This is a genomic window from uncultured Bacteroides sp., assembly GCF_905207245.1.
Classification (GTDB): Bacteria; Bacteroidota; Bacteroidia; order Bacteroidales; family Bacteroidaceae; genus Bacteroides.
The window spans coordinates 1-52,350 of the sequence record NZ_CAJLKP010000041.1; the positions used below are offsets into that span (position 1 = coordinate 1).

The window sequence follows — 52,350 nt, forward strand, 5'->3', positions numbered from 1 at the left end:
AATTTCCCTCGCAAGAGACTCATTAACCAGAGAGCGGTCCGCCATAGGCGAATCGTCGTTTACCAACACATCCAGCAAGCTGTTGTCTTCTCCTTCTACGAAAGGTGCGTCCACCGAAATGTGGCGTCCGGATACCTTCAACGTATCAGAGATTTTGTCAACAGGGATTTCCAGTTCATCTGCCAATTCTTCGGGAGACGGACGACGTTCGTTTTCCTGTTCGAACTTGGAGAATGCTTTGCTGATTTTATTCAGCGAGCCTACCTGGTTCAACGGAAGACGCACAATGCGCGACTGTTCTGCCAAAGCCTGCAAAATGGACTGACGTATCCACCATACGGCATAACTGATGAACTTGAAACCACGTGTTTCATCGAACTTTTCGGCAGCCTTGATCAGTCCTAAATTACCCTCGTTAATCAAGTCGGGCAAACTCAAACCTTGGTTCTGGTACTGCTTGGCTACAGATACAACGAAACGCAGATTGGCACGTGTCAACTTCTCCAGCGCGATACGGTCACCCTTACGGATGCGTTGAGCGAGCTCTACTTCCTCTTCGACAGTTATGAGGTCTTCGCGACCGATTTCCTGCAGATACTTGTCAAGAGAAGCGCTCTCTCTGTTAGTGATACTTTTTGTAATCTTAAGTTGTCTCATTCTTCTAAAACAGATTTGGGTTGCAAAGTTACGACATTTTATTTAGTTACAAGCTAACTTGCCTTAACTTTTTTATCTTATTCACTATACTATATAAACAAAAAAGAGTGCCGACAAGTTAGTTGCCGACACCCATTTTCTTCTTTGTTAGCTAATATTACAATCTTCTTACCTTAAATTATCCTTTATCATTCGTTTTTTTATTCCTGAGCAACACTTACTGCATAGCTACCACGTTTTCCGGAAGGGAATACACCTGTGATGAACAGTACTTGTTCCTGAGTCTTGCTAGCTTCTTTCATCACCTTCTCCAAATCTTCCACAGTCTTCATCGGCACATTGTTCACTTTCAGAATGATGAAGCCTTTGCGAACACCACCTTCTGCCATCTTACCATTGCTAACGCCTGTAACTTCGAGTCCATAGCTCAGATTAAGCTGTTTCTTCAATTCATCGGGTATAGGACGGAAAGCTGCACCAAGAATATCCATATCGGCATTCTTCACTACCTTCGTAGTACCTTGTTCATTCTTCAACGTAACTTCTACAGTCTTTTCTTTCTTATCACGTATCAGTTTCACCTTCACTTTATCACCCGGACGATGTTTTGCCAAAGCTTCCTGCAAATCAGCAAACTTATGAATAGGCTTGTCGTCTATACCAATAAGAACATCATCCACCTTAATATCAGCACCTGCTGCTGAACTACCTTCAACGATTTCGCCAACCAAAAGTCCATCAACCGCACCGGATTTCTCACGAGCTTCTTTCTTCATTTCACTCAATTTCTTGCCTTTCTCATCCACTACTCGCTGAGTATCACCAGGTTCTTCAACAAGAGGAGTTACAGCAACACCCAGTTTCACACGTTGCACAGCACCGAATTGCTTCAAGTCAGAAACCACTTTCTTCATGATACTGGTAGGGATAGCAAATCCATAACCGGTGTTCGATCCTGTCGGAGAGAAAAGAGCGGCATTAATACCAATCAACTCGCCACGTGCATTTACCAATGCACCGCCACTATTACCCTGGTTGATGGCAGCATCAGTCTGAATATACGATTCAATACTTTCTTTAGCCATACCTAAAGAACGAGCTTTGGCACTGACAATACCTGCAGTTACGGTAGAAGTCAGATTGAAAGGGTTACCTACTGCAAGCACCCATTCGCCCACTTTCAGTGCATCAGAGTCACCCACCGGAATAGTCGGGAAATCATCACCTTCTATTTTAATCAGAGCTAAGTCGGTGTTCTCATCCGTACCGATGATGCGTCCTTTGAACTGGCGGTTGTCATTCAACGTAACACTGATTTCATCCGCGCCGGCAATTACGTGATTGTTCGTTACGATATATCCATCTTTAGAGATCAGGACACCGGAACCGAAACCAGTGCGCTCAGGAGTCTGCATCTGGCGTCTCTGCGTACCGCCCCGACCACCAAAGAATTCACCGAAGAAATCAGAGAACGGATCTCTCACCTCCACTTCCTGAACTTTGGAAGCTTGAGTAGAACGGATATGTACTACAGCATGAACTGAACTTTCTGCTGCTTGCGTCAAGTCTACCGGTTGTGCATCAACAGCATTATAAGCGGCCAAACGTACATCAGGATTTTGCTCAAACATTTCACTGAACGCACTGGTACTATTGGCAGGAACTTTATTTTGCAGCATCTTATAGGTGGTTAAACCTGCTACTCCTGAACTGAGAAGTACGATAGCTGCAACCCCAAGAATGTTTTTTGTTGTCTGTTTCATATTAATCTTCTATTGTTTTAATTGTTAATATTCAAGTTTCGTTTAACATTTCGACGTTAAAATAACGACAAAAATCGTTCAGTTATTCCGCTTGTCACTCTTTTTTGTTCTCTTTTAACAGTGAACTTTTGGGGCTTAACAGCGGTTAACGGCAGGGGCTGACAATTTTACATTTATGCACGTTTACTGACGTGAAAATAAGGCAGATAGACGTTAAAAAGAAATAGACCGTCTATCTGTATAAAACAGATGGTCTGTTAGGGACAAACGGATGGTCTGTTTAACCCAAACGCACCATCTGTTTACCCTCAACAGACCATCTGTTTTTATGAGGCAGGTATTTACTTAATTATCAAGATATTCTATATCCATATGATAATCCCATTGCGGAAAATACAGGTTACCTCCCTCCCATTCCACTTCGCCACGCTGGAAATCTACGGTTTCACTGCGGGGATACTTCTTTTCGGGGACTAATGGCATGCCATAGTCGCTGTTCACAATCATGCGCCAGGAGTCGATGCCGCCCAGAAAGAAATATTCTTCGTCCGCATTGCGGGCAAAGGTAGGAACACCAAATGACTGGTCTACAGGCACCCAACCGATGCCTTCAAAGTAGATTTCCGCCCAGTCGTGCAGGTTCCATGCTTTGGGATGCATCATAAAACCGCTCTGAAAATGGGCAGGGATGCCACTGATGCGGCAAAGAGTGATGAACAGCAGGCTAACCTGGCCGCAATCTCCCTTATGATTATCCAATACGTATTCAGGGATATTCTCTATAGTGGAATACTCGCGTACCGAAGCCCAAGGGAAATTATCGTTTACCCAACGAAAGATGCGTTTGGCTTTCAGCAACGGATTGGTTTCACCTGCTGTCAATTTGGCAGCAAGTTCGCGCATACGCGATGAGAAGATGATATGTTTCTCACGTTCGGCGGTATATTCTTTATATATAGAGGAAGCCGTGTCATATGGTTGGATGTCTTCCGGTTTCAGATTGTGCCATTCGGCGTTGGAAGTATACTCGAAACTCTCGGAAAATACAGTCGGCTCATCTTTTACGGCACGCTTCTCCATATAAAGAGTGCTGTGGAGGCATTCTTCCGGAGAAAAGATATAGTCAGGTTCACTGGCAGAGATAAACTTCACATCCTGCTGACGTGGCTGGTCCTGACGTGGATAAGGAAGCCAGCAACGGATAAGTTCTCCTGCAGGAACAGCATTACTGTCTACCGTGAGGGTGTAAGTGACGCGCATCCGTTTGGGGGTAACAATAGAGGTGCCTTCCTTCTTTACGCTTGCAATGACCTCGGGCAGATGCTCCATATTCACTTTTTCGCTCCCACTAAAGGAGACACCATCCTTAGCTGCTTTTATTTTATAGCAGGCAGAATCAACACGGAACAGATTAGGAGCGGCATTACGGAAATAGCGCTTCTCGCCATCCAGGGTCATGCACTCCAATGCTTTGGAGGCTTCCCACTGACGCATTTGTTCATCGGTCACGTCGGGGATGTACTTGCGGATATAGTCTTTCACTTCAGCTTCCGAACGAGAGAAATCAGTAAGGAGGCGTTGATGCAGGTCGTCTTCCCAAGTGTAGGGCTTGGTGTCCGGCTTTGGGGTGCAAGCGGCAAACAGGAAGAACAAGGCGGCAGCATACAATACTTTTTTCATAATAAGAATATTTTAGATACTTCTTTTAAAGTTTCACAACTCCGATACCCGGCAAATCAGGCAACGTAATCTTACCCTTCACCACTTCCATTCCTTTAAAACGGTCGTTAGCAATGAGCAGGTTGCCATCTAAGTCGGCAAAATCAACCGCCGGAGAGAATTGGGCAGCCGCAGAACAGGCACAAGATGTTTCCGTCATACACCCCACCATCACTTTCATACCCAGCGCACGTGCCAGTGTCACCATCTTCCAGCCTTCGCGCATACCGGTGCACTTCATCAATTTGATATTGATGCCATGGAATGCACCTTTCAAACCAGCCACATCACTCAGGCGCTGCAACGACTCGTCGGCAAAGATGGGCAACGGACTTTGCTGCGTCACCCAGGCAATGTCATCCAATTGTTTTTTGGGCATTGGCTGTTCAATCATAACAATATCTTTTTCTTTCAGCCAATTTATCATGTCGAGAGCATAATGTTTATCCGTCCAGCCCTGGTTAGCATCCACAGCAATGGGAAGGGCAGTTACAGAACGAATGGTTTCAATCATCTCCTTGTCATTATCGCGGCCCAGTTTCACTTTGAGGATATTGAACTGCTCGGCACATTCTCTTGTCTTTTCACGCACCACGTCCGGAGTGTCTATACCAATGGTGAAAGTAGTGGAAGGAGCCTTCTCCTTATCCAGTCCCCATATCCTGTACCATGGAGCTTGCAGCAATTTGCCTACAAGGTCGTGCAAAGCTATGTCGACAGCCGCTTTAGCCGCAGCATCTCCCGGTGAGAGTTTATCTACATACGCCAGTATGTCTTCCAACTGGAAGGGGTCTGGAAACTGACCGATGACATCCTGCACTTTCTTCAGGAAAGCCATTACACTTTCCATTGTCCCCAACTCTTTCTGCAGATAAGGCGGCATGGAAGCCTCTCCATAACCGGTAATACCGTCATATTCAATCTCCACCTGCACATCAGGAGTGGTGGTGCGTGAATAGGTAGCTACGGTAAATACATGGCGCAACTTCAACTCATAGGGAAAGAAGCGCAATTTCATCCGGGCATTCGCGCCACTTTTATTGATATTGAACGGTGCCGGGGTACTTTCCCCTGCAAACACATTATTAATTACCATACCGGAACCCAGTGCGGCAAAGGCGGCTGTTTTCAGGAAATCTCTTCTGTTTTGCATAATATTTGTTTTTTAAGCTACGAGCTACGAAGCTACAAGCTACGAGTAGCAATGCTATCCACGCTGCAAAGCACTTGTAGCCTGTAGCTTGTAGCTCGTAACTGTATTATTCATAATAAGGATTGGTAGCCGTAGTGTTAAGAGGTGCCTCCTTATTTATATAAGGCAACACGCGTGTAGCAAACAGCAAACGTCCGAGGTTGTATTCATCGAAAAGCTCGTCGGCAGCATCAAAACTGCTGACATGCACATCACCTTGCGAGTGAATGAAACGTTTGTTGCCGATATACATTCCCACATGCACCACCCGTTCTTTGCGGTCCGCCGTAGCTTTACGACCAAAGAATATCAAATCGCCGGGTTGCAGGTTACTGAAATCAGGAGCAATATCAATGTGCTCGCCTACATATGCTTGCTGCGAAGCATCGCGGGGAATAATAATGTCATGCATGAAGAGAATGGTACGCATGAAACCACTACAATCCACTCCCTTGGAGGAAGTCCCTGCCCAAAGATACGGAATACCCATCAATGTATGCGCGGTGTGGATGATGCTGGCAGCATCCTGCTTCAAAGCAGCACGCCACTTCTTCTCCGGCATGGAGATGGATTTAGAGATATATCCGGTTCTCCCGTCAGGATAAGTCACTTTATAAAAAGCACCTTTCGTCCCCTCCCATTTCAGGCGATTACCTGCGGTGACATCTGAAATGGTCTGTGAAGACTGATTCGGCTCGGAGTAAACAAAGCCGTAATGAGATGTCACCACTATTTTTTCTGCGGCGTTCCAAGCATGAAGTTCTTCTTTCGTCACCGGATGAACGCCTACGCGGTGCACCCATGCAATGTAATTATCCGGCGTCTGGATACGATACCAGCCGTCACGCTGCAACACACGGACAGGCATCCCCATCAATCCCTGCGTCATCATCTCTGACGAGAAATCCGGGTCTACCCGAAGGTTGGATACCGATACGTTTATAATGCCGTAAGTTTTTCCCTCCAAGACAGCCTCATCCGGCAACACTTGCAGGCAATCCATCACTTTATAATTTGCTTTCAACAATCCGTCCAGCAATGCAGCCTTTGCTGCAGCCGAGGTAGTCACACCACGCAACATCACATTTTTACCGGAAAAGGAATAGTCGACGTCAAAGAGTGCCACCCGTTTATCCGGTGCATACTGACGTTTCAAACTGTCAGACAATTGCGTTACATCGGCAGGAATAGCCCTGTCTCCGACTTCCGAAGCCACCGAGCAAAGAGAAGTAAAAAAGAACAGGGACACGATAGGAATAAGTTTCTTCATTAGCTAAAATAATTTGGGGGTTATTAAGTGTAGCAAAGTTAGAAATAATTTCTATTTTGAATATACTTTTTCAAGAATATTAAGAATTAGTTTTAGAATGAAGCCTGTCTACTCCGTACCAAGTCCGTATCTACTCCGTACCTGCTCCGTAGAAAGTCCGTGTCATAGGATACGGAGATGATACGGAGATGGCACGGAGTAGATACGGACTTGGTACGGAGCAGATATGGAGCAGATATGGAGCGAGTGTGGTGAAAAGAATCATAACTCGCACAAAAAATGAATGAATCATTTCATTGTCCCCTCAGTTTACACTATCTTTGCAGGACAAAAGCAGTTGGTCGGTCTGTCGCTTGCGCTTCGGCGCACGAGGAAAGTCCGGGCAACACAGAGCATCCCACTTCCTAACAGAAAGCTGTCCGCGAGGGTAGAGTAACGTAGAAGAAAACAACCGCCGACGTCTTCCGGATGTCGGTAAGGGTGAGAAGGTGGGGTAAGAGCCTACCAGTCTTGTGGCGACACAAGAGCTGTGCGTCTTGGGAGTTGTAAGGTCATGTAAACCGGCGTTATGAGAGCTGCTCGCTCCATGTCGGAGGGTAGACCGCTAAAGCTTGTATGGTGACATACGGCTCAGATAAATGACAGACACTTCATAAATTGAGAATTAAAAATTGAAAATTAAAAAATATCCGCAGGATGTTTGTTAATCTTCAATATTCGATTTAAGAAGATACAGAACCCGGCTTACAGACTGACTGCTTTTTTTTAATTAAAAATTGAAAATTGAAAACCAAGAAATAAAAGTGCTGTTATCCTTATAGCTATTTTTCAATTTTCAATTCTCAATTCTCAATTTAGTATGAACAAACGTATTACTGCTCTCTGGAAGTTTCTGACATACGACATTTGGCGTATTACGGAGGATGAAGTCACTAAGACAACTTTCTCCCTCTACAATATAATCAAAACCATCTACCTGTGCATCAACCGCTTCACTAAGGACAGGCTGGTAAACAAAGCTTCCGCACTGACCTACAGTACCCTGCTTGCCATAGTACCTATACTTGCCATCCTGTTCGCCATAGCACGTGGTTTCGGTTTCTCCAATCTGATGGAGAATCAGGTGAGAATGGGATTCGGAGGACATAATCAAACGACAGAAATCATCCTCCAGTTCGTAGACTCCTATCTTTCCGAAACCAAGAGCGGTATATTCATCGGGGTGGGTCTGATTATGTTGTTATGGACGGTTATCAATCTGATCAGCAACATCGAAATCACCTTCAACCGCATCTGGCAAGTGAAAAAGGCTCGAAGCATGTACCGCAAAATCACAGACTACTTCTCCATGTTTCTGCTGATGCCTATCCTGATTGTGATTTCGGGTGGTCTTTCCATCTTCATGAGTACGACGTTGAAATACATTGAGGACTTCGTACTACTTGCTCCTATCTTGAAATTCCTTATCCGTCTTATCCCTTTTGCGCTGACATGGTTCATGTTCACAGGGCTGTATATCTATATGCCGAATACAAAAGTAAAGTTCAAGCATGCACTCATTTCGGGCGTCCTTGCAGGAACGGCTCATCAGGCATTCCAGTTCTTGTATATCAGCGGTCAGTTGTGGGTATCACGCTACAATGCCATTTATGGTAGCTTCGCCGCCCTTCCTCTGTTCTTGCTATGGCTGCAAATCTCATGGACAATCTGCTTGTTCGGTGCAGAACTGACGTATGCAGGACAGAACATACGAAATTTCAGTTTCGACAAAGATACAAAGAACATTAGCCGGAGATTTCGGGATTTTGTTTCCATCCTCATCATGTCCCTCATCGCCAAGAGATTTGAAGAAGACACTAAACCATATACAGCCGAAGAAATATCCGAAGAATGCCAGATACCTATCCGTCTGACACACCAGACTTTGTACGAACTACAGGAGATCAACCTGCTGCATGAGGTTGTGGATGAAGACAATGACGACATAGGCTATCAGCCCTCCATGGATATCAATAAGATGAACGTCGCCCTCCTACTGGACAGGCTGGATACACATGGTTCGGAAGATTTCAAAATCGATAAGGATAAAGAATTCAGCGAGCAATGGAACGTGCTGACGAAAGCACGGGAAGAGTACTACAGGAGTGCAAGCCATGTGTTGCTGAAAGACCTTTGATAAATTGAAAATTGAGAATTAAAAATTGAAAAATGCTATGCAGCATGATTGCGCAGCTATTTTTCAATTTTTAATTCTCAATTTTCAATTTATTCAGTATTTGTTATAGGAAACCACCTTTTCTTTCGGTTTCCTGGCTTTTTTCCTTTTCTCTTTCACAGAGTAGCCGATGGTAATGACTAATAGTAAACGCTTGGAAGACGGGATGCCGGCCAACTTCTTTATTTCCTTTTCATCAAACCAACCGAGGATACATGAACCCAATCCTTCGCTTTCGGCGGCCAGAGTGATATGGGCGGTGGCAATGCCGATATCTACTAACGGAAAATATTTATCCTTAATCTTTGTACCCAGAAATGAAGTGATGTTCATTGATTCCTCCACAACCAGAATATGAACAGGAGCATCCTTGGCAAATTTATTCATGCCCAGTCCCGCAGTGGCCTTACCTACTTTGACAGAAAGTTCCGGGTCGTTGATTACGACAAACTTCCACGGTTGTGCATTGCAGGCAGAAGGCGCCAGACGAGCAGCTTCCAATATCCGTTCCAACTTCTCAGGTTCAACGGGACGCGTCATATCATAAGCACGGTCACTCTGACGGGAGGCGACTAATTGCAGAAAATCCATTTGATTATAATTTTGATTTACCACAGATTACACAAACAAACACAGATTCGAAAAAAACAGAATTATCTATGCAGGCTGTGGTAAGTTGTTATTTAAACTGTAACATCCGGCTGATATACTTACCGATAATATCAAACTCAAGATTCACGACACTACCTACTTTGATATCGTGGAAGTTAGTGTACTCAAAAGTGTAAGGTATGATAGCTACCTGGAAAGTATTGTCTGACGGGTTGCATACAGTCAGGCTGACGCCGTTTACTGTTACAGAACCTTTATCTACAGTGATATATCCACGCTTTGCCATTTCTTTGTCGAAAGCATACTGGAAGGTGAAGTAGTAGCTTCCTTCAGCGTCTTCCACACTGACACAGGTAGCTGTCTGGTCCACATGTCCCTGTACGATGTGCCCGTCAAGGCGACCGTTCATCATCATGCTGCGCTCTACATTCACCTTGTCTCCCACTTTCAGAAGTCCGAGGTTGGAACGCTCTAATGTTTCCTTCATGGCCGTAACCGTATAGGAATCATCCGTCATACTGACTACCGTGAGGCATACACCGTTATGAGATACGCTCTGGTCTATTTTCAATTCATTTACAAATGAGCACTTGAACGTGAAATGCACGTTCTCTTGTTCTTTTACCAATGCCACAAGGGTGGCGCATTCTTCTACTATTCCAGAAAACATAATTCTATTATTATTAAACAACTTACTATTTCTAAAAACCTACTTCATGGCAAAGATACGAAAAGGGGCGTTATATTCCATGCAGTTTAAAGAAAAAGGAGAAGAACCTATGAATTCTCCGAATCCGAATAAGTGGAAGGGGTGTTTGTATTCCTCACCCCACTTACGAATCGTCTGTGAAGATAATGGTAAGTGAGTGGGGGATTTTTTACCCCCTATTCAAGCTGTTCATACCATATAGGTGCATAAAAAAATGGAGCTTTTCACAAAGCCCCATTTTTCAGTTTTCAATAGGTATTAGTTTTTTTTTAAGGTAAAAAGATTGTTTTCAGGATAACGGTGCAAATATAGCGGCTTTTAGGGATACTTACCAAATTAAAAAACATGTCTTATAACATCTTTTTGAAATTTCTTTGGTTTTATTATCATTTATATAGCCTTCCTACATCCGCAATCGTTTTCAATGGACAAATATATATCATTTTTCCAACAAACACTAAATTTTACCTTAAAAAGAGCTTATTTCTTGTTGAAAGGATATTGTTCGTCGGTTTTTCCACTATGTTTTAACACTTTGGCGTCGATAAAGAAAACGATTTCCTCGGCTATATTGGTGATGTGGTCTCCCGAACGTTCCAACTTACGGAAAACACTCACAAGGTTCAGGCAAGGAAGGGTGCTGTCAGGATGTTTGCTGATATACTCTGCCAGAATGGTAGTGGCTTCGGCATTAATCTCATCCAACAGGTTGTCTTTAGCAAAGACTGAGGTGGCTAAATCCTGGCTCTCCTCTTGAAGGGCTTTCTTGGCAAGCTCCAACATGGAAAGCATTTGTGCCTGCATCTCTTCCAGGCGTAATCGTTTCAGAAGTTCCGGGTCGAGAACCGGCTCTTTGCAGTTCAATACAAAACGGGCTATGCCTTCGGCAAAGTCACCGAGACGTTCCAGATTGGTATTAATCTTCAGCATAGCCAGCACAAAACGCAAGTCGATGGCTACAGGGTTGTATAAGGCAATGATGTCTTCCACATCACTATCAATTTTCAGTTCAAGGGCATTCACACGACGCTCACGCACCAACACTCGTTGTGCTAACTCGCGGTCGAAAGTAAGGACGGACTCCCCTGCCCTGTCAAGCTGATTATATACCAAGGTCCACATTTCGTCTATCTCTTTTTTCAGCAAGACGAGTTCCGATTCGATAAACTTTACCATAATGTTTTTATTTTAAGTTACTTGTATTATATTTCAAAAATGCTTCATTACCCGAAACGTCCCGTGATATAGTTTTGCGTCTCCACTTTATCGGGGTTCGTGAATATCTTCTTTGTATCGTCAAACTCTACCATTTGCCCCAGATAGAAAAAAGCCGTCTTATCACTAACGCGGGCAGCCTGCTGCATATTGTGTGTGACGATGACTATGGTGTACTGTTCCTTCAGTTCGTGGATAAGCTCTTCCACTTTGGCAGTAGAAATAGGATCGAGTGCAGAAGCCGGTTCATCCATCAGCAACACGGAAGGAGACACAGCCATAGCGCGGGCAATGCAAAGCCGTTGCTGTTGTCCGCCGGAAAGGGCGTAAGCAGAGACTTTGAGTTTGTCCTTTACTTCATCCCACAAGGCGGCACCCCTCAGGGATTCTTCTACACGCTGGCGGATAAAGTTATTATCCGTCACGCCATTCACCCGAAGCCCATAAGCCACATTCTCGAAGATGCTTTTCGGAAAAGGATTAGGGCGCTGGAACACCATACCCACCTTCTTGCGGAGTTCATCTACTTGGATATCCTTTCCGTAGATATCTTTTCCGTCGATATGGATTTCACCGGTCAGGCGGGTATGGGGGATAAGGTCGTTCATACGGTTGAATAATCTCAGGAAAGTGGACTTACCACATCCCGAAGGACCGATAAAAGCCACTACCGAACGTTCTTCTATCGACATGCTGATGCCCTTCAAAGCATGAAAGTCTCCATACCAGAAATTGACATTGTTTGCTTCTATTTTACCTATCATTTCGTTTACTGTTTTATTCCTGTTAGTTCATCTTTACTTTTTTCTCGAAATACTTCCGCAGGGCATTCGCCACCAGATTCACCAAGAGGATGATTACTATTAAGACCAAAGCGGTGCCATAAGCCAACGGAAGCTGGGATTCCATATCCGTACCACTGGTGGAAATCACATATAAATGATAGGGCAACGCCATACACTGGTCGAGTATACTTGTGGGCAACTGCGGAAGGAAATATGCGGCACAAGTAAACAGAATCGGCGCAGTCTCACCCGAAACGCGCCCCAAAGCAAGAATCAGTCCGGTTATCACATTAGGCATTGCCATCGGCAGGACGACGTGCCAGATGGTTTGCAACTTGGTGGCTCCCAAAGCCCGGCTCCCCTCACGCAAAGTATCGGGAATAGCTTTCAGTGCCTCTTCCGTGGTGCGAATGACCAAAGGTACGCAAAGTAATCCTAACGTAAGCGAACCGGCAAGGATGCTATCTCCAAAACCCATATAATTGACAAACAACGCCATACCGAAAAGACCGAAAACAATGGAGGGTATGCCGCTCAGGTTGTTCGTCATCATACGGATGAGGCGTACAATCCAACCTTTCGGGGCATATTCGTTCATATAAATACCACTCATCACTCCCACCGGGAAGGCAAACAAGGCACTGCCTACCATCAGATAGAACGTACCGACTATGGCAGGCATAATGCCACCCGCCGTCATGCCGTCCGTCGGAGCGGTAGTAAGGAACTCCCAACTGATGGCTCCTATACCTTTATATATAATGAAGCCGAGGATGGCGAAGAGTATCCCCACCACCGTCAGGCTCAGCAAACGGAACGTTCCGAATGCAATGCTTTGCGAAAGATGTTTCTTGTCTATCATACTTATTTTCCCTTTCTCTACGAAACACTACCTTTTCCGGGCTGATACAGCTTCTACCGTGAAGTTTATCAGCAAACTAATAAAGAACAACACTACCCCCAGCAAGAACAAGGCTTCATAATGCGCTCCTCCGGCAGGTGCTTCTCCCAATTCTGCTGCAATCGTGGCGGGAATAGTGCGCAAAGGTTCCAGAATAGTATGCGGTATGACTGCCGCATTACCTGTCACCATCAGCACTGCCATCGTTTCACCGATGGCACGCCCGATGCCCAGCACTACACCGGAAGTGATGCCCGATACGGAATATGGTATCACCACCTTATATATGGTCTGCCACTGCGATGCTCCCAACGCCAGGCTGGCTTCACGCATGGCACGGGGACAATTGCGCATGGCATCTTCTGTTACGGTGATGATGGTGGGCAATGCCATTATAGCCAGCACGATGCTTCCTGCCAACCCGCTTTCACCCACAGGCAAATTAAACACTTTCTGTATGAGTGGCACAATCACTATCAGTCCGAAGAAGCCATAAACCACCGACGGGATACCGCTCAATAATTCAATGATCGGTTTCAACAGATTGCGTATCTTCGGATTTGCCACTTCGGACATGTAGATAGCCACTGAAAGACCGAACGGAAGAGCTATCAGAATGGCAAACAGACTCACCCACAATGTACCCGTTATCAACGGAAGAAAACCAAATTGCGCGGCAGGCGTAGCTGTAGGAAACCATTCCGCCCCGGCAAAGACATCTTTCACCGAGATAGTATTGTCGCGCAGCAAGTGCACGGAGTCTTGCCGGATAATGAACTGTTGCGGCACAAAGGCAATGATGCCCGGCGTACGTTCCACCAACTCCGTTATCTTTGCTCCGGCGTGTTCGTAGGCAGCCCCCAGTTCTTCCTCCGTATAATACTCGGTGATATCTTCCAAACGGAAAAGCCGGATAGGCATATCCTGCCCTCCGACCTCATTCCAGTTCGTTATCTCTTCGTCGAAAACATTCTTTATCTGAGCCGGTGTCAGCTCACTCACCTTATTATCTTTATTCAGTGCCAGCACATATCCTTCTTCAATCACCCGGCTGTTGAATAGTCCCAACGCCTCGGAAAAGAGAAACAAGATAATGAGCACAATGGTGATGCTTGTTACAAACCCGCTACAAGCCAACACCCCTTCCACTATTTTCTCAAAAAGCTTCTTCATAAATGCCTGTTGAAATTCTGTATGCAAAGAAACGGGGAGCATGTTAAGAGGGTGTGACTAACGTTTGAAAGAAATGTTTCAAACATATTACAAATGTGTTACAACACCCGGAAACAGCACTCCTGCAATAAAATTGTAATATACAATCGCTTTCTTTGCAAATGATAAACAAGAAGAGTATCTGTTTGGTTATAGTATCAGCCATTTTTTTGATTATAATAAAAATCTATTTTGAATATAATAAAAACCTTTTTTGATTATAATGAAAACAATAAGCATCATCCTACTCCTGGCGTTGGCCACAACCGGAGCACAGGCGCAACGCATCAAAGGCAGTGACACCGTATTGCCCATAGCGCAACAGACTGCCGAAAGATTCATGGCACTCACCCCCGAAGCCCGTGTCACCGTGACGGGCGGAGGCACCGGCGTAGGTATTTCAGCCTTGCTGGACGGTACAACGGACATCGCCATGGCATCACGTCCCATCAAATTCAGCGAAAAGATGAAAGTGAAGTCCGCAGGCAAGGAAGTGGAAGAAGTAATCGTAGGCCACGACGCCCTCGCCGTTGTGGTGCACCCCTCCAATCCCGTAAAACAACTGACACGCCAGCAACTGGAAGACATCTTCCGGGGAAAAATTACGAACTGGAAGCAAGTGGGCGGAGACGACCGCAAAATCGTGGTATATTCCCGCGAAACGTCTTCGGGCACTTATGAGTTTTTTAAAGAAAGCGTACTCAAGAATAAAAATTACATGAGCAGCAGCCTCTCTATGCCTGCCACGGGTGCTATCATCCAATCTGTCAGCCAGACACGTGGAGCGATAGGTTACGTAGGTCTGGCCTACCTGTCCCCTCGCGTTAAATCAATTTCCGTTTCTTACGACGGAAAGCACTACGCACCGCCCACAATGGAGAGTGCCACAGACAAGAGCTATCCTATTGTGCGCCCTTTATACTATTATTATAATAAGGAAAACTCCGAACAAGTAGCTCCCCTCGTCAATTTCATACTTTCACCCGCCGGTCAGGAAATCATTAAAAAGAGTGGATATATTCCGGTGAAATAAGGATAAACGAAAAAAATGTCTTACTTTTGTAGCTTGATTTTTTAGAATATATACATACCACTATGGCAGATATTAAAAGCGAAGAAGTAGGTGAAAAAAAGAGCCTCAACTTCATAGAACAAATTGTTGAGAAAGATTTGAAAGAGGGTAAGAACGGTGGCAAAGTGCAAACACGTTTCCCGCCGGAACCCAACGGATACCTCCACATCGGACATGCCAAGGCCATTTGCCTTGATTTTGGCATTGCAGCCGACCATAATGGCATCTGCAATCTGCGGTTCGACGATACCAATCCGACCAAAGAAGATGTGGAATACGTAGAGGCTATCAAGGAAGATATCCAATGGCTGGGTTACCAGTGGGGTAATGAATACTACGCATCCGATTACTTCCAGCAATTATGGGATTTCGCCATCCGCCTCATCGAAGAAGGTAAAGCATATATTGACGAACAGACTTCCGAACAAATAGCACAGCAGAAAGGTACTCCTACCCAGCCGGGTGTGGAAAGTCCCTATCGCAACCGCCCGATAGCGGAAAACCTCGACCTGTTCAAGAAAATGAATACAGGCGAAATTGCAGAAGGCGCTATGGTGCTCCGTGCCAAAATTGACATGGCGAACCCGAACATGCATTTCCGCGATCCTATCATCTATCGTGTAGTGAACCATCCGCATCACCGTACAGGTACGACCTGGAAAGCCTACCCGATGTATGACTTCGCACACGGACAGAGCGACTACTTTGAAGGTGTGACCCACTCTCTCTGTACGCTTGAGTTCGTTCCCCACCGTCCGCTCTACGATCTTTTTGTAGACTGGGTGAAGGAAGGTCAGGATTTAGATGATAACCGCCCGCATCAGTACGAGTTCAACAAGCTTAATCTCAGCTATACGCTGATGAGCAAGCGTAACCTGCTGATTCTGGTGAAAGAGAATCTGGTGAACGGATGGGATGATCCCCGTATGCCGACAATTTGCGGTTTCCGCCGTCGCGGATACTCTCCTGAGTCTATCCATAAGTTTATTGATAAAATCGGATATACGACATACGATGCACTCAATGAGTTCGCCTTGCTGGAAAGCGCCCTACGCGAAGACCTCAATACACGTGCTACCCGCATATCAGCCGTAATAAATCCGGTGAAACTGGTGATTACCAACTATCCCGAAGGACAGGTGGAAGAACTGGAAGCCATAAATAATCCGGAGAAGCCGGAAGAAGGCAGCCATTTCATCGAATTCAGCCGCGAGTTGTGGATGGAGCGTGAAGACTTCATGGAAGATGCGCCGAAGAAATATTTCCGTATGACTCCGGGACAAGAGGTGCGCCTGAAGAACGCTTACATTGTGAAGTGCACCGGATGCAAGAAGAACGAAGCCGGAGAAGTGGTGGAAGTATATTGCGAATATGACGCAAATACCAAGAGTGGCATGCCCGAAGCAAACCGCAAAGTAAAAGGTACGCTTCACTGGGTAAGCTGTGGCCATTGCCTCGAAGCTGAAGTACGCCTTTACGACCGCCTGTGGAAAGTGGAGAATCCACGCGACGAACTCGCTGCCATTCGTGAAGCAAAGAATTGCGATGCTCTGGAAGCGATGAAAGATATCATCAACCCGGACTCACTGAATATATTGCCTCATTGCTACATCGAGAAGTATGCCGCCGGCATGAAACCGCTTACTTACTTGCAGTTCCAGCGCATCGGTTACTTTAATGTAGACCCGGATTCCACACCGGAGAAGATGGTATTCAACCGCACTGTGGGACTGAAAGATACCTGGGGTAAGATTAACAAATAAAGTAAGGATTATAAGGAGTAGACTATTAAATGAGTAATAAGAACCTGCTGTCCGGCAGAGATAAAGAATTGCAAGAACTTGCCGAACAATACGAAATGGCAATGTCTGAGAATAAACCGTTTTATCAGGACGCAGACGACTTGGCCGATCTTGCCGACTGGTACGGTACAAAAAAGAATTATGATAAGGCTCTTGAGATAGCAGAATATGGATTAAAGCTGCATCCCGACAGCACTGCATTGATGATTGAATATGCATACCTGCATCTGGATAGCGGTAAAAGAGCCAAAGCACGCGAAATCATCGAGAATCTTCCTGATACTTATTCACCGGAAGCTAAGGTGGTGCGTGCCCACTTGCTGTTGAGCGAAGGGAAGCTGGACGATGCCGAGCAATTACTCGACACGATTGAGGATAAAAAAGATCTGGCGAACGCAATTGATGTATCTTATATGTTCCTCGATATGGGATATTCGGACAAAGCTTTGGAATGGCTGGAACCGATAAAGGAAGAGTATGCTGATGAAGAAGCCTATATTGCCGTAGTAGCCGACTGTTATTATAGTAAAGGTATGACGGAAGAAGCTGCTCCTTTGTATAACAAACTGATAGACCAAAATCCATATTCAGCTCCTTACTGGTTCGGTTTAGCAAGATGCCATTTTGAAGAGCAAAAGTTCGACCAAGCCATTGATGCCTGCGACTATGCATTGGTAGGTGATGATGAATTTACGGATGCCTATATAATGAAAGGACATTGTTTCTATCAATTGGGCAATGAAGATGCAGCACTGGAACATTACCAGAAAGCTCAACAATTACATGGGCTCAACACCGAATTTATCTACAGTTTCATCGGCTTATGCAAAGTATCCAAAGGTGAATGGAAAGAAGGCTATGAGAACCTGGAAAAAGCAATTCTGGAGAATGAGGCGGAAGAAACTCCTTCGCCTGCCCTGCCCAACTTATACGCCAACGCAGGACTTTGCCTTTCCAAAATGGGGAAGAAACGTAAAGCGCATCAGTATTGCAAGAAAGCTCAAAAACTGGAGCCTAAGGATCCGGAGTCGTACTTGATTGAAGGACGAATCTACGTTGAAGAAGGAAATTATGATAAAGGAATAAGGCAATGGGCGAAAGCTTTGAATTGTGCGCCTTATGCTGACACTTGGAATGAGATAGGCATGCATAGTATGGAAATTGGTTATCTGGATTATGCCAAAGTGGCCTTTGAACATGTCTGCGAGATGGAACCTGACTTTGACGGTATCAATGAAAAGTTAACTCTGCTCTACATGACTCTGCATGATAAAGAAAACTTCATAAAATACAATCAAAAATGCGTCCATCCGTTCGATTTGAAAGAGTTGAAAAGGATGCAGGCGCTTATGGAGAGCGAAGACCGGGAAGAATTGGCAATCTATATGCAAGGTATCATAAAAGCATTGCAATAAAAAAGTAAAGGGTAAAGAAATGATTTCTTTACCCTTTACTTTTTCTATATTTTCAGAATATCCTTATTTTGCACTACGCGTAGAAAGCTTTTCCAGAAAATATACCAGGAAGAAACCTACTATCATCAACACTATAGCTTCAATGATATGCTGATTAGGCAGGATGTTAGCTTCAACCAACGGCTTCACCACTCCATGACTATCCGTAAAAGTCTCAAGCGTTTCCTTCCAGGGCCACACTTTGTTTAACGAACCCAGCATGAAACCTGTCAATACCGCCAACGTAATATTACGGAAATTCTTCAATGCATACGAAAGAACACGCGAGAAGGAAGTTATTCCGATAAAAGCACCTACAAAAAACACCAGTAAAACGGTTATATTAAGTGTCTTGACAGCTTCCATGATAAAGAAGTATTTGCCCAATAGCACCAGAATGAAACTCCCCGATATACCTGGCAGAATCATAGCGCAAATAGCAATTGCACCACAAAGAAAGATGAAGAATAAATTGGAAGGAGTCTCAGCAGGAGTTGCCACCGTAATGTAATAGGCCACCGCCGCTCCTATGATAAAGGCGGGAATCGTTTTCTTATTCCACTCCTTTATATCTTTTCCCACAAACCATGTGGAAGCCAGTACCAACCCGAAGAAAAATGCCCAAACCATGATCGGATGATCCGTGAGCAACCATGTGATAACCTTAGCCAGCGAAAATACACTGATACCGATTCCCAGCAGAAGGGAAATCAAGAAATTACCGTTAATAGCTTTCCAGAATGCTACCCATTTTCCTGTAAAAAACAACTTCAAACTGTTCCCGTTAATGCTTTTTATTGAATCTATCAGTTCATCATAAATTCCCACAATAAAAGCAATTGTCCCCCCCGACACTCCGGGAACCACATCGGCTGCTCCCATGCCCACACCTTTTAGCATGAGTAGGGCGTAGTCTTTTAAACCTCGTTCCATCTTTTTCTTTGACTGTTTAACCTATTAATACTTGATTTTCACGGCACAAAGTAAAACAAAAAAAGTCAGTTACTCACCATAAATCAATGAAAAAAGATGGTGTACAATAGTCTCGCGACCTTTGTACACCATCTTTTTTTATTGATTATCAAAAAATCTGAGATTACTATTTCTTCACTGCTTCTATTGCTTTGTCATAATCCGGCTCCTGAGTGATTTCGGGCACCAACTCGGTATACATCACTTTCCCATCTTTACCGATAACAACCACAGCACGTGCCAGTAAACCGCCCAACGGTCCGTCTGCCATACGCACACCATAACTTTCATCGAAATCCGAGAAGCGGAAATCAGACAAAGGAATCACGTTTTCAATACCCTCCGTTGTACAAAAACGCGCATGGGCAAAAGGCAAGTCTTTGGAAATCGCCAATACCACGGTATCGGGCAGGCTCGCAGCCAATTTATTGAACTTGCGCACAGACGTTGCACACACGCTGGTATCCAGACTCGGGAAGATATTCAATATCACATTCTTTCCTTTCATGTCTTTCAAAAAGAAAGAAGAAAGGTCAGTCTTTACTAACTCAAAATCGGGAGCAACTGTCCCTGCTTTTATAAACTCGCCGATAATCTTGACCGGCTGTCCTTTAAATTTTGTTGTAGCCATAATTTTCTTGTTTTATATGTTTATACAACAAACAAACTGTTAGAAAAGTTCGCTCCAAAACTTTTTCTGCTGCAAATTGTTAGTCTACCAAACAAAAACCAATAAAAATTATAATTGCATGAAAACTTTATTTGACGAACTTCAATGCGAAGTAAAAAACTGGTGGATGTCTCTCTTACTCGGTATACTCTATGTTATAGTTGCCATAAGCCTGATGTTCTCCCCACTCAGCGGTTACGCAGTTTTAAGTGTCCTGTTCAGCATATCCATGTTGTTCAGTGGTTTGCTGGAGATTTCCTTTGCCGTGAGCAACCGTAAGAATGTATCCAGTTGGGGTTGGTATCTGGCGGGAGGTATCATCGATATGATATTCGGTTTCTATCTGATAGCCTACCCATTGCTAAGTATGGAAGTCATACCTTTCATCATCGCGTTCTGGCTGATGTTCCGTGGTTTCTCTTCTATCGGTTATGCCATGGATTTGAAAAGATATGGCACAAGAGACTGGGGATGGTATATCGCCCTCGGCATACTGGCTGTGATTTGTTCGCTCATTATCCTGTGGCAACCAGCCATAGGCGCCATCTATGTTGTGTACATGATTTCGTTCGCGTTCCTGATTATCGGATTCTTCCGCATCATGTTGTCATTCGAATTGAAGAACTTGCACAAACGGAGAAAGGAAATGAAAGAAAAGAGTGAATAAGTAAGGAAAAGAAATATCAGTGTAGAATAATCAACATTCTGCAACCCGGAGAAACGAGTTGACTACAGTACCCGGAAACAGGAACCTGTCAACTCGTTTTCTCATTAGTGAGTGTTCAGGAAGCGGGACATAGTAGTACGAGATACTCCCATCTGACGAGCCAGCTCCGAACAAGAAACCCCTCGCTGGGAATCTCTTTTCAATTGTCTTTTATTTTCACGGAGCACTCTCATAGCAGGGCAGGTTCCCTTTTTACGGCCCAACTTGACACCTTCTTTTTTTCGTCTTGCCAATGCTTCTTTGGTTCGCATGGAAATCAGGTTACGTTCTATTTCTGCCATTAATCCGAAGGCAAACCCCAAGACCTTGCTGTTTATGTCGTTTTGAAACACATACCCTTCTTTGGTGCTGTACAAAACAACATTCTTCTTGATACATGAATTCAAAATCGTCATGATTTCCAGCATCGTACGGCTCAATCTTGAAATCTCCGTCACAATCAGCGTATCCCCCTTTTGCATCCGGTTCAACAACCCCGACAACTTTCTCTCTTTACTACTCACACTGCCGCTCACCGTCTCAGTGTACCACTTGTCAATCATTAACTCATTCTTCTCTGCAAAGCGCAGAATTTCCTCACGTTGATTTGCCAGAAACTGTTTTTCTGTACTTACTCTTAAATAAGCTACTACCATAATTTGATTTTTTAATAGGTTTAACGGCGCCAAAGAACAGCAATAACAACGAAAAATCACAGCATCATTAAGCAATGAAATACAGCAAGTTCACTCACTTTACCCCTTTTATTTTACATCACTTATTTCGAGGATGGCAAAGCAAATTATGTAGGAATACATATTTCCATATCAGAAGCTGGTTATAAAAAGAAACAAGAAAAATCTTCTTTCTTTTCTGTGACAGACAATTTTTCCTTTTCAACTGCCTGCAAGTCCTAATATTGAATTCACAAAAACGTTAGTTGGCTAATTATGAAAGCATTGCATTTACCAACTGTTTACGTCATTATGTAAAAGCATTTACCGCAGGATGTAACGACATTTACCCCGTATTGTAACGCTCTTTACCTCGGTATGTAACGGCTTTTACCACGGCATGTAAACAGAGTTCCACTTGGCGTAAACAGAGTTGTCATGAGAGGAAACGACCGCCGTCTCTATAAGGTTTCAAATCCGCTCTTCCCATAAAAAAATGAATAGATTCATTTCATTCTACCCTTGGTTTGCATTATCTTTGTGGTCAGTTTTATAACAAGAATATAAATTCATAATTAAAAAAACAAAGAAATTATGGCAATGCATACATGGTTTGAGTGCAAAATCCGTTACGAGAAAGTGATGGAGAACGGAATGAACAAGAAAGTAACCGAACCTTATCTGGTAGATGCACTCAGTTTTACAGAAGCGGAAGCGCGTATCATAGAAGAAATGACTCCGTTTATCTCAGGAGAATTTACAGTATCGGATATCAAACGTGCCAACTATAGCGAATTATTCCCCAGTGAAGAAGAGGCTGCCGACCGTTGGTTCAAGTGCAAGCTGGTTTTCATCACTCTGGATGAGAAGAGCGGAGCTGAAAAGAAAACATCCACTCAGGTACTGGTACAGGCTGCCGACCTGCGCGATGCCGTTAAGAAACTGGACGAAGGCATGAAAGGCACAATGGCCGATTATCAGATCGCATCAGTCAGCGAAACAGCGATTATGGATGTATATCCGTATAGCGCCGAACCCAATGACAAACCTGAAGTTTAATAAATTGAGAATTGAAAATTAAAAATTGAAAAATAGAGAAAGAACAGATACTCTGTACACTTATCTACTTGATTTTTTTTAATTTTCAATTCTCAATTCTCAATTTATCCAATTATGAACATTGCAGAGAATCTTCAACAGGTGCTTAATGAGTTGCCTGTGGGGGTACGATTGGTAGCAGTTTCCAAATTCCACCCCAATGAAGCGATAGAAGAAGCCTATCGCGCCGGACAACGAGTGTTCGGAGAAAGCAAGGTGCAGGAAATGACTGCCAAATACGAAAGTCTTCCTAAAGACATCGAATGGCACTTTATCGGACATCTGCAAACCAATAAAATAAAATTTATTGTCCCCTATGTATCTCTTATTCACGGAATTGACTCATACAAGCTTTTGGCTGAGGTTAACAAACAAGCAGCCAAAGCCGGAAAGGTAGTAAACTGCTTGTTGCAACTTCACATTGCAGAGGAAGAAACCAAATTCGGCTTCAGCTTTGACGAATGCCGGGAGATGTTGACAGCCGGAGAGTGGAAAAGTCTCAGTAACATACAATTATGTGGTTTGATGGGTATGGCAACAAATACGGATGACAATGAACAAATAGAGAAAGAATTTTGTTCATTAAGTAGCTTCTTCAAAGAAGTGAAGGACTCATGGTTTGCCGATACGCCGGCTTTCCGGGAATTGTCAATGGGAATGTCCCACGACTATCATCAGGCCATTGCTGCCGGGAGTACTCTGATACGCGTAGGAAGCAAGATTTTTGGAGACAGAATTTATTAATGATCATTCAATAAACATTATTACCATGGCAACATTAAAAACTACTTTTGCCGGGTTGGAATTAAGAAACCCGATTATCGTCAGCAGTTCTGGCTTAACTGACAGTGCTGAAAAAAATCAGAAATTCTATGAAGCCGGTGTCGGTGCCATTGTTCTCAAATCTCTTTTTGAAGAACAAATCATGTTGGAGGCCGACTGGTTGGGAGATCCGAATATGTACCCCGAAGGCAGTGACTACCTGGTAGAATATATCCGCCAACATAAACTGTCAGAATATCTGGAGCTAATAAAAGAGACTAAAAAAGTATGCCCCATTCCTGTTATTGCCAGCATCAATTGCTATCAGGATGCCGAGTGGGTGGACTTTGCCAAACAAATGGAAGCCGCAGGAGCTGATGCAATAGAAATCAATATCCTGGCTCTTCAGACCGATGTACAGTACAATTACGGTTCTTTTGAACAACGTCACATCGATATTCTCAGCCATATCAAAAAGACAGTAAACATCCCTATCATCATGAAGTTGGGAGACAACCTGACTAATCCGATAGCATTGATAGATCAGTTATATGCCAACGGGGCTGCCGCAGTTGTATTGTTCAATCGTTTCTATCAGCCGGACATCGACATCGAAAAGATGAAGCAAATATCAGGAAACGTATTCAGTTCAGAAGCTGATTTGGTAAAAACGTTGCGCTGGATAGGCATTGCTTCTGCGGCTGTGAACAAGTTGGATTATGCAGCATCGGGTGGTGTACATTCTCCCGAAAGCGTCATAAAGACAATCCTGGCAGGAGCCTCGGCTGTAGAAATCTGTAGTGCATTCTATCAGAACAGTTATGCCCTTGTAGGCGAATACATCCGCTTCATGAATTTGTGGATGGACCGTAAAGGCATGAAAACAATCTCTCAATTCAAGGGAATGCTGAATGTAAGCGATTTGAACGGTGTAAATACCTTCGAACGCACACAGTTCATGAAATATTTCTCCAGCAGGAAATAAGCAGGAACTACACAACATATCATTATAGTAATGCCCCGTAACATATATTGTTAGCAAATCTAACATATATTGTTACGGGGCATTACAATTATAGGGATTTCCTTTACAGAAACTTCTCTTACTTTAATCCTCTTTCTTGTCCAGTGCCTCGAAGCATGAATTCTTGCTGATAAATTCAGGAACAATATCCTTCATTGCCGACACAATCTTCATTTGATCGTAAGTGTAACTTACGTCTATCAGCTTCTGGATACGCTCCTTCACCTCATCATAATCGTACTCACGAACCGTAGCAATCATAATCTTCTCATGATAAGTAGGCTTCGTCAATTCTTTCACATTGAGCAATTCTTCATACAGCTTCTCACCATGACGCAAACCGGTAAACTCAATCTTCACATCCGTACGTCCGGAAAGGCTAATCATACGTTTGGCAAGGTCTACAATCTTCACAGGCTTACCCATGTCGAAGATATAAATCTCACCTCCATTACCCATGCTCCCGGCTTCAAGTACCAGACGGCAAGCTTCGGGAATAGTCATGAAATAACGGATTATTTCAGGATGCGTTACGGTCACCGGACCGCCACGTTGTATCTGATCGCGGAAACGGGGTATTACCGAACCATTAGAACCTAATACATTACCAAAACGCGTAGTGATGAACTGCGTCACATGTCCACCTTTTTGTTGCAGTTTCTTAGCTAAAGACTGTACATAGATTTCACAGATACGCTTGGAGCATCCCATCACATTCGTCGGGTTTACAGCTTTATCCGTAGAAATCATAACAAATTTCTCAGCACTATATTTCACTGCTAAATCGGCCAGCGTACGGGTTCCGAACACATTTATCTGAATGGATTCGGAAACATTATCCTCCATCATCGGCACATGCTTATAAGCGGCTGCATGGAAAATATACTGAGGTTTGTACTCTCTGAAAATATCCTCCATGCGTGTAGCATTGGAGATATCCGCAATAATCGTTTCCGCATCAATATCGCGCCAACGATCTTGCAGTTCCAGACGAATATCATGCAATGGAGTTTCTGCCTGGTCAATCAGAATCAACTTGTATGGATTGAAGGAAGCTACCTGACGCATAATCTCACTACCGATAGAACCTGCTGCACCGGTAATCATCACTCGTTTTCCTTCCAGGTGGGAAGCTACCTTATGAATATCTATTTCAATCGGATTACGTTGCAGTAAATCTTCAATCTGAATTTCTTTCAGTTGAGTACGGTTCAAGGTCTGTCCGCTCCATTCACTAAGAGGAGGCGCTGTCATCATTTTGATGTTATGTGCCAAAAGGCGGTCAGCCATATCAGATTTCTTCAGTTCCTCCATCTTGGCAGGAGAAATGATGATAGTATGCACATCGCGGTCACTCAATACATCAATCAACGACTCATCATTGGGGAATACTCTCACTCCCATCATCACCTTATTAATCAGTTCCGGCTCATCAGCAATAAATCCACGCAAGCGGTAATGATTACGCAAGTTCACACGCAATGCCTTGGCAATATTTACTCCGGCTTCTTTAGCACCATAAATAAAGACATTGGCGCTATGGCTTCCATCAAAATTCAGAAGTTCATAAAACATCTTCACTACAATTCGCGAACAAGACATCATGGCAAAACTGATAATATATGCCATGAACAGCACACTTACAGGCGCTAAACGAACATCCATATAACCTGCCAGAAGTACACTTGAAATCATCAGCAGTGCATAAGACACCGTTAATGAAACAAAGATACGCATGATGTCTATAAACGAAGAAAAGCGCAACACATTGGAGTATGTGCGGAAAATGCGGAAAAAGACTAAGTTGACAATGACCGTCCATACAATCGTTTTGTCAATGGTAGAAGATTCCAGGAAAATACTCCTGAAATCATATCGAAGTGCATAAGCCAACAGGCTGGATACGACGACTATCAGTACATCAATCAACAGAATAGTCCAAATCGGCAATACCTTTGCTGAAAGGTAACGATGAAAAAATTTATGTTTCATTTCGTTTGACAGTTTTGTTTTAGGCGAGGCAAAGATACATTATTTTTTATCAATCTGGACAAGAAAAGAATGAAATTGTGTGATAAAATTAAATGGTGGCAAAGTTGCGTGTACAACCTTGCCACCCTATTTATTGTCTACAGAGCTCTGTTACATCAAATTACTAGCCAATTCACTTAGTTGGCTCCGTTCTCCTTTTAACAAATTTACATGAGCAAAAAGATTCTGATCTTTCATACGATCAATCATGTAAACCAAGCCGTTGGATTGAGTATCCAGATAGGGTTGGTCAATTTGTTGAATATCACCGGTAAACACCATTTTAGTTCCTTCACCGGCACGGGTAATTATGGTTTTTATCTCATGCGGAGTCAAATTTTGTGCCTCATCAATGATGCAATAAGTCTCACTCAAACTACGTCCGCGGATGAAAGCCAATGCTTCAATTACAAGTTGGTCACTTTTCTGCATATCGTCCAGTCGCTTCACCTCTGTGGAATTGGAAGCAAACTGATGCTTGATGACATTCAGATTATCGAACAAAGGTTGCATATAAGGAGCCACTTTTTCTTTCGCATCACCCGGAAGAAAACCGATATCCTTATTAGACAAAGCAACAATAGGACGTGCCAGCAAAATCTGCTTATAATCATTCATCTGACTAAGTGCGGCTGCCAAAGCCAGCAACGTCTTTCCCGTACCGGCCTTACCTGTCAAGGCAACCAACTTTATATTTGGATCATTCAGAACCTCAAAAGCAAAACTTTGCTCGGCATTTCTTGGTTCAATTCCATAATTCTTCGTTTTATTCACCCGGCAAATAGTATGCGTAAAAGGGTTGTTACGTGCCAAAACACTATTCCGGTCACTCTTCAGGATAAAGCATTCATTCGGATGGATAATATCTTTGAAGTCAAATTCATTGATATCCAAACCCTCTCTGGAAGAATAAATCCTGTCTATCAAAGAAGGATCAATTCCTTCGAATATCTCATTTGATTTCTCAAATATATCGGCATTAATCACTTTGTCGTTGATGTAGTCTTCGCAAAGCAAACCTATGGAGCGTGCTTTCATGCGCAGGTTCACATCTTTCGTCACCAAAATGGTTTTCATGTTTTTCTTTTCCCGCGTCAGCCAGTCAACCACACACAGAATCAGATGATCCGGAATGCGTTCGGGGAAAGAATCATGCACATCCGGAGCATTCACGGTTCCGGCTATCACAAACAAACGTCCCAGTCCTTCACCTAAAGAAGCACCTTTGGTAAAAAGGTTGTCATCGGTAATTAAATCGAGTTCGCGGAGAAATTCACGGGCATTGAAGTTTATCTGTTCATTCCCTTTCTTGAATTTATCCAATTCTTCAAGAACCACGATGGGAAGGTAAATGTCGTTCTCTTGAAAATTTTTAAGGCAGTTGTAATCGTGAAGGATTACGTTGGTATCAATCACAAAATTTTTCTTTGCTCCCATACTCAATTAGATTTAAATTGTTGATATATTTGTCTCCAAAACGAAGACAAGCTGCACCTAAACATAAAAAATGAACAAGTTCATTTTATTCTGCTCTCGGTTTGCATTATCTTTGCAGCTTCTAAGATAGGAATTAAAAAGAAAGGATGGTTTCCTTTCTCGTTAAATATTTAAAAAGATGGATTATCAGAACACTTTATTATACTTATATAACAGTGTCCCCATGTTCCAACAGGTGGGAAGCTCGGCATACAAGGAGGGATTGGAGAACACACTGACTTTAGACAAACATTTCGGACATCCACACCGAAACTTCCACAGCATCCATGTAGGAGGAACAAACGGAAAGGGTTCATGCTCACACACCCTTGCCGCAATCTTGCAAGAAGCAGGATACAGGGTGGGGTTATACACATCTCCGCATCTTGTGGATTTTCGCGAACGCATCCGGGTAAACGGCCAACCGATTCCCGAAGACTACGTGGTGAGGTTTGTAGAAGAAGAACGGGATTTCTTCGAACCATTACATCCTTCTTTTTTTGAATTGACTACAGCCATGGCATTCCGCTATTTTTCTGACGAGCACGTGGATGTGGCTGTTATCGAGGTAGGCCTTGGCGGAAGGCTGGACTGCACCAACATCATACAACCGGATTTATGTATCATCACCAATATCAGTTTTGACCATACCCAATTCCTGGGAGATACATTGGAAAAGATAGCAGGAGAAAAAGCCGGCATCATTAAAAGCAAGACTCCTGTAGTAATTGGAGAAACAACCCCAGAAACGAAACCTGTATTCACGAAGAAAGCCCTTGAAACCGGAGCTCCTATTTTCTTTGCAGAAGAAAATGAAACGAATGATTATTCTGGCCTGGAATGTGAATTGAAAGGATTATATCAAGTTAAAAATACCCGCACTTTGCTTACAGCTATTCCGCAACTACAAAAAATCGGATACAAGCTGAATGAGCAATCCGTCCGTAGTGGTTTCGCACACGTCTGCAAGCTGACCGGATTGATGGGGCGCTGGCAGAAACTACAGGACACCCCTACCCTGATATGCGACACAGGACATAATGTAGGCGGGATTACTTATATCACAGAGCAGCTAAAGGAACAGTCTTACAGAAAGCTGCACATGATTATAGGTATGGTGAATGACAAAGACATACGTGGAGTATTGGCACTATTACCCAAAGATGCCGAATATTATTTCACAAAAGCCAGCGTAAAGCGTGCATTGCCCGAAAAAGAACTTGCCCAACTTGCTTCCGAAGCAGGGTTACAAGGAGATTGCTATCCGGATGTTCCCTCTGCTGTGCATGCCGCACAAGAAAAAAGCCTCCCGGAAGACTTTATCTTCGTGGGAGGCAGTAGCTTTATTGTGGCTGATCTGTTAGCGAACCGCGATGCACTCAATCTCCACTAAAGCATCTTTCGGCAAAGCCTTCACTGCAACAGCCGAACGAGCGGGAAAATCACCATCAAAATAGGTAGCGTATACCTTATTCATATCTGCAAACAACGACATATCCTCCAGGAAAACTGTGGTCTTAACGATATTCGCCATCGTTAATCCAGCTTCTCCAAGGATGTGTTTGATGTTCTCCAATGACTGGCGTGCCTGCGCTTCAGCACCTTCTGCCATCTTTCCGGTGGCTGCATCAATAGGTAGCTGACCGGACACAAATATCATTCCATTCGCTTCAATAGCCTGACTGTAAGGACCAATAGCCCCCGGTGCCTTCTGGCTGCAAATTACTTTTTTCATTCCGATATAAATTTAATATTCAACAATTTATAATTAATTCTGAAAAAAACAGGTATTATATGCAGTATTCCGAAAGTTCATGCATTTACCTTATAGGATTATACACAAAAGAAATTCACTTATACCTGTTTTAAAACCTAGACTTAGCTAATTCTTTTTTGACACGGGAGTTTCCCGACGAAGGCTCGGCTTGTGAAAGCAGAGCCTTTTTTTCATTATAATGCATCATCTGTTCAGGTCAAACGGATGATGTGTTTTTATTTGCAATGTTTCTCAATCAAAGCATCTACATTCGGATCACCCATTTCTTTTGCTTTTGCAAAACTGGCACACGCCTCTTTGTTCTGCTTCAACTGCAATTGGGCAACTCCTATCAAGCGGTAAGCTTCAGCGTATTTAGGATCTATTTCTATAGCCTCCTTCAAAACTTTGATGGCTTCTTCATTTCTGCCGACACGGATATTCACTACTGCAAGTTCCGAACGATAAGTCAACTCTTTCGGATTCAGCTCAATAGCTTTTGCCATATCGTCCAATGCGCGTTGGAACTGTTTGGCCTGGAAAGACGCTTGTTCACGATAATAGTAGAACACATCATTCACATTGCCACGTACCGCTTTGTAGTATTCATCATAATCGAGCATTGCACCACGTGCCTGACCTGCATTCATACGCATCTGGGCACGTTCCAGCAAATAAGGAGCATTTTCTTCTGTAAAAGGCTGCGGGCAATGTGCTATACAACTATCCAACAACACCAATATTTCTTCCGGCGCAGCTTCCATTAATTCTTTTGTCTTGGCTGCACTAAAGAATGTAGCAGGAGAAACAAGATGGGTAGCATTCACCTTCTGATAGTTGTCAAAAGCTGCCGCATAATCCTTCTTGGCAAACTGGATATCACCTTCCAACTGGACATATACCGGAAGCTCTTCGATTGCTATCGCCTTACGAACTTCTTCGATTGCCTTATCATATGTCCAATCTTTATAAGTAGTTTCAGGTTTACCCAACTGATAGTTATAAATCAGTTTGGCACGATTGAAGTACGCATCATCTTTCTTTTGTGCTACTTCAAGTGCTTTATCCATGTCAGCAGCCACTTTATCCATTGAATCTGTTTCCTTCGACAGATACATCTGGCTGTTAGCACGGCGAAGGTATCCATCAGCACTATTAGGGTATTGGGCTATAAAGTCATTCAATAACTCAGCATACTTCTCCGGGGTAAGCTGTGCAGAAGCCATATAGAGAAATACCAGCGCTTGTTCCTCTGTATCAGGCAATGCCTTCTTAATACCAATACTCGACAAAGTATGGTCATTGAATGAAAGAGGGCTTACTTTCTGTTCCATCGCATAATCAGCACCTACAGCATAACAAATAGTAGCCGTATCTTTCCCGGATGATTTCTGAGCTAAACCAAACACCTGTCCGTCAACAGTCATAACAGGACAACTCACCATCTTGTCTTTCAGGTGCATATCAAGAGTATAATAATGGTACTTTTCTTCCACCTTAGACTCCTCTTTTACCTGTCCGGTAGTATAAGAACGATCTTTTTGAGTAGAATAAGGCAACAGATAAACGCTTGCCCCAACAGCCGGAGCTGTAGTAGATACCACCAATGCAGGAACTTTCTTTCCGGAGATTGCTACGCGGAATTTAACAACATCATACATGTCATTTGCTCCCAAAATAACATCTACAGGCATTTGTACTCCCTCGGAATTGATAGCTACAGCACGTTGTGCACCTTTAAACAAACTATAATCAGATAGAGCAACACCATCCTCGGTCACGAAAAATCCGTTTCCCGTATTTAGTATTTTATCATTCTCGTCGTACGTAACCACCGAGAAAACAGCACGTTTGGCTTTTTCCACCCATTTAGGCGCTTGAGCTACACTCCACTGAGCCAGTAAACAGAGGACGAGCGTCAACAATAAGTTCTTTTTCATATCTTAGTTGGTTCTTTGTTTCACAGCTTCATAAATCAAAATACCTGCGGCTACAGAGACATTGAGCGACTCAATAGTACCCAACATCGGGATTTTCACCCATTCGTCGCAAAGAGCCAGGTTTTCATAAGAAACACCTTTGTCCTCAGCTCCCATGATGATACACATCGGCCCCGTATAATCGGCTTTTGTATAGTCATAATCACCTTTTTCCGTGGCAGCCACAATACGAAAACCACTATCCTTGAGATATTGTAGAGTAGTCTTCAGATTTTGCTCACGACAAACCGGCAATACATGCAATGCTCCTGCAGAAGTTTTCACAGCATCGGCATTCACTGTCACACTTCCTTTAGCCGGAATAATAACAGCATCTACCGCTGCACATTCGCAGGTACGGGCAATAGCACCAAAATTGCGCACATCCGTCACTCCATCAAGCATGACGAACAGTGGATTTTTACCTTCTTCAAAAAGGAAAGGCACCAGATCTTCTGTTTTTTGGTAAGTAACAGATGAGATAAATGCAATCACCCCTTGATGATTCTTGCGGGTTATGCGATTAATGCGTTCCACCGGAACACGTTGAACGGGAATCAGAGTACCCTTCAATGCAGCAAAAAGTTCCTTGGATAAATCACTCTGGATATCTTTCTTCACCAGAATTTTATCGATTTCTTTTCCTGCCTGTATTGCTTCTATCACAGCGCGAACGCCGAAAATCATTTCACTTTTATCAACCATCTTTCAAATTAAAAATTAAAAATTAAAAATTATCGGCCAGTGCCGAGGAGTACCTTTGCGTTATTCAAGGCCGCTTCGGTCAAAGTAGCGCCACTCAACATGTGAGCTATTTCCTCTACCCTTTCCTCATCTGCCAAACGACGGATGTGGCTGTTGGTTTCGGTTTCATTATCTTGCTTATATACTTTGTAGTGTGCACATCCACGAGCGGCAATCTGCGGCAGATGGGTGATGCTGATAACCTGCCGGTCCTGCTCTCCCATTTCCTGCATGATATCCGCCATGCGGTCGGCAATCTCACCGGACACACCGGTATCTATTTCATCAAATACGATAGTAGGCAATTTCACCGCACCAGCTATCATCGCTTTGATCGACAGCATGACGCGGGCAATCTCACCACCGGATGCTACAGATGAAATATTCTGCAATGCACCATTCTTATTGGCTGAGAAAAGGAAGTTAACAGTATCCTCTCCATGCACTCCGGGTTCCTTTCGTATTCCCATTTCCACCTGGAAACGGACATTAGGCATGCCAAGCGGCACCAAGCGGGATGCCATCTGCTTTTCTACCTCACGTGCTGCTTTTGAGCGGGCTTTGGTAAGAACCGCCGCCTGTCTTTTCACCTTATTATATAAGGTATCGCAAAGCATCGTCAGTTCGGCAATACGTTCATCATAAGAAGTTATAGCTGCCAGTTTTGCTGAATATTCTTCGGCAAGCGCCAATAATTCTCCCACAGTGGTTACCCTGTGTTTTTGCTGCAAAGTATAAACCAGGTTCAAACGGTCATTCACTTCTTCCAGACGGTCAGGATTAAACTCTACATCCTCTTCCTGTGAAGAAAGCTCCTGAGAGACATCTTTCAGTTCAATATACGTACTTTCCAAACGTTCGGCAAGTTCGGCAGCAGGAGAATATACTTTTTGCAACCCCAACATCGTGTTCAGGCTCTCCTTTAGTGAAGCCAACAAACCACCTTCATCAGACGACAACAACTGTCCGGCACGAAACAAACCGGCTTTAATTTCTTCGGCATGGCTCAATGTATCTGCTTCCTGTTCCAGTTCTTCCTGTTCACCTGCAACCAGATTGGCTTCTGTCAGTTGTTCCAACTGGAAACGGATATAATCCTCGTCAGCTTTATTTTGCTCGGCACGGGCTATTAACTCTTCCAGATCCTGCTGTGCCTGCTTCCACTCTTTATATAAAGATTGATAAGCAAAAAGCTGTTCATCATTATGAGATAATATATCGAGTACATTAAGCTGAAAACCTTCTTTATTTAACAGAAGATTCTGATGTTGAGAGTGGACATCGATAAGCTGCTCACCCAGTTCTTTCATCTGCACAAGCGAAGCCGGAGTATCATTTATGAATGCACGGCTCTTACCGGAAGCATAAACTTCACGGCGCAAAATGCATTCTTCTTCATATTCCAGTTCATTCTCCTCAAAAAAAGGGCGCATGCCATAAGCTGAAATATCAAAGCGTGCTTCAATCACACATTTTGAAGCACCCTGCCGAATGGCCTTCACATCGGCACGTTGCCCAAGCATTAAACCGATAGCACCCAATATGATAGACTTTCCGGCACCTGTTTCACCTGTAATAACGGAGAAACCTGCACCGAAGCCTATGTCAAGCTTCTCTATAAGAGCATAATTCTGTATGTAAAGCGAACGTAACATAGCTTATTTACAAATTAAAATTTTACTCACATATATCATTATTTCATCTTTTCCCATTCGGCAGTCAGCGAAGGATTAACAGAAGAAAGCAACTCACAGATTTCTTCTTTTTCCTTCATTGCAGCGTGGGAATAGAGATTAACTAATTCATTCTTCTTTATTTCCGTGAACAAACCGGGCAATGCCGACATCGGTTTATTCTGCTGTGCCTGCCTCAATGCACCCAATGCTGTTGTAATTGCAGCACGGGCACGGACGGCATTGACTGAAAGTTCATCCATTCCCGTACGATGATAGTCATACATCAGTTTGCGCAAGGGCGACATACCGTCTTCCAAATAATCGGAAACCAATGCATAGCGGTTACGACTACTGTCGAATGCCTTCCAACCGGTTTCACCAAGGTTTTGTGCAGCAGTCACAATATCTTCGGCTGCCCGAAACAAATCTGTACCACCTTGCAGGGCCATCGTATCCATATCCAAACCGATAATCATATAAGCATAATAGGCAATAACGGCTGTCAGATTACTATCTATCACATTGTCCCTCAGTTCCAACGGTTCAAACTCACGATAGTTGAAAGACACATCCGTATCCTTGAAACTAAAGACTACTGTCTGATAACCGGACTGCCATACCGGACGGGTAGATTGTACGATAAGTTCACACTTCCAACGCCCGTCCGCTTCGCTATATTCCTTCACCGTAAGGTTCATGGAACAACGGATTCGTTCATTCACTTCATATTGCGCCTGTGTCCACCGACGCGTATTGATGAATTCCATCAGCACATTTTCAAGTGTGGTGAAAACCTGCGTACTCGTACCTTGTATCTGAGAATAATTCACTGTCAACTTACAATTCAATTCCTGAGCTACAGTCTTTAACGCTACTGCAGACAAAAACAGCATAATATAGAGTGTCTTATTCCTCACTACCTATCTTTACTTGTTCTTCAAAACTTTCACTAAACGATCCACTATATCCACAGCCACTTCTGCCTTGGATTTCAACGGAAAATCCGTTTTTTCTTCACGGTCTATAATACTGATTTTATTCGTATCATACCGGAAGCCGGCTCCTTTATCATTCAGGGAGTTCAATACGATGAAATCCAGATTCTTCCGTTGTAACTTATCCTCGGCATTATGCTGTTCATCATTCGTTTCCAGGGCAAAGCCCACCAGAACCTGATTATCCTTCTTCATCCGTCCCAGGCAGGCTGCAATGTCTTCCGTAGGTTTCAGATGCAAAGTCATTTTTCCTTCCTTTTCCCGTTTAATTTTGGCATCGGCCACTTGTTCCGGTGTAAAGTCGGCAACGGCAGCCGAAAGGATGGCAACATCCGCCTGTGCAAACGAGCTATACGCAGCATCATACATCTGTTGAGCCGATTCCACAGCATAATACTGAAAAGCAGGATAATGCATTTTCTGTTGTACGGGCCCTGTTATCATAATTACCTTTGCTCCCCGGGCAGCACATTCGTCCGCTATGGCAAAACCCATTTTCCCAGTAGAATAATTACCAATAAAACGCACAGGATCAATCTTTTCATAAGTCGGTCCGGTAGTTATCATAACGGTTTTGCCACGCAAGTCACCTTCTGTTCCGGCAAAATAATCCGCCAGATATTGTATGATGGTTTCCGGTTCTTCCATACGTCCTTTGCCTACCAGATGGCTGGCAAGTTCTCCTATACCCGGTTCTATAATATGATTTCCGTAGGAACGAAGCGTGTCCAGATTCTTTTGTGTAGAGGGATGGGCGTACATATCCAGGTCCATGGCAGGTGCCACAAAGACAGGAGCTTTAGCCGATAAGTAAGTTGTTATCAGCATATTGTCCGCCACACCATTTGCCATTTTGCCAATAGTAGAAGCTGTTGCCGGAGCAATGAGCATGGCATCCGCCCATAAACCGAGGTCTACATGGCTGTTCCAAGTACCGTCACGTTGGGCAAAGAACTCACTGATAACCGGTTTGCTCGTCAGTGCCGAAAGCGTAATGGGGGTAATGAATTCTTTTCCCGCAGGCGTAATGACAACCTGCACTTCCGCACCCTGTTTAATCAGTCCCCGGATGATATAACAAGCTTTATAGGCAGCAATGCTTCCGGTAATACCTAATACGATTTTTTTCCCTTTCAGTGTATTTGCCATAAGCCTATTTATTGGTCAGTTCACGTAGACGTATCTTGGTCAGCATCGCCTTGGTATTCAAGGTGAAATCGCTGTTAAGAATCCAGCTATAGTAGCCCGGATCACGTTTCAGAACATCAGCTACCGACATTCCTTTGTACTTTCCAAAGTTGAATACCTCTACCCCATTATCATCATAAACCATACGTCCGGCAAAATCCACATTCTTATTGAAACTGGAATAGTCAGACAAAAAAGCGATGTCATTCTGCAACTCCGGATAACGGTCAAGCTGAGACATTAACACCTCATAGGTAGCTTGCGTATCGGCTGCTGCCGTATGTGCATCTTCCAGATTTTTCCCACAATAAAACTTATAGGCGGCAGAAAGGGTACGTTGCTCCATTTTATGGAAAATGACCTGTACATCCACAAATTTGCGGCGGCTCAGGTCAATATCTACACCGGCACGGAGAAATTCTTCGGCCAGTACGGGAATATCAAAACGATTGGAGTTGAAGCCTGCCAAATCGCAGCCTTCTATTTCATTGGCAATGGTGCGCGCCACTTCTTTAAAAGTAGGGCAATCCGCCACATCAGCATCGTAAATACCATGAATGGCAGATGCTCCTTCAGGAATATGCATTTCGGGGTTGATACGGAGCGTTTTCGCTTCCTCATTACCATTGGGGTGTACTTTGAGATAACATATTTCTACGATACGGTCTGCATTGATACTCGTTCCGGTAGTCTCCAAATCAAAAAAGACAATCGGATTCTTGAGGTTTAGTTTCATTATTATTGTTTTATGGGTGGGTAAGTTACAAGCTACGAGCTACAAGCTACGAGTGGCTGCGCAATTATGCCGCATGGTACTTGTAGCTTGTAGCTCGTAGCCTGTAGCTTAATTAAATATTAATCATTCAGCATCATCGGCATCAACAGCATCAGCAAGTCCTCATTTTCTTCTTGTTCAACGGGAACGATGACGCCTGCACGTGACGGGTCTGCTAATTCTATCACTACTTCATCTGCAGCAATATTATTCAAAATATCAATCAGGAAAGTAGATTTGAAACCGATGCTCATCGGATTTCCGTCATACTGGCATGCCAATGATTCTTCGGCAGAAGTGGAAAAGTCAATATCCTGAGCTGAAATCACAATCTGATTGGGTTGCATGCGTAGCTTGATAAGACTGCTTGCCTGTGATGAGAAAATAGACACACGACGCAATGCCCCTACCAGTTGCATACGGTCAACCGTCACCTTATAAGGATTATTCTGTGGAATTACCGAGTTATAGTTCGGATAGCGTCCTTCAATCAAACGACACACCATGCGATATTTCTCCAAAGTGAATACCGCATTACGTTCATCAAATTCTATCACAACCTGTCCTAGTTCTTTCGGCAACAGGTTCTTAATCAGCGAAGCAGGTTTTTTGGGCAGAATGAACGCAGCACGTTCATTACCTTTGGCAGCCAATGTTTTGCATCGTACCAGTTTATGACCGTCTGATGCTACCATTGTAATATCTTCCGTCGTAATATCAAAATAGATACCGTTCATCACCGGACGAAGTTCATCGTCTGCCGTAGCAAACACAGCACGGTTAATGCCACCTAATAATACAGACGCTTCCATTTCTACACGTACAGCACTGTCACCCAACATAGCCGATTGCGGGAATTCATCCGCATTCTGCCCCATCAGGCTGTACTTACCGTTTTGATACTGCACCGTAATTTCCAATGAATCAGTGTTTACCTCAAATGACAACGGTTGCTCGGGAATTTCCTTCAAAGCATCCAGAATGGTTTTGGCAGCTACGGCAAAACGTCCGTCGGCATCGCTTTCATTCACTTCAACTGAGGTTACCATAGTTGTCTCACTGTCCGAAACGGTAATCGACAACGTTCCGTCTTTCAGTTCAAAAAGGAAACAGTCTAAAATGGGCAACGCATTCTTCGAATTAATCACACGGCTGATAGCCTGCAAATGGCTGGAGAGCGCAGTACTCGAAACGATAAATTTCATATATTCTATGTATTTAAGTTTTATATTATACCTATTCGTACTATAATTCCATAGTATCGGACAAAGTTACAAAAAAAGATTTTCCTACAGCAAATAAAATTAAGAAAAAACGCCCGGAAGTTCTCCGGATTTCCCTAAAAAATTGTAACTTCGCAGCATCATTTAAAAAGAGCACAATGGAATTTACAGGAAAAATTATCGCTATACTCCAGCCAAGGGGCGGAGTTGCAAAGTCGGGCAATGAATGGAAGGCACAAGAATACGTGATTGAGGATCACGGCCAATATCCCCGCAAAATGTGTTTCGATGTTTTCGGAGCAGACAAGATAGAACAGTTTAACATCCAGATGGGTGAAGAACTGACCGTATCATTTGATGTGGATGCACGCCAATGGCAAGATCGTTGGTTCAACAGTATCCGTGCATGGAAGGTGGAGCGCGTTAGCGCGGCAGCTCCTGCAGGTGCACCGGGTGCTCCGGTTCCGCCGCCGGCACCGTCTGCTACTCCCGATTTCCTTTCAGGTGATGCAAAAGACGACCTGCCATTCTAAAAAAAGCTTTAGATATAAACAAAAAAAAGGAAGAATATCTTCCTTTTTTTTGTTTATAGCATATCAAATTTTATCCCCTTTGTATAAAAGCACAAGATTAGGATAAACCGTATCTTCCACACAAGTAAACTGTATGGCAAGTATGAAATGACGGAAAAATTTCGCCTGCCTGAAAAAGAAATTAGGTATCAAGCGCACATACGTTTCCGGCTGATACAACATTTCTTCCATATCCACCATCATCACAAAACTATAAACCGGAGAAAGGCTGCCTATGCTTTCCTCATACATCGGAGTTTCGTCCAGCACCTCGCCATTTTCCATCGCATCAATATAAGCCGTAATGCTGACAGCATCGGGTGCCATCAACAGATGCCCGCGATAGAAACATACATAAGTATAAAGAGCAGACTCCGTGATACCTGTCAACTGAGTCAACAACGTGTTACGAGGCAGCACATAGCAGCGATGCCCCCTCGCTCTCGGATAAAGATGGTATTCGGGAGAATCTTGTGGTGGAGGCGGCGCATCCACTTCCTGCGGAGTAGTATAGAGCAACGATTGCAGACGACGTTCGGCCTGCGACACATTTTTCACCGGAACACTCATCACTGCGCAAGGATACTTCTTCACCGTATCTTTCGGTTGGAAAAGACAAGCTGTCACCTGGTCACCTGCATACGTTTTCAGAAAATCAAGCCACTCTTCATCCCTCTCCTTGATATAATCGGAATAAGTTGCTTTAGCATATTCCTGCTCCGCCGTAAAACCACACATGGACTCCATATCTGAAATAGCCCAACAATCATAAAAGAAAGTAGAAAGCGGAAGACGTTCTCCAGGAAAACCTTCCACAGGTTGCTGGCGGCGCAAAGCGTTTATAAAGGTGCGCGTCGTGTCCGAACCATGACTAATGCCCGAACAATAAATTGCATTCTCATTCAGCTTCATATCAAATTCCGCCCAACTTCCCAGATAAGTCTGCGAACGAATACCATCCGTATTCTTACCCATCTCCACCGATTTGATGCGAACATATACCGTAGCTTGCACATTAGCATCCTTTCCCGCATGCATCAGCTTGAACGACGGCATATCTATTAACGATTTTTTAGAAAGCCGGGCGTCAATCACCTGTTCTATCAGTCGTTTCTGAAAACTGATCGCTAAAAAGTCCGGTGTAAAATAGGCGGCCAGGAAACGTCCGTCAGGCATGGGGTAAATACTTATTTCTTCACCTTTGTAATCGAAGAACCTGGAAGGAAACGAACTGGCACAATATTTCCTCACAAATGACTCCACCAATTCATAATCTCCTGCGCCCAGACTACAATACAATACCTGATTCATCGGATTATCCGGTTCATGAAAACTGATAAGCATTTTGTTCATCTGCTTGCTGAACCCATGTGGAGTGTCTTCGAGCAAAGTATGCAGATAATTTTTCAAGTAAACAAAAAGTTCGGAAGCATAAAGGAAGTGATTGTCTTTGCTGCAACTCAATTGATTGATGTCATCCACCAACTCCGCCATACGGTCGGTTTCCAGCACAGCTATTGCATCCTGAGGAACCAATGTATAAAGATTAAAATCTTTCTGGCTCTCTACTGCATTCAACCTAAAAAATGAATACACCCCGAAACCCGTACATAGTAGCACTATGGACACAATAACGGCAATTCTTATGATAAGGCGTAACTTCATGGTTTTTCAGGCATCAAGTTTCGGCAAAAATAACTATTTCTACTAATAAAACAAAACAAATGTTTCAAAAACTTTAGTAGATATAAAAAAGTTTTAGATTTTTTGTGCCTTAAAACTCTATTTCCATTCCATCAAAAGTCAAATGCACATGAGGCGGGAACTGTTTTTCGAGCTCGGCATGCAAACCTGCATGATGACTCATATGGATAAAATAAGTTTCTTTCGCACCGATGCGTTTCGCTGTCTCCAATGCTTCGGAAATGCTCTGATGCGTAGGATGCGGCTTGACACGCAAGGCATTCACTATCAGAACATCCAAACCATGCAATTGTTCATAAGATTCCTCCGGCATGGTCAGCATATCCGTAATATAGGCCATACGCTTGCCGATACGATACCCCAGAATGGGCAGACGTCCATGCATCACCTGAACAGGAATAATTTCCGTGTTATTGATAAAGAAATTCTTCCCAGGCTCCACTTCCTGCAAGAATATCTGCGGAACGCCCGGATATTTATGCTCCAGAAAACAATAAGGCATCCGCACACGCAAGTGGGAGGCAGTATATTCATCAGAATAAATAGGTATTTCACCAAAGCGGCAGAAAGGGCGCAAATCATCCAGTCCGCCCACATGGTCATAGTGCTCATGAGTTATCAGCACGCCGTCTATCTTTTCAAACACAGACGCACGCAGCATCTGCTCCCGGAAATCCGGTCCACAATCAATCAATATTGCCGCATCGTCCGTATGCAACAAAGCCGATGCACGCAAGCGGTTATCACGCGGATCAGTAGAAGTGCAAACTTCACACTTGCAACCAATTTCAGGCACTCCTGTCGATGTCCCGCTTCCTAATATTCTTAGCTTCACTTCAACTCAAAATTAATTATTAATTAAATAAAGTTCACTTCAGGATGAATGTCAATGCCGAATTTCTCACGGACAGACGCCCTTACAGCATCTGAAAGAGCTACAATATCAGCCCCCTTTGCTCCACCCCGGTTCACCAACACCAACGCTTGCTTATCATGCACGGCAGCAGGTCCCAGCGACTTACCTTTCCAGCCACATTGATCTATCATCCATCCGGCAGGGATCTTTATCCGATCAGCATCCAATTCATAAAAAGGCATCAGAGGATATTGCTTTTGCAGAGCATCAAACACTCTATGCGACACGACAGGGTTCATAAAGAAACTGCCGGCATTGCCCAGCACCTTCGGGTCAGGCAATTTGCTTTCACGGATGCAGATAATAACCTGACGCAATGTTTTCAAATCAACCTCCGGATACTTCTCCAATTCTTGGCGAATCGTACCGTAATCCAGCGTATAATGTTCCTTTTTACTCAACCGGAAAGAAACACGAGTAACAAACACCTGCTTCATCTCCGGACGCTTAAAGATACTATTCCGATATGAATATTCACATTCATCCACCCGATAAACACGTTTCAATCCTTGTATGTTCACTGTTTCCACCGAAGAAATCAGGTCCTTCACTTCCACTCCATAAGCACCGATATTCTGCACAGCACTCGCCCCCACTTCTCCGGGAATAAGTGACAGATTTTCGGCACCATACCATTCATGCTCTACACAATAGGCCACAAAATCATCCCATATGACCCCGGCTCCTACGCGCACCGATACCGCCTCCTCATCTTCTGCTGTTACCTCTATGTCGCTGATGCACGAATGCAATATCACACCCTGATAATCACCGGTAAACAATAAATTGCTTCCTCCACCAATATGCAGATAAGGAGAAGTGATGCGCCCTGCGGCAATCAACTCCTCCAGTTCCTCTACCGAATTGTATTCCAGAAATACGGCAGCTTCAACATCAAGCCCAAATGTATTGGGAATCTTCATCTAATTTTTAATTATTAATTTTTAATTATTAAATACTTGTATCTTCATATTTATACAGTTCCCAGTTTCCCCGGTGTCTGCGAAAATAGAAGATATTGGTATATCCGTTTCCAATCCCGTTCACTTTCAGGATTTTCGTATTCGAGTCATCACTGTTCTTTTGCCCGTAATTGATATTGGATAACTTATCCACAGGCAATACCGGACGGAAAGCATACCATTGGTTCAGATCGAGGGTTGTCTCCAGAATGGAGAATTCATCATCCGGGTCTATTGTTATATATTCCAGCGGTTCGCGGATATGGTTGCTCTGGTAGAGACTATCTGTCACAAATCGCGAATAGAAAGTAACAAAATCCTCATTTTCGTCCTGTTCCATCTGCCGGAGATTGATAGCCTCCAACATCCAGGCCCCCTTTATACGCTCAAAATAGTATTTCTTCACCATACGGTTTTCCAAGAAAATCCATTCCACCTGCACGGACGCAAGGGCTGTATCCCCCACCAGTTCCAGGTCGTCTTCATTGTCGAAGAGCAACGTATAATAGCTTTGCTGAGTGAAAAGATAATCATGCTCCCAATCCTCCTTTTCTATTTTCGAAGGAGTATCGACGTTGTAATAAGGCAACGGAAATTTTGTCCGCTGCTGTTGCAGAACATTATCCGAAGCATAAGCATAGACAAAATCATCAAACGACTCATCCGCTTCTGTTGGTTTGGGGTCATTATCAACCTCAACCTGTGACACTGTATCAACCTTGCATGAAGCCGAATCCACCATATTGGTGATTGTCACAAAAGGGTCCATCTTCGTTTTCTTGTTTCCACAGGACACCAAGAAAACAAGAAGACACACCCCCAATCCTATTTTCCTCATTCTTTACCGGACCCTGAAAGGTCACTTATTTAGTTTAGCTCTTAATTTCTCAAGCATGTCCACCGTCATGGACTCTAAATCATATTGTGGTTTCCAATCCCATTCTTCACGGGCGCAAGTATCATCCAGACTATCAGGCCAACTGTCTGCTATGGATTGCTTCAAAGGGTCAACCTCATATACCATTTCAAAGTCGGGTACATGCTTTTTGATTTCCTGATAAATCTGTTCCGGATCGAAGCTCATAGCAGCAATATTGAAAGCATTCCGGTGTTTCAGGCGTGCCGGAGCCGCTTCCATCAATGAAATAGCTGCATTCAAGGCATCAGGCATATACATCATGTCCATATAAGTACCCTGCTTCAAAGGGCACACGAATTTTTCACCTTTCACAGCAGAATAATAGATATCCACTGCATAGTCGGTAGTTCCGCCACCCGGAGGGGTTACATTGGAAATGATTCCCGGGAAACGAACCGCGCGGGTATCCACTCCATATTTCGTATAATAATAATCACTCAGCAATTCAGTGGTCACCTTTGTCACACCATACATGGTACGGGGACGCTGAATGGTGTCCTGCGGTGTTTTCACATGGGGTGTTGCTTCACCGAAGGAGCCGATGGAACTCGGGGTGAACACCGCGCAACCATACTCACGCGCCACTTCCAGCACATTCCACAGTCCGTCTATACCGATTTTCCAAGCCATAGCCGGACGACTTTCAGCAACCACCGAAAGCAAAGCGGCCAGATTATAAATCGTATCAATTTTAAACTGTCGTGCCACAACTTCAATAGACTGACGGTCCGTAACGTCGGCAATAGCCGATGGTCCCGATGCTTTCAGTTCTCCTTTAGGCATAGCGCTCGGAATGTATCCGGCTATAACATGGTCATCACCATAACGTTTACGCAACTCCAATGTGAGCTCCGAACCTATCTGTCCGGTAGCTCCAATTACCAAAATATTCTTCATACGACTTATTTATAAGGTGCTCTATCCTTAGAGACGTGCAAATATACATACTTTTTTTTCATTATTCTATCATTTTGCTATTGTTTATTTGAAGAAAAATCGTGTCCTTTGTATCGTCTACTATTAAGAAGACAAACTTTTAAATTATAAAGCTATGTACGGGAAAATGAAAGAACACCTCAGCAACACGCTTGCTGAAATTAAAGAGGCCGGACTCTATAAAGAGGAACGCCTGATTGAGAGTGCACAACAAGCTGCTATCAACGTAAAAGGGAAAGAAGTGCTGAACTTCTGCGCCAACAATTATCTGGGTCTATCCAACCATCCGCGACTGATTGCCGCTGCCCAGAAAATGATGGATCGCCGTGGCTACGGCATGTCTTCCGTACGCTTCATTTGCGGCACACAAGACATTCACAAGGAACTGGAAGCTGCCATTTCCGATTATTTCAAGACAGAAGACACCATACTCTATGCTGCTTGCTTTGATGCCAACGGCGGTGTATTCGAACCGTTATTCACGGAAGAAGATGCCATCATTTCCGATTCCCTGAATCATGCTTCCATCATTGACGGCGTGCGCCTGTGCAAAGCCAAACGTTACCGTTATGCCAATGCCGATATGGTCGAACTGGAGAAATGCTTACAGGAAGCTCAGGCACAACGTTTCCGCATCATCGTGACGGACGGTGTGTTCTCTATGGATGGAAATGTTGCCCCACTGGATAAGATTTGTGACCTGGCAGAGAAATACGACGCTCTGGTTATGGTAGACGAATCGCATTCCGCAGGCGTGGTAGGTCCTACAGGACATGGTGTGAGCGAATTATTTAAGACTTACGGACGCGTAGACATCTATACCGGCACATTGGGCAAAGCATTCGGCGGCGCCATGGGCGGATTCACTACCGGACCAAAAGAAATCATCGACCTGTTGCGCCAGCGCAGTCGTCCGTATTTGTTCTCCAACTCCGTGGCTCCGGCCGTGATAGGTGCAAGTATCGAAGTGTTCAAGATGCTGAAAGAAAGCAATGCACTGCATGACAAATTGGTAGATAATGTAAACTACTTCCGCGATAAGATGACAGCCGCCGGCTTCGACATCAAACCAACACAGAGCGCCATTTGTGCTGTGATGCTGTATGATGCCAAATTATCTCAGGTTTATGCAGCACGCATGCAGGAAGAAGGTATTTATGTAACCGGATTCTACTACCCCGTAGTTCCGAAAAACCAGGCACGCATCCGTGTACAGATTTCGGCAGGACACGAGAAAGAACATCTGGATAAATGCATTGAGGCGTTTATTAAGGTAGGGAAAAAGCTTGGAGTACTCTAGATACAAGCTACTAGCTACGAGCTACAAGTTGCTGCGCTATGTGTATAGAAGGTATAGCGCAGCCAACTCGTAGCTAGTAGCTAGTAGCTTGTCACTACTTTTACCACCACTGTAAACCGACTCCCCTTCCCCTGCTCCGACCACAGTTCAATCCTTCCCTGCAGTTTCTCCATAATCACTTGACAGATAGAAAGTCCCAGACCGGTACCTTGCGAAAATTCATCTTGCTTATAAAACCGGTTGAAAATCATTTTCTGCTCGGCATGCGGAATGCCACAACCCGTGTCTTCCACATAAATCGCCACTTCCGAAGTCTCGGGCAAATAGCGGTATCCCAGTTTGATATACCCCGAAGCAGTAAATTTAGAAGCATTATTCAGAAAGTTCGTAAGCACTTGCACCAGACGCCCCTTATCCACATTTATCTTTGCCGGTATCGTATCCTGCTCTTTAATGAATTCCAGGCGTTCCGGTATCAGCACCTGATGAGTCTGAAAAATTTCATCTACCAGTTCCGTCACCTCGCATGGCATAAATTCAAAGGTCATGTACCCCGATTCGAGTCGCGAAAGTTCCAGAATATCATTGATCAATGTCAACAACAAGTCACTGTTTCTATTGATAGTCTTGATATATTCACAACGTTCATCCGGTTCCAAATCTTCATCGGCCGCCAGAATATTAGAAAAACCGACAATCGCATTCAACGGTGTGCGAATCTCATGACTCATATTTGCCAGGAACGACTGCTTCAGCTCTGCCTTTTCGGCCAGCAAGCGTGCCTCTTCCAACTCCTGTTCATGGTCTTTAATATCCTGTATGTTCAGCAGCAATCCGGCGGCTTTATATCCTCCATCCGGTAATGCAATGGTCTTGTAGCGGAACTCCCACCACTGATACCCTTTTCCGTTAAAATCGCAACGCACCTGCACCGCCACTTTACGAATCATAGATATTTTCCTCCAGTTTTCCCGCACCTCATCCCAATGCTCCGGATGAATAAAATTAATCAGTTTCTCAAATGTAAGTACCTTCGATCTCATCCCCTGTGATTGCCAGAAGTCACTCTCGAAAATGAAATAATCATTTTCCAACTTCCATGCATACGTATCGCTCCCCTCAATGGCAAGCGCCAGCGTCTCCTTCTCATCTTCCAGTGCATTGAGAGCTTTCTTTTTTCTCCCCTGCTCCCGCCGATAAAGAAAAAACAACAAGACAAACAACGTAAGTAGCAAAACTACAACCGAAAAGACAATCCCTCCCCACAATAAAGGATGATTTTTGCTGAACGGGATATGGATAATGGAGTACTTCCCAGGAATATCCGCTTTTGAAAGTCCTCTTTGCACCATCACATCCCAGTCTACCACATATTCTTTAGCACTATTTGCCACAGGCATATCCAAAGGTTTCTCACCACGCAAAATCCGGACAGCCGCACCCACCATCTCCCCCACTTGTATAGAAAGAGTAGTGATATAGCCGCCCAATAGTTTTTCGCCATAGCCAAACCCTTCATTGATAGCCGTCAGACTGGGACTGGAACAAATATTACCGATATTGACAGTTGTGAAATCCCTTTTCAATTGAAGATAACACCTGTCTCTCGTATATTGGCTCAAACTCCACAAAAGTCCGGCATCCGAATTATTTTCCTTGACGCGGATAGCAATCCCCGCAAAATAGGTATAGTTCTCATCCTTCACAAATTCCCTCCACTCCCTGGTGTTCAATTCTTTAAAATTCATGAATCCTTTCACCTTTGTGCCTTCCAACTGTTCACGGGCATCCTGTCTTATCTGTTTATCCAGATAAGTGGTATCAATGAGGGTAAAAAGATGCATCTTCTTCCCGAACAGTTCTTTCACAACCTCAATATTCGCCCTGAAATCTATTTTATCACGAAATCCGGTCACGTTGGGATATTGCTTTATAAGCGGCCAGTTGGGATAATTCACTCCGCCGAACACAATAGATACCTCTTTTACCAGCGGATGCCCACACTTCAATAGCGAATAGGTTGCCTGATCTTCATTGACCAGTATGACCTCCGGCTTCCAGTCTTTGGAAACCTCGTCCAGTAAAGAATACATCCGCAGAAGCTCCTCCTTTTCCTGATAAGCTTCACAGTCCAGATATACCGTACGAATATCCGCATCAACTCCTCTCTTCCGGAAAGACCCGGCAATCATTTCATTGAAATCAGGATAAGCAGCATAGGTTTCTTCGTAGGAGTGCACAACCAACACTTTTCCAACTTCTTTCTCCGAGCAACCACTCAGAAAAAAGCAAGACAGTGCTAACAAGAAGAGTAATATAGAATTTGTTTTACTCATACAGCATAGTAATTCATGGTACGTGTTATTAAAGTAAAGCAAAGGTAAATCAAAACATTGGAACGACAAAGACGAACACAAAAAAAGCTGCTTGAATTTTTCAAGCAGCTCCTTCTTAGCAATTTATATCAAAAAGATTATTAACGTTCGCCCAGTTTCACATCTACAAAGAAGATGCCCGTAGCACCAGCTTTCTTAATCATATCAACGATACCCGATGCAGTAGCTTCCTCTTCTACCTGTTCGCGGACAAATCCCCACAGAAAATCCTGAGTTGCTTTATCTTTTTCAGCAGCAGCCACATCCACCAGTTTATCAATCATTTCAGATACACGACGTTCGTGTTTGTAGACCTGTTCAAATACTTCCAGCGGAGTACCGAAATCATTAGGAACTACATCCAGCTTATCAACTTTGGCTTTACCACCACGCTTGATTACATAATCGGCCAGCGCACAAGCATGTTCATTTTCTTCCGCCCATTGTTTCTTCAACCAATGTGCCATGCCACAAAAACCTTCTTTCTCCATATAGAAAGACATAGCCAAATACATGTTAGCCGACCACATTTCAGCCGTAATCTGCTCGTTAATTGCATTCTGTAATTTTTCAGTAATCATAATCGTATTTTTTAATTAATTTGAAATCATTACAAAAGTAACAATGACACACATACTTTGTTCATCTGATAACATTTTTTATATAAAATATCCCGGATTCGCTGGTGCTTCCCGCAGAATGTTTGCTGCATTGAAACAGGGACACTCTTTGACCCACTCTTCCGGCTCAATCTCACCGTTATGGTTCAGGTCGGGACTAAGGTCGCGATGCCCCACTATCCTGCTGCCGGGATAATCCTGCAATAGCAGTATGACCAACACGCGAAGGGAATGTTTCTGAAAATCAGTTCTTGTATCGGCAGGACGCCCATTCGCATCCAGTCCGCCTTCATAACAAATCCCGATGCTGCTTGCATTGTGACCTTTCGCATGCGCTCCGGGCTTTTCAACAGGACGGAGGCTTTTAATATCTCCGTTCTTCCTTATATAAAAATGGTAGCCTGCGCCGGAGAAGCCCCGGCACAGGTGATCAGTGGTTAAGTCAAATTCCGTATAACAACGGTCAGCGCGGGTGGCGCTGCAATGAATGACGAATAAATCAATGTTTCGCATGACTATGAATTTATCAGCGAATGCCCGTCATGGCATGTGCACTCAGCACGCCAACCAAAGCAGAAGCCACAGCAATAATTACTTTCAAAATCTTGTCCCAAGTCGTTTTTTTCATAATGAAGAGAGTTTAATTATTAATTTTTAAATATCAATTATTAATTGGCTGCGCAGCCTTTAATTTTTAATTCTTTAATTTTTAATTTCTAACGCCTCCGGCGTTAGAGCCTATCCCAACGGGTCCCCTTCAAGTCCTCCTTCTCCCTCGGAGCCACTGCCTCCGGACGAGCTGCCTCCTTCCTTATCGTCCGGCTTCTCCAATGCAAACGTCACATTGGCCGGGCTTCTCGTAGTAGCCGTCGTCCCGTTCACCAGGCGTAGCTCCTTGTCCGGAACAAAGCGGATATTCACCCGTTTGATATTCCTCACGGTGCAATCATCCGATTTCACCACTCCCGGACAACGGAAAGTCATGTGAAACGTCCCCAATTGGTTCAATTTCACCTTGTCCCCATTGGCAAGATTCATCTGGATTTCCTCCACCATAGCCTCGATGACGTGTTTCACATCACCCTTGGTCATAGCACAATTCTTCTGGATACTGGCGGCCAGTGTATCAATATCCACCGTGCCGCACGTGCGTGGTTTCTGACGAAGATAAAACAACATTTGCGAGTTCTTATCACTCACGATTTTTCTACGCTTAAAGCGTTCTACAAGTACGTCCATAAAAAATAAGGTTTAGGTTAAAAAACATTCTGTAATGCTTATCATTAAGCACTTCACAAAGATACAACATCCAGAGGCAAAAGTCAAGTATTTCGCCATTTATTTACTTCAAAAACGACAATTATTTTCATCTATCATTCACTTCGCATTCCTCATCATCCATTCCAGTGGCGGCACATATTCCCCTATCTTCGTCATGCTGGCATTGTGTCCGAAATACACATCTCCCGTCTCCCCGTTGCGATGCTTCGCCACAATCACCATTCCCAGTCCCTCCGAAGGATACTTACTCTTACGCTCTGTCGGTATTCCATAAAAAGCCGGACGGTAGAGCAACATCACGAGGTCCGCATCCTGCTCTATCGCCCCGCTTTCGCGCAAATCGCTCAGTGCAGGCCGGTGGTCGCCCCGCCCCTCACACTCACGGTTCAACTGGCAGAGCAGAACCACCGGAATACCCAATTCCTTCGCCATCAATTTCGCCTTGCGGCTTGCCTCCGCCACTTCCTGTTCGCGGTTCCGGTTCTTTTGCCCGGAAGCCATTTCACAAAGTTGCAGATAGTCGATAATGATGCAGTCGCAGCGACCTTTGCCTTTCAGCAACCGCGCCGACGAACGAATATGCTCCATCCCCATCTTCGGATTGTCATCCACATAGATGGGCAGGCGTGCCAGTTCACGGGCAGTTTCCAAAGCCTGTTGCTGCTCATCGGCAGTCATCAGCCCCGTACGCATGTGGCTGGCATTGATGTCGGCAGAAACGGCTGTTATCCAGCGGTCGCCCAGTTGCTCTCCCTGCATTTCGAGGCTATAGACCACCACATACTTGCCCGCGCGACCTGCCGTAAGAGCCAGATGCAAGCCAAAGGCCGTTTTACCTATCGACGGACGGGCGGCAATGATTATCAGCTCTCCCGGTTGCCAGCCCGCCGTCAGTCGGTCCAGCTCCGCGAGTCCTGTGGGAATGCCCGTAATGCCGTTCCGGTTGTTTGCCACACGGGCATCCATTAGCTTCAGGGTGTCCAGCATCAGCCGGTCCATGTCGCGCAGGTAATCGGCAAAGGCCGCCTCACCTTCCAGATGGTCGGCAAGGTTATGCAATTCCACCAGTGTGTCGGCTATGTCTATCGTCTCGTCCGAGGCGGCGGCCAGCAATCGGTGCATGCCGATGATAGCCTCCCGCCGCACGTACATCCCACGCAGGATACCGGCATGCTGCTCCAAATGGGCGGAAGAAGCCACGCGCGAAGTCAGTTGCGTCAGTCGGAACGGTCCGCCCACGGTTTCCAGTTTGCCACGGGCGGCAAGTTCATTCTTTGCGGTGATGATGTCAATGGACCGGCCCGTGTGATACATAGCCAGCAGGGCGGAGAATATCTCGCAATTGTTCTGTTCGTAGAACATTTCGGCGCGGAGCTTGTCGGCCACGAGCGCCATGGCTGCCGTTTCCAGCAGGCAGGCGCCGAGGACGACTTCTTCCAGGTCGGCATCGTGGGGATTCAGAATTTCAGCCATAGTTCTTTTTCATTTTCAATTCGTAAAATCTTCATTAAAGATTTTGAGATCCAGATATTTGGCCGCACTCCGGCAATAACGCACGTCGTTCAGACTGTAATAGTAGTCTTCTATGCGCTCAAGGGCAAGTTCCCGCTCACGGGTAGAAAGCTTTTTCCACAACTTCCTAACCAACGCCTTGCTCTCTATGCGTATGTGCGTCACTTCGCCATACTTGTCAATAAACCGTTCAAAGACTTCATCTACCTTCTTCTCTTCCCTCTTTTTTTCACCGGAATTACCCGTCCAGGCATCATAGCCCGGAATGCGGATATGACTGGGGCAACTCCCCGGTACTTTTTCTATAAGTCCGCCGGCAATGCAGCGCTCAAAGAAGCGTCGGACATGTCCTCTCCTCCATCCCAGAATGTCCGCCCAACCCATAAAAGAGATAACGGATTCACCCCGGGCACAGGTCACTTCCACCCCATTACACCACGCCACCTTTGTCTTGTAATTCACGTGGGTCAACACTCTCAGAAACGCCTCTTCATCACCATTTGCCGCACCCTGCTTTTCACACATACTCATCAGCAACGCCCTTGAAACCATGACGTAGCCTACACGTAACCAATTATTTTCCATTATCAGATAAACTCTACAAATTAACACTTTTTTCTGCGCCATATCCCTGACACCGTTTGCGCCACCCCTTTCCACTGATATTCAATGAAACGCAAGTACCTTTGCGCCACGCTTGTGCCAGCAAATGGACATAACATAATTAAATTAGAAGAAATGGGGTTGACTAAAAAGCTCCCCCTCGAAAAAAAGTTCTCTCTATCCACTGATATGAGAGAACTTTTATGTATATTTAGGCTACCAAACGCATAAAATATACTTAGTCAAAGATATGCAAAAAGTTCAATTTTAAAAACCGCAAAACGTTCTGCATCGCTTCTACAAATCAATTTGCAGGACTTTTG

The 52,350-nt window shown here is 44.2% G+C and carries 48 protein-coding genes and 1 other RNA gene; 13 read left to right on the top strand and 36 right to left on the bottom strand.

The genetic code is table 11. The features are described from left to right. From QZ135_RS13265 to QZ135_RS13285, 5 genes are all read right to left on the bottom strand, one after another. A partial coding sequence (locus QZ135_RS13265; protein WP_294609959.1) for an RNA polymerase sigma factor RpoD/SigA occupies positions 1 to 657 on the bottom strand: 657 nt, incomplete at its 3' end. A 200-nt stretch (positions 658 to 857) separates the two neighbouring features. Further along, on the bottom strand, positions 858 to 2,420 hold the full coding sequence (locus tag QZ135_RS13270; protein ID WP_294609964.1) for a trypsin-like peptidase domain-containing protein: 1,563 nt from the start codon (positions 2,418 to 2,420) through the stop codon (positions 858 to 860). 345 nt (positions 2,421 to 2,765) lie between these two features. Continuing rightward, entirely contained in the window at positions 2,766 to 4,100 is a 1,335-nt protein-coding gene (locus tag QZ135_RS13275; protein WP_294609968.1) for a transglutaminase domain-containing protein, read from the bottom strand. A gap of 25 nt (positions 4,101 to 4,125) precedes the next feature. Next, a complete protein-coding gene (locus tag QZ135_RS13280; RefSeq protein WP_294609971.1) occupies positions 4,126 to 5,292 on the bottom strand; it encodes a dipeptide epimerase in 1,167 nt (388 codons plus the stop codon). Positions 5,293 to 5,398: 106 nt separating this feature from the next. Further along, a complete protein-coding gene (locus tag QZ135_RS13285; protein ID WP_294609974.1) occupies positions 5,399 to 6,601 on the bottom strand; it encodes an NlpC/P60 family protein in 1,203 nt (400 codons plus the stop codon). 333 nt (positions 6,602 to 6,934) lie between these two features. On the opposite strand from QZ135_RS13285, the gene rnpB reads away from it, so the two are divergent. Both rnpB and QZ135_RS13295 read left to right on the top strand, forming a co-directional pair. After that, positions 6,935 to 7,364, top strand: an RNA gene (gene rnpB, locus QZ135_RS13290) — RNase P RNA component class A. 96 nt (positions 7,365 to 7,460) lie between these two features. Further along, entirely contained in the window at positions 7,461 to 8,777 is a 1,317-nt protein-coding gene (locus QZ135_RS13295) for a YihY/virulence factor BrkB family protein (RefSeq protein WP_294609977.1), read from the top strand. Positions 8,778 to 8,870: 93 nt separating this feature from the next. Here the strand turns inward: QZ135_RS13295 and QZ135_RS13300 are convergent, their stop codons facing one another. Next, a complete protein-coding gene (locus QZ135_RS13300; protein ID WP_294609980.1) occupies positions 8,871 to 9,407 on the bottom strand; it encodes a nitroreductase family protein in 537 nt (178 codons plus the stop codon). Between the two features lie 88 nt (positions 9,408 to 9,495). Continuing rightward, complete coding sequence (locus QZ135_RS13305; RefSeq protein ID WP_294609983.1) at positions 9,496 to 10,098, bottom strand: riboflavin synthase; 603 nt, start codon at positions 10,096 to 10,098, stop codon at positions 9,496 to 9,498. 46 nt (positions 10,099 to 10,144) lie between these two features. Here QZ135_RS13305 and QZ135_RS13310 point away from each other — a divergent pair, with 46 nt between their 5' ends. After that, positions 10,145 to 10,294 (top strand): hypothetical protein, encoded by a 150-nt coding sequence (locus QZ135_RS13310; RefSeq protein WP_294609986.1) that lies wholly within the window; start codon positions 10,145 to 10,147, stop codon positions 10,292 to 10,294. Positions 10,295 to 10,617: 323 nt separating this feature from the next. Here QZ135_RS13310 and phoU read toward each other — a convergent pair whose 3' ends face one another. From phoU to pstC, 4 genes are read right to left on the bottom strand one after another with little or no spacing between them, the layout of a single operon-like run. After that, the gene (gene phoU, locus QZ135_RS13315) at positions 10,618 to 11,313 is read right to left on the bottom strand and encodes a phosphate signaling complex protein PhoU (protein WP_294609988.1); all 696 of its coding nucleotides are present in this window, start codon (positions 11,311 to 11,313) and stop codon (positions 10,618 to 10,620) included. Positions 11,314 to 11,360: 47 nt separating this feature from the next. Next, entirely contained in the window at positions 11,361 to 12,116 is a 756-nt protein-coding gene (pstB, locus tag QZ135_RS13320) for a phosphate ABC transporter ATP-binding protein PstB (protein WP_294609991.1), read from the bottom strand. A gap of 22 nt (positions 12,117 to 12,138) precedes the next feature. Beyond that, positions 12,139 to 12,999, bottom strand: a complete 861-nt coding sequence (gene pstA / locus QZ135_RS13325) for a phosphate ABC transporter permease PstA (protein WP_294609994.1) — start codon at positions 12,997 to 12,999, stop codon at positions 12,139 to 12,141. Between the two features lie 27 nt (positions 13,000 to 13,026). Further along, positions 13,027 to 14,211 (bottom strand): phosphate ABC transporter permease subunit PstC, encoded by a 1,185-nt coding sequence (gene pstC, locus QZ135_RS13330; RefSeq protein WP_294609997.1) that lies wholly within the window; start codon positions 14,209 to 14,211, stop codon positions 13,027 to 13,029. Positions 14,212 to 14,473: 262 nt separating this feature from the next. Here pstC and QZ135_RS13335 point away from each other — a divergent pair, with 262 nt between their 5' ends. From QZ135_RS13335 to QZ135_RS13345, 3 genes are all read left to right on the top strand, one after another. Further along, positions 14,474 to 15,283, top strand: coding sequence for a PstS family phosphate ABC transporter substrate-binding protein (locus tag QZ135_RS13335; protein WP_294610000.1), 810 nt, complete (start codon positions 14,474 to 14,476; stop codon positions 15,281 to 15,283). A gap of 62 nt (positions 15,284 to 15,345) precedes the next feature. Beyond that, positions 15,346 to 17,085 (top strand): glutamine--tRNA ligase/YqeY domain fusion protein, encoded by a 1,740-nt coding sequence (locus QZ135_RS13340; protein ID WP_294610003.1) that lies wholly within the window; start codon positions 15,346 to 15,348, stop codon positions 17,083 to 17,085. Positions 17,086 to 17,114: 29 nt separating this feature from the next. Then, positions 17,115 to 18,539: a tetratricopeptide repeat protein gene (locus QZ135_RS13345; RefSeq protein WP_294610006.1), complete on the top strand. Its 1,425-nt coding sequence runs from the start codon at positions 17,115 to 17,117 to the stop codon at positions 18,537 to 18,539. Between the two features lie 63 nt (positions 18,540 to 18,602). Here the strand turns inward: QZ135_RS13345 and QZ135_RS13350 are convergent, their stop codons facing one another. Both QZ135_RS13350 and tpx read right to left on the bottom strand, forming a co-directional pair. Then, the gene (locus QZ135_RS13350) at positions 18,603 to 19,511 is read right to left on the bottom strand and encodes a DUF368 domain-containing protein (RefSeq protein ID WP_294610007.1); all 909 of its coding nucleotides are present in this window, start codon (positions 19,509 to 19,511) and stop codon (positions 18,603 to 18,605) included. 166 nt (positions 19,512 to 19,677) lie between these two features. Then, entirely contained in the window at positions 19,678 to 20,181 is a 504-nt protein-coding gene (gene tpx, locus QZ135_RS13355) for a thiol peroxidase (protein ID WP_294610010.1), read from the bottom strand. A 118-nt stretch (positions 20,182 to 20,299) separates the two neighbouring features. Here tpx and QZ135_RS13360 point away from each other — a divergent pair, with 118 nt between their 5' ends. Continuing rightward, a complete protein-coding gene (locus tag QZ135_RS13360) occupies positions 20,300 to 20,887 on the top strand; it encodes an HdeD family acid-resistance protein (RefSeq protein WP_294610013.1) in 588 nt (195 codons plus the stop codon). Positions 20,888 to 20,991: 104 nt separating this feature from the next. Here the strand turns inward: QZ135_RS13360 and QZ135_RS13365 are convergent, their stop codons facing one another. Then, positions 20,992 to 21,582 (bottom strand): master DNA invertase Mpi family serine-type recombinase, encoded by a 591-nt coding sequence (locus QZ135_RS13365; RefSeq protein ID WP_294610016.1) that lies wholly within the window; start codon positions 21,580 to 21,582, stop codon positions 20,992 to 20,994. Positions 21,583 to 22,194: 612 nt separating this feature from the next. Here QZ135_RS13365 and QZ135_RS13370 point away from each other — a divergent pair. From QZ135_RS13370 to QZ135_RS13380, 3 genes are all read left to right on the top strand, one after another. Beyond that, the gene (locus QZ135_RS13370; protein WP_294610020.1) at positions 22,195 to 22,659 is read left to right on the top strand and encodes a DUF4494 domain-containing protein; all 465 of its coding nucleotides are present in this window, start codon (positions 22,195 to 22,197) and stop codon (positions 22,657 to 22,659) included. Positions 22,660 to 22,773: 114 nt separating this feature from the next. After that, a complete protein-coding gene (locus QZ135_RS13375) occupies positions 22,774 to 23,442 on the top strand; it encodes a YggS family pyridoxal phosphate-dependent enzyme (RefSeq protein WP_294610022.1) in 669 nt (222 codons plus the stop codon). Between the two features lie 25 nt (positions 23,443 to 23,467). Beyond that, entirely contained in the window at positions 23,468 to 24,445 is a 978-nt protein-coding gene (locus QZ135_RS13380; protein ID WP_294610025.1) for a dihydroorotate dehydrogenase-like protein, read from the top strand. A gap of 123 nt (positions 24,446 to 24,568) precedes the next feature. Here the strand turns inward: QZ135_RS13380 and QZ135_RS13385 are convergent, their stop codons facing one another. Together QZ135_RS13385 and QZ135_RS13390 are read right to left on the bottom strand one after the other, a co-directional pair. Next, positions 24,569 to 26,476, bottom strand: coding sequence for a nucleoside-diphosphate sugar epimerase/dehydratase (locus tag QZ135_RS13385; protein WP_294610028.1), 1,908 nt, complete (start codon positions 26,474 to 26,476; stop codon positions 24,569 to 24,571). 150 nt (positions 26,477 to 26,626) lie between these two features. Then, positions 26,627 to 27,952, bottom strand: a complete 1,326-nt coding sequence (locus tag QZ135_RS13390; protein ID WP_294610031.1) for a PhoH family protein — start codon at positions 27,950 to 27,952, stop codon at positions 26,627 to 26,629. A gap of 178 nt (positions 27,953 to 28,130) precedes the next feature. On the opposite strand from QZ135_RS13390, the gene QZ135_RS13395 reads away from it, so the two are divergent. Next, positions 28,131 to 29,384 carry a folylpolyglutamate synthase/dihydrofolate synthase family protein gene (locus tag QZ135_RS13395; RefSeq protein WP_294610035.1) on the top strand — a complete coding sequence of 418 codons (1,254 nt, stop codon included), beginning with the start codon at positions 28,131 to 28,133 and terminating at the stop codon, positions 29,382 to 29,384. Here QZ135_RS13395 and QZ135_RS13400 read toward each other — a convergent pair. The 8 genes from QZ135_RS13400 to dnaN form a co-directional block, all read right to left on the bottom strand. Further along, positions 29,352 to 29,726, bottom strand: coding sequence for a RidA family protein (locus QZ135_RS13400; RefSeq protein WP_009132222.1), 375 nt, complete (start codon positions 29,724 to 29,726; stop codon positions 29,352 to 29,354). The two genes, QZ135_RS13395 and QZ135_RS13400, sit on opposite strands and share 33 nt — an antisense overlap. Before the next feature lie 257 nt (positions 29,727 to 29,983). Continuing rightward, the gene (locus tag QZ135_RS13405; RefSeq protein ID WP_294610039.1) at positions 29,984 to 31,687 is read right to left on the bottom strand and encodes a serine protease; all 1,704 of its coding nucleotides are present in this window, start codon (positions 31,685 to 31,687) and stop codon (positions 29,984 to 29,986) included. A 3-nt stretch (positions 31,688 to 31,690) separates the two neighbouring features. Continuing rightward, positions 31,691 to 32,431 (bottom strand): 23S rRNA (guanosine(2251)-2'-O)-methyltransferase RlmB, encoded by a 741-nt coding sequence (rlmB, locus tag QZ135_RS13410; RefSeq protein ID WP_294610042.1) that lies wholly within the window; start codon positions 32,429 to 32,431, stop codon positions 31,691 to 31,693. Between the two features lie 29 nt (positions 32,432 to 32,460). Next, positions 32,461 to 34,125 (bottom strand): DNA repair protein RecN, encoded by a 1,665-nt coding sequence (gene recN / locus QZ135_RS13415; RefSeq protein WP_294610045.1) that lies wholly within the window; start codon positions 34,123 to 34,125, stop codon positions 32,461 to 32,463. 38 nt (positions 34,126 to 34,163) lie between these two features. Continuing rightward, on the bottom strand, positions 34,164 to 35,039 hold the full coding sequence (locus QZ135_RS13420; protein WP_294610047.1) for a DUF4835 family protein: 876 nt from the start codon (positions 35,037 to 35,039) through the stop codon (positions 34,164 to 34,166). A gap of 33 nt (positions 35,040 to 35,072) precedes the next feature. Next, positions 35,073 to 36,290 (bottom strand): bifunctional phosphopantothenoylcysteine decarboxylase/phosphopantothenate--cysteine ligase CoaBC, encoded by a 1,218-nt coding sequence (coaBC, locus tag QZ135_RS13425; protein WP_294610050.1) that lies wholly within the window; start codon positions 36,288 to 36,290, stop codon positions 35,073 to 35,075. Positions 36,291 to 36,294: 4 nt separating this feature from the next. Then, positions 36,295 to 37,065: a 3'-5' exonuclease gene (locus tag QZ135_RS13430; protein ID WP_294610053.1), complete on the bottom strand. Its 771-nt coding sequence runs from the start codon at positions 37,063 to 37,065 to the stop codon at positions 36,295 to 36,297. Positions 37,066 to 37,184: 119 nt separating this feature from the next. After that, on the bottom strand, positions 37,185 to 38,309 hold the full coding sequence (dnaN, locus tag QZ135_RS13435) for a DNA polymerase III subunit beta (RefSeq protein ID WP_294610056.1): 1,125 nt from the start codon (positions 38,307 to 38,309) through the stop codon (positions 37,185 to 37,187). A gap of 176 nt (positions 38,310 to 38,485) precedes the next feature. On the opposite strand from dnaN, the gene QZ135_RS13440 reads away from it, so the two are divergent. Beyond that, a complete protein-coding gene (locus tag QZ135_RS13440) occupies positions 38,486 to 38,860 on the top strand; it encodes a DUF3127 domain-containing protein (RefSeq protein ID WP_294610059.1) in 375 nt (124 codons plus the stop codon). Positions 38,861 to 38,923: 63 nt separating this feature from the next. Here the strand turns inward: QZ135_RS13440 and QZ135_RS13445 are convergent, their stop codons facing one another. From QZ135_RS13445 to QZ135_RS13465, 5 genes are all read right to left on the bottom strand, one after another. Continuing rightward, positions 38,924 to 40,564, bottom strand: a complete 1,641-nt coding sequence (locus tag QZ135_RS13445; RefSeq protein ID WP_294610062.1) for a DUF3352 domain-containing protein — start codon at positions 40,562 to 40,564, stop codon at positions 38,924 to 38,926. A gap of 109 nt (positions 40,565 to 40,673) precedes the next feature. After that, entirely contained in the window at positions 40,674 to 41,438 is a 765-nt protein-coding gene (locus QZ135_RS13450) for an MBL fold metallo-hydrolase (RefSeq protein ID WP_294610065.1), read from the bottom strand. Between the two features lie 23 nt (positions 41,439 to 41,461). After that, positions 41,462 to 42,442, bottom strand: coding sequence for a UDP-N-acetylmuramate dehydrogenase (murB, locus tag QZ135_RS13455; RefSeq protein WP_294610068.1), 981 nt, complete (start codon positions 42,440 to 42,442; stop codon positions 41,462 to 41,464). A 28-nt stretch (positions 42,443 to 42,470) separates the two neighbouring features. Next, positions 42,471 to 43,319, bottom strand: coding sequence for a DUF4348 domain-containing protein (locus QZ135_RS13460; protein ID WP_294610072.1), 849 nt, complete (start codon positions 43,317 to 43,319; stop codon positions 42,471 to 42,473). Positions 43,320 to 43,340: 21 nt separating this feature from the next. Further along, positions 43,341 to 44,297, bottom strand: coding sequence for an NAD-dependent epimerase/dehydratase family protein (locus QZ135_RS13465; RefSeq protein ID WP_294610074.1), 957 nt, complete (start codon positions 44,295 to 44,297; stop codon positions 43,341 to 43,343). A 154-nt stretch (positions 44,298 to 44,451) separates the two neighbouring features. Here QZ135_RS13465 and kbl point away from each other — a divergent pair, with 154 nt between their 5' ends. Then, on the top strand, positions 44,452 to 45,636 hold the full coding sequence (kbl, locus tag QZ135_RS13470) for a glycine C-acetyltransferase (RefSeq protein ID WP_294610078.1): 1,185 nt from the start codon (positions 44,452 to 44,454) through the stop codon (positions 45,634 to 45,636). Between the two features lie 80 nt (positions 45,637 to 45,716). On the opposite strand, the gene QZ135_RS13475 is transcribed toward kbl, so the two are convergent. The 7 genes from QZ135_RS13475 to QZ135_RS13505 form a co-directional block, all read right to left on the bottom strand. Then, on the bottom strand, positions 45,717 to 47,972 hold the full coding sequence (locus QZ135_RS13475) for a HAMP domain-containing sensor histidine kinase (RefSeq protein WP_294610081.1): 2,256 nt from the start codon (positions 47,970 to 47,972) through the stop codon (positions 45,717 to 45,719). Positions 47,973 to 48,112: 140 nt separating this feature from the next. After that, complete coding sequence (locus QZ135_RS13480) at positions 48,113 to 48,592, bottom strand: ferritin (protein ID WP_294610084.1); 480 nt, start codon at positions 48,590 to 48,592, stop codon at positions 48,113 to 48,115. A 78-nt stretch (positions 48,593 to 48,670) separates the two neighbouring features. Next, complete coding sequence (locus tag QZ135_RS13485; RefSeq protein ID WP_294610087.1) at positions 48,671 to 49,144, bottom strand: N-acetylmuramoyl-L-alanine amidase; 474 nt, start codon at positions 49,142 to 49,144, stop codon at positions 48,671 to 48,673. Positions 49,145 to 49,157: 13 nt separating this feature from the next. Next, entirely contained in the window at positions 49,158 to 49,259 is a 102-nt protein-coding gene (locus QZ135_RS13490; RefSeq protein ID WP_294610090.1) for a smalltalk protein, read from the bottom strand. Between the two features lie 110 nt (positions 49,260 to 49,369). Further along, complete coding sequence (locus QZ135_RS13495) at positions 49,370 to 49,870, bottom strand: HU family DNA-binding protein (protein WP_294610093.1); 501 nt, start codon at positions 49,868 to 49,870, stop codon at positions 49,370 to 49,372. A gap of 138 nt (positions 49,871 to 50,008) precedes the next feature. Beyond that, complete coding sequence (dnaB, locus tag QZ135_RS13500; protein ID WP_294610096.1) at positions 50,009 to 51,385, bottom strand: replicative DNA helicase; 1,377 nt, start codon at positions 51,383 to 51,385, stop codon at positions 50,009 to 50,011. Positions 51,386 to 51,400: 15 nt separating this feature from the next. Then, positions 51,401 to 52,051 (bottom strand): hypothetical protein, encoded by a 651-nt coding sequence (locus QZ135_RS13505; protein WP_294610099.1) that lies wholly within the window; start codon positions 52,049 to 52,051, stop codon positions 51,401 to 51,403. Between the last annotated feature and the right edge of the window lie 299 nt (positions 52,052 to 52,350).

Bases quoted from the DNA above. Each gene is read 5' to 3' on its own strand.
- QZ135_RS13270 (WP_294609964.1), bottom strand. From the start codon at position 2,420: ATGAAACAGACAACAAAAAACATTCTTGGGGTTGCAGCTATCGTACTT.
- QZ135_RS13275 (WP_294609968.1), bottom strand. From the start codon at position 4,100: ATGAAAAAAGTATTGTATGCTGCCGCCTTGTTCTTCCTGTTTGCCGCT.
- QZ135_RS13280 (WP_294609971.1), bottom strand. From the start codon at position 5,292: ATGCAAAACAGAAGAGATTTCCTGAAAACAGCCGCCTTTGCCGCACTG.
- QZ135_RS13285 (WP_294609974.1), bottom strand. From the start codon at position 6,601: ATGAAGAAACTTATTCCTATCGTGTCCCTGTTCTTTTTTACTTCTCTT.
- QZ135_RS13295 (WP_294609977.1), top strand. From the start codon at position 7,461: ATGAACAAACGTATTACTGCTCTCTGGAAGTTTCTGACATACGACATT.
- QZ135_RS13300 (WP_294609980.1), bottom strand. From the start codon at position 9,407: ATGGATTTTCTGCAATTAGTCGCCTCCCGTCAGAGTGACCGTGCTTAT.
- QZ135_RS13305 (WP_294609983.1), bottom strand. From the start codon at position 10,098: ATGTTTTCTGGAATAGTAGAAGAATGCGCCACCCTTGTGGCATTGGTA.
- QZ135_RS13310 (WP_294609986.1), top strand. From the start codon at position 10,145: ATGGCAAAGATACGAAAAGGGGCGTTATATTCCATGCAGTTTAAAGAA.
- phoU (WP_294609988.1), bottom strand. From the start codon at position 11,313: ATGGTAAAGTTTATCGAATCGGAACTCGTCTTGCTGAAAAAAGAGATA.
- pstB (WP_294609991.1), bottom strand. From the start codon at position 12,116: ATGATAGGTAAAATAGAAGCAAACAATGTCAATTTCTGGTATGGAGAC.
- pstA (WP_294609994.1), bottom strand. From the start codon at position 12,999: ATGATAGACAAGAAACATCTTTCGCAAAGCATTGCATTCGGAACGTTC.
- pstC (WP_294609997.1), bottom strand. From the start codon at position 14,211: ATGAAGAAGCTTTTTGAGAAAATAGTGGAAGGGGTGTTGGCTTGTAGC.
- QZ135_RS13335 (WP_294610000.1), top strand. From the start codon at position 14,474: ATGAAAACAATAAGCATCATCCTACTCCTGGCGTTGGCCACAACCGGA.
- QZ135_RS13340 (WP_294610003.1), top strand. From the start codon at position 15,346: ATGGCAGATATTAAAAGCGAAGAAGTAGGTGAAAAAAAGAGCCTCAAC.
- QZ135_RS13345 (WP_294610006.1), top strand. From the start codon at position 17,115: ATGAGTAATAAGAACCTGCTGTCCGGCAGAGATAAAGAATTGCAAGAA.
- QZ135_RS13350 (WP_294610007.1), bottom strand. From the start codon at position 19,511: ATGGAACGAGGTTTAAAAGACTACGCCCTACTCATGCTAAAAGGTGTG.
- tpx (WP_294610010.1), bottom strand. From the start codon at position 20,181: ATGGCTACAACAAAATTTAAAGGACAGCCGGTCAAGATTATCGGCGAG.
- QZ135_RS13360 (WP_294610013.1), top strand. From the start codon at position 20,300: ATGAAAACTTTATTTGACGAACTTCAATGCGAAGTAAAAAACTGGTGG.
- QZ135_RS13365 (WP_294610016.1), bottom strand. From the start codon at position 21,582: ATGGTAGTAGCTTATTTAAGAGTAAGTACAGAAAAACAGTTTCTGGCA.
- QZ135_RS13370 (WP_294610020.1), top strand. From the start codon at position 22,195: ATGGCAATGCATACATGGTTTGAGTGCAAAATCCGTTACGAGAAAGTG.
- QZ135_RS13375 (WP_294610022.1), top strand. From the start codon at position 22,774: ATGAACATTGCAGAGAATCTTCAACAGGTGCTTAATGAGTTGCCTGTG.
- QZ135_RS13380 (WP_294610025.1), top strand. From the start codon at position 23,468: ATGGCAACATTAAAAACTACTTTTGCCGGGTTGGAATTAAGAAACCCG.
- QZ135_RS13385 (WP_294610028.1), bottom strand. From the start codon at position 26,476: ATGAAACATAAATTTTTTCATCGTTACCTTTCAGCAAAGGTATTGCCG.
- QZ135_RS13390 (WP_294610031.1), bottom strand. From the start codon at position 27,952: ATGGGAGCAAAGAAAAATTTTGTGATTGATACCAACGTAATCCTTCAC.
- QZ135_RS13395 (WP_294610035.1), top strand. From the start codon at position 28,131: ATGGATTATCAGAACACTTTATTATACTTATATAACAGTGTCCCCATG.
- QZ135_RS13400 (WP_009132222.1), bottom strand. From the start codon at position 29,726: ATGAAAAAAGTAATTTGCAGCCAGAAGGCACCGGGGGCTATTGGTCCT.
- QZ135_RS13405 (WP_294610039.1), bottom strand. From the start codon at position 31,687: ATGAAAAAGAACTTATTGTTGACGCTCGTCCTCTGTTTACTGGCTCAG.
- rlmB (WP_294610042.1), bottom strand. From the start codon at position 32,431: ATGGTTGATAAAAGTGAAATGATTTTCGGCGTTCGCGCTGTGATAGAA.
- recN (WP_294610045.1), bottom strand. From the start codon at position 34,125: ATGTTACGTTCGCTTTACATACAGAATTATGCTCTTATAGAGAAGCTT.
- QZ135_RS13420 (WP_294610047.1), bottom strand. From the start codon at position 35,039: ATGCTGTTTTTGTCTGCAGTAGCGTTAAAGACTGTAGCTCAGGAATTG.
- coaBC (WP_294610050.1), bottom strand. From the start codon at position 36,290: ATGGCAAATACACTGAAAGGGAAAAAAATCGTATTAGGTATTACCGGA.
- QZ135_RS13430 (WP_294610053.1), bottom strand. From the start codon at position 37,065: ATGAAACTAAACCTCAAGAATCCGATTGTCTTTTTTGATTTGGAGACT.
- dnaN (WP_294610056.1), bottom strand. From the start codon at position 38,309: ATGAAATTTATCGTTTCGAGTACTGCGCTCTCCAGCCATTTGCAGGCT.
- QZ135_RS13440 (WP_294610059.1), top strand. From the start codon at position 38,486: ATGGAATTTACAGGAAAAATTATCGCTATACTCCAGCCAAGGGGCGGA.
- QZ135_RS13445 (WP_294610062.1), bottom strand. From the start codon at position 40,564: ATGAAGTTACGCCTTATCATAAGAATTGCCGTTATTGTGTCCATAGTG.
- murB (WP_294610068.1), bottom strand. From the start codon at position 42,442: ATGAAGATTCCCAATACATTTGGGCTTGATGTTGAAGCTGCCGTATTT.
- QZ135_RS13460 (WP_294610072.1), bottom strand. From the start codon at position 43,319: ATGAGGAAAATAGGATTGGGGGTGTGTCTTCTTGTTTTCTTGGTGTCC.
- QZ135_RS13465 (WP_294610074.1), bottom strand. From the start codon at position 44,297: ATGAAGAATATTTTGGTAATTGGAGCTACCGGACAGATAGGTTCGGAG.
- kbl (WP_294610078.1), top strand. From the start codon at position 44,452: ATGTACGGGAAAATGAAAGAACACCTCAGCAACACGCTTGCTGAAATT.
- QZ135_RS13475 (WP_294610081.1), bottom strand. From the start codon at position 47,972: ATGAGTAAAACAAATTCTATATTACTCTTCTTGTTAGCACTGTCTTGC.
- QZ135_RS13480 (WP_294610084.1), bottom strand. From the start codon at position 48,592: ATGATTACTGAAAAATTACAGAATGCAATTAACGAGCAGATTACGGCT.
- QZ135_RS13485 (WP_294610087.1), bottom strand. From the start codon at position 49,144: ATGCGAAACATTGATTTATTCGTCATTCATTGCAGCGCCACCCGCGCT.
- QZ135_RS13490 (WP_294610090.1), bottom strand. From the start codon at position 49,259: ATGAAAAAAACGACTTGGGACAAGATTTTGAAAGTAATTATTGCTGTG.
- QZ135_RS13495 (WP_294610093.1), bottom strand. From the start codon at position 49,870: ATGGACGTACTTGTAGAACGCTTTAAGCGTAGAAAAATCGTGAGTGAT.
- dnaB (WP_294610096.1), bottom strand. From the start codon at position 51,385: ATGGCTGAAATTCTGAATCCCCACGATGCCGACCTGGAAGAAGTCGTC.
- QZ135_RS13505 (WP_294610099.1), bottom strand. From the start codon at position 52,051: ATGGCGCAGAAAAAAGTGTTAATTTGTAGAGTTTATCTGATAATGGAA.